This is a genomic window from Pirellulaceae bacterium, assembly GCA_019636385.1.
Classification (GTDB): domain Bacteria; phylum Planctomycetota; class Planctomycetia; order Pirellulales; family Pirellulaceae; genus Aureliella.
Genome location: JAHBXT010000005.1, coordinates 230,686 through 288,356, shown reverse-complemented (window position 1 = coordinate 288,356; position 57,671 = coordinate 230,686). Strand labels below are relative to the sequence as shown.

The 57,671-nt window shown below is 55.2% G+C and carries 51 protein-coding genes (2 of these 51 only partly in view); 30 read left to right on the top strand and 21 right to left on the bottom strand.

Annotated elements, in window-relative coordinates:
- Positions 1-1,844: the 5' portion of a cation acetate symporter gene (locus tag KF752_18810; protein MBX3423613.1), read on the bottom strand. It extends 127 nt beyond the left edge of the window; the window shows 1,844 of its 1,971 coding nt (coding positions 1-1,844); it begins with the start codon at positions 1,842-1,844; its stop codon lies off the left edge, out of view.
- Positions 1,841-2,116 (bottom strand): DUF485 domain-containing protein, encoded by a 276-nt coding sequence (locus KF752_18805; GenBank protein ID MBX3423612.1) that lies wholly within the window; start codon positions 2,114-2,116, stop codon positions 1,841-1,843. Before KF752_18805 ends, KF752_18810 begins: the two co-directional genes overlap by 4 nt.
- Positions 2,117-2,548: 432 nt before the next feature.
- Between KF752_18805 and fabF the strand changes: the two genes are divergently transcribed.
- A complete protein-coding gene (gene fabF / locus KF752_18800) occupies positions 2,549-3,814 on the top strand; it encodes a beta-ketoacyl-ACP synthase II (protein ID MBX3423611.1) in 1,266 nt (421 codons plus the stop codon).
- Between the two features lie 97 nt (positions 3,815-3,911).
- Here the strand turns inward: fabF and KF752_18795 are convergent, their stop codons facing one another.
- Together KF752_18795 and KF752_18790 are read right to left on the bottom strand one after the other, a co-directional pair.
- Positions 3,912-4,556: a cyclic nucleotide-binding domain-containing protein gene (locus tag KF752_18795; GenBank protein MBX3423610.1), complete on the bottom strand. Its 645-nt coding sequence runs from the start codon at positions 4,554-4,556 to the stop codon at positions 3,912-3,914.
- 18 nt (positions 4,557-4,574) lie between these two features.
- Entirely contained in the window at positions 4,575-5,348 is a 774-nt protein-coding gene (locus KF752_18790; protein ID MBX3423609.1) for an SDR family oxidoreductase, read from the bottom strand.
- Positions 5,349-5,533: 185 nt separating this feature from the next.
- Between KF752_18790 and KF752_18785 the strand changes: the two genes are divergently transcribed.
- The 4 genes from KF752_18785 (at position 5,534) to KF752_18770 (ending at position 8,655) form a co-directional block, all read left to right on the top strand.
- Positions 5,534-6,349, top strand: coding sequence for an aldolase (locus KF752_18785; protein ID MBX3423608.1), 816 nt, complete (start codon positions 5,534-5,536; stop codon positions 6,347-6,349).
- A gap of 32 nt (positions 6,350-6,381) precedes the next feature.
- Positions 6,382-7,305, top strand: a complete 924-nt coding sequence (locus KF752_18780) for a DUF1559 domain-containing protein (GenBank protein ID MBX3423607.1) — start codon at positions 6,382-6,384, stop codon at positions 7,303-7,305.
- A 63-nt stretch (positions 7,306-7,368) separates the two neighbouring features.
- A complete protein-coding gene (locus KF752_18775; GenBank protein MBX3423606.1) occupies positions 7,369-8,106 on the top strand; it encodes a hypothetical protein in 738 nt (245 codons plus the stop codon).
- Positions 8,107-8,181: 75 nt separating this feature from the next.
- Positions 8,182-8,655, top strand: coding sequence for a hypothetical protein (locus KF752_18770; GenBank protein MBX3423605.1), 474 nt, complete (start codon positions 8,182-8,184; stop codon positions 8,653-8,655).
- Positions 8,656-8,719: 64 nt separating this feature from the next.
- Here the strand turns inward: KF752_18770 and KF752_18765 are convergent, their stop codons facing one another.
- From KF752_18765 to KF752_18750, 4 genes are all read right to left on the bottom strand, one after another.
- Positions 8,720-9,745, bottom strand: a complete 1,026-nt coding sequence (locus tag KF752_18765) for a 3'-5' exoribonuclease (protein ID MBX3423604.1) — start codon at positions 9,743-9,745, stop codon at positions 8,720-8,722.
- 33 nt (positions 9,746-9,778) lie between these two features.
- Positions 9,779-10,036, bottom strand: a complete 258-nt coding sequence (locus tag KF752_18760) for a LapA family protein (protein ID MBX3423603.1) — start codon at positions 10,034-10,036, stop codon at positions 9,779-9,781.
- A 13-nt stretch (positions 10,037-10,049) separates the two neighbouring features.
- A complete protein-coding gene (locus tag KF752_18755) occupies positions 10,050-10,601 on the bottom strand; it encodes a DinB family protein (protein MBX3423602.1) in 552 nt (183 codons plus the stop codon).
- Between the two features lie 257 nt (positions 10,602-10,858).
- On the bottom strand, positions 10,859-11,443 hold the full coding sequence (locus KF752_18750; protein MBX3423601.1) for a hypothetical protein: 585 nt from the start codon (positions 11,441-11,443) through the stop codon (positions 10,859-10,861).
- 837 nt (positions 11,444-12,280) lie between these two features.
- On the opposite strand from KF752_18750, the gene KF752_18745 reads away from it, so the two are divergent.
- From KF752_18745 to KF752_18730, 4 genes are all read left to right on the top strand, one after another.
- Complete coding sequence (locus KF752_18745; protein ID MBX3423600.1) at positions 12,281-13,855, top strand: sigma-70 family RNA polymerase sigma factor; 1,575 nt, start codon at positions 12,281-12,283, stop codon at positions 13,853-13,855.
- A 133-nt stretch (positions 13,856-13,988) separates the two neighbouring features.
- The gene (locus tag KF752_18740) at positions 13,989-15,374 is read left to right on the top strand and encodes a glycosyltransferase family protein (protein MBX3423599.1); all 1,386 of its coding nucleotides are present in this window, start codon (positions 13,989-13,991) and stop codon (positions 15,372-15,374) included.
- A 114-nt stretch (positions 15,375-15,488) separates the two neighbouring features.
- Positions 15,489-16,040, top strand: a complete 552-nt coding sequence (locus tag KF752_18735) for a DUF456 domain-containing protein (GenBank protein MBX3423598.1) — start codon at positions 15,489-15,491, stop codon at positions 16,038-16,040.
- A gap of 304 nt (positions 16,041-16,344) precedes the next feature.
- The gene (locus KF752_18730) at positions 16,345-17,412 is read left to right on the top strand and encodes a hypothetical protein (GenBank protein ID MBX3423597.1); all 1,068 of its coding nucleotides are present in this window, start codon (positions 16,345-16,347) and stop codon (positions 17,410-17,412) included.
- Positions 17,413-17,477: 65 nt separating this feature from the next.
- On the opposite strand, the gene KF752_18725 is transcribed toward KF752_18730, so the two are convergent.
- Both KF752_18725 and priA read right to left on the bottom strand, forming a co-directional pair.
- Positions 17,478-19,082 (bottom strand): calcineurin-like phosphoesterase family protein, encoded by a 1,605-nt coding sequence (locus tag KF752_18725; protein MBX3423596.1) that lies wholly within the window; start codon positions 19,080-19,082, stop codon positions 17,478-17,480.
- A 191-nt stretch (positions 19,083-19,273) separates the two neighbouring features.
- The gene (gene priA / locus KF752_18720; GenBank protein ID MBX3423595.1) at positions 19,274-21,550 is read right to left on the bottom strand and encodes a primosomal protein N'; all 2,277 of its coding nucleotides are present in this window, start codon (positions 21,548-21,550) and stop codon (positions 19,274-19,276) included.
- Positions 21,551-21,651: 101 nt separating this feature from the next.
- Here priA and nadD point away from each other — a divergent pair, with 101 nt between their 5' ends.
- The 4 genes from nadD (at position 21,652) to KF752_18700 (ending at position 24,231) form a co-directional block, all read left to right on the top strand.
- On the top strand, positions 21,652-22,296 hold the full coding sequence (nadD, locus tag KF752_18715) for a nicotinate (nicotinamide) nucleotide adenylyltransferase (protein MBX3423594.1): 645 nt from the start codon (positions 21,652-21,654) through the stop codon (positions 22,294-22,296).
- A gap of 125 nt (positions 22,297-22,421) precedes the next feature.
- On the top strand, positions 22,422-23,276 hold the full coding sequence (locus KF752_18710; GenBank protein ID MBX3423593.1) for a hypothetical protein: 855 nt from the start codon (positions 22,422-22,424) through the stop codon (positions 23,274-23,276).
- Positions 23,273-23,905, top strand: a complete 633-nt coding sequence (locus KF752_18705) for an ATP-binding protein (protein MBX3423592.1) — start codon at positions 23,273-23,275, stop codon at positions 23,903-23,905. Before KF752_18710 ends, KF752_18705 begins: the two co-directional genes overlap by 4 nt.
- 161 nt (positions 23,906-24,066) lie before the next feature.
- Positions 24,067-24,231 (top strand): transposase family protein, encoded by a 165-nt coding sequence (locus KF752_18700; GenBank protein MBX3423591.1) that lies wholly within the window; start codon positions 24,067-24,069, stop codon positions 24,229-24,231.
- Positions 24,232-24,363: 132 nt separating this feature from the next.
- Here the strand turns inward: KF752_18700 and KF752_18695 are convergent, their stop codons facing one another.
- Complete coding sequence (locus KF752_18695; GenBank protein MBX3423590.1) at positions 24,364-25,140, bottom strand: hypothetical protein; 777 nt, start codon at positions 25,138-25,140, stop codon at positions 24,364-24,366.
- Positions 25,141-25,341: 201 nt separating this feature from the next.
- Between KF752_18695 and KF752_18690 the strand changes: the two genes are divergently transcribed.
- Both KF752_18690 and KF752_18685 read left to right on the top strand, forming a co-directional pair.
- The gene (locus KF752_18690) at positions 25,342-26,439 is read left to right on the top strand and encodes an ABC transporter ATP-binding protein (protein MBX3423589.1); all 1,098 of its coding nucleotides are present in this window, start codon (positions 25,342-25,344) and stop codon (positions 26,437-26,439) included.
- A gap of 186 nt (positions 26,440-26,625) precedes the next feature.
- Entirely contained in the window at positions 26,626-27,843 is a 1,218-nt protein-coding gene (locus tag KF752_18685) for an argininosuccinate synthase (GenBank protein ID MBX3423588.1), read from the top strand.
- A gap of 27 nt (positions 27,844-27,870) precedes the next feature.
- Here KF752_18685 and KF752_18680 read toward each other — a convergent pair whose 3' ends face one another.
- The 3 genes from KF752_18680 to KF752_18670 are packed head-to-tail and all read right to left on the bottom strand — an operon-like array spanning position 27,871 to position 30,684.
- Positions 27,871-28,761: an ABC-2 family transporter protein gene (locus KF752_18680; protein MBX3423587.1), complete on the bottom strand. Its 891-nt coding sequence runs from the start codon at positions 28,759-28,761 to the stop codon at positions 27,871-27,873.
- Positions 28,751-29,635 carry an ABC-2 family transporter protein gene (locus tag KF752_18675; GenBank protein MBX3423586.1) on the bottom strand — a complete coding sequence of 295 codons (885 nt, stop codon included), beginning with the start codon at positions 29,633-29,635 and terminating at the stop codon, positions 28,751-28,753. Before KF752_18675 ends, KF752_18680 begins: the two co-directional genes overlap by 11 nt.
- Complete coding sequence (locus tag KF752_18670; protein ID MBX3423585.1) at positions 29,632-30,684, bottom strand: ABC transporter ATP-binding protein; 1,053 nt, start codon at positions 30,682-30,684, stop codon at positions 29,632-29,634. Before KF752_18670 ends, KF752_18675 begins: the two co-directional genes overlap by 4 nt.
- Before the next feature lie 301 nt (positions 30,685-30,985).
- Here KF752_18670 and ispF point away from each other — a divergent pair, with 301 nt between their 5' ends.
- Entirely contained in the window at positions 30,986-31,507 is a 522-nt protein-coding gene (gene ispF / locus KF752_18665; protein MBX3423584.1) for a 2-C-methyl-D-erythritol 2,4-cyclodiphosphate synthase, read from the top strand.
- 109 nt (positions 31,508-31,616) lie between these two features.
- On the opposite strand, the gene KF752_18660 is transcribed toward ispF, so the two are convergent.
- From KF752_18660 to KF752_18645, 4 genes are all read right to left on the bottom strand, one after another.
- Positions 31,617-32,729 (bottom strand): ADP-ribosylglycohydrolase family protein, encoded by a 1,113-nt coding sequence (locus tag KF752_18660; GenBank protein MBX3423583.1) that lies wholly within the window; start codon positions 32,727-32,729, stop codon positions 31,617-31,619.
- Between the two features lie 49 nt (positions 32,730-32,778).
- On the bottom strand, positions 32,779-34,116 hold the full coding sequence (locus tag KF752_18655) for a DUF11 domain-containing protein (protein ID MBX3423582.1): 1,338 nt from the start codon (positions 34,114-34,116) through the stop codon (positions 32,779-32,781).
- Positions 34,117-34,144: 28 nt separating this feature from the next.
- Complete coding sequence (locus KF752_18650) at positions 34,145-35,017, bottom strand: hypothetical protein (GenBank protein MBX3423581.1); 873 nt, start codon at positions 35,015-35,017, stop codon at positions 34,145-34,147.
- A 168-nt stretch (positions 35,018-35,185) separates the two neighbouring features.
- Complete coding sequence (locus tag KF752_18645) at positions 35,186-36,415, bottom strand: hypothetical protein (protein MBX3423580.1); 1,230 nt, start codon at positions 36,413-36,415, stop codon at positions 35,186-35,188.
- Between the two features lie 569 nt (positions 36,416-36,984).
- On the opposite strand from KF752_18645, the gene KF752_18640 reads away from it, so the two are divergent.
- The 10 genes from KF752_18640 to KF752_18595 all read left to right on the top strand — a co-directional run bounded on the left by KF752_18640 (position 36,985) and on the right by KF752_18595 (position 49,008).
- A complete protein-coding gene (locus KF752_18640; protein MBX3423579.1) occupies positions 36,985-37,719 on the top strand; it encodes a hypothetical protein in 735 nt (244 codons plus the stop codon).
- 104 nt (positions 37,720-37,823) lie between these two features.
- Positions 37,824-39,272 carry a hypothetical protein gene (locus KF752_18635; protein MBX3423578.1) on the top strand — a complete coding sequence of 483 codons (1,449 nt, stop codon included), beginning with the start codon at positions 37,824-37,826 and terminating at the stop codon, positions 39,270-39,272.
- A 33-nt stretch (positions 39,273-39,305) separates the two neighbouring features.
- Positions 39,306-40,670, top strand: coding sequence for a hypothetical protein (locus KF752_18630; protein MBX3423577.1), 1,365 nt, complete (start codon positions 39,306-39,308; stop codon positions 40,668-40,670).
- 39 nt (positions 40,671-40,709) lie between these two features.
- Positions 40,710-41,387, top strand: coding sequence for a hypothetical protein (locus KF752_18625; GenBank protein MBX3423576.1), 678 nt, complete (start codon positions 40,710-40,712; stop codon positions 41,385-41,387).
- Positions 41,388-41,402: 15 nt separating this feature from the next.
- The gene (locus KF752_18620; protein MBX3423575.1) at positions 41,403-42,743 is read left to right on the top strand and encodes a FliI/YscN family ATPase; all 1,341 of its coding nucleotides are present in this window, start codon (positions 41,403-41,405) and stop codon (positions 42,741-42,743) included.
- A 15-nt stretch (positions 42,744-42,758) separates the two neighbouring features.
- The gene (gene fliJ / locus KF752_18615; protein ID MBX3423574.1) at positions 42,759-43,295 is read left to right on the top strand and encodes a flagellar export protein FliJ; all 537 of its coding nucleotides are present in this window, start codon (positions 42,759-42,761) and stop codon (positions 43,293-43,295) included.
- Positions 43,296-43,298: 3 nt separating this feature from the next.
- Entirely contained in the window at positions 43,299-43,964 is a 666-nt protein-coding gene (locus KF752_18610; GenBank protein ID MBX3423573.1) for a hypothetical protein, read from the top strand.
- Between the two features lie 58 nt (positions 43,965-44,022).
- Positions 44,023-45,867 (top strand): flagellar hook-length control protein FliK, encoded by a 1,845-nt coding sequence (locus tag KF752_18605; protein ID MBX3423572.1) that lies wholly within the window; start codon positions 44,023-44,025, stop codon positions 45,865-45,867.
- Between the two features lie 197 nt (positions 45,868-46,064).
- Positions 46,065-46,499 carry a flagellar biosynthesis protein FlgD gene (locus tag KF752_18600; protein MBX3423571.1) on the top strand — a complete coding sequence of 145 codons (435 nt, stop codon included), beginning with the start codon at positions 46,065-46,067 and terminating at the stop codon, positions 46,497-46,499.
- 61 nt (positions 46,500-46,560) lie between these two features.
- Positions 46,561-49,008, top strand: coding sequence for a flagellar hook-basal body complex protein (locus tag KF752_18595; GenBank protein ID MBX3423570.1), 2,448 nt, complete (start codon positions 46,561-46,563; stop codon positions 49,006-49,008).
- Between the two features lie 15 nt (positions 49,009-49,023).
- Here KF752_18595 and KF752_18590 read toward each other — a convergent pair whose 3' ends face one another.
- Both KF752_18590 and KF752_18585 read right to left on the bottom strand, forming a co-directional pair.
- The gene (locus KF752_18590) at positions 49,024-50,280 is read right to left on the bottom strand and encodes a hypothetical protein (protein MBX3423569.1); all 1,257 of its coding nucleotides are present in this window, start codon (positions 50,278-50,280) and stop codon (positions 49,024-49,026) included.
- A 179-nt stretch (positions 50,281-50,459) separates the two neighbouring features.
- Entirely contained in the window at positions 50,460-50,975 is a 516-nt protein-coding gene (locus KF752_18585) for a hypothetical protein (GenBank protein MBX3423568.1), read from the bottom strand.
- Positions 50,976-51,571: 596 nt separating this feature from the next.
- Between KF752_18585 and KF752_18580 the strand changes: the two genes are divergently transcribed.
- From KF752_18580 to KF752_18565, 4 genes are all read left to right on the top strand, one after another.
- A complete protein-coding gene (locus KF752_18580) occupies positions 51,572-52,735 on the top strand; it encodes a DUF1559 domain-containing protein (GenBank protein MBX3423567.1) in 1,164 nt (387 codons plus the stop codon).
- Between the two features lie 208 nt (positions 52,736-52,943).
- Positions 52,944-53,396 carry a carboxypeptidase regulatory-like domain-containing protein gene (locus KF752_18575; protein ID MBX3423566.1) on the top strand — a complete coding sequence of 151 codons (453 nt, stop codon included), beginning with the start codon at positions 52,944-52,946 and terminating at the stop codon, positions 53,394-53,396.
- A 375-nt stretch (positions 53,397-53,771) separates the two neighbouring features.
- Complete coding sequence (locus tag KF752_18570; GenBank protein ID MBX3423565.1) at positions 53,772-54,956, top strand: DUF1559 domain-containing protein; 1,185 nt, start codon at positions 53,772-53,774, stop codon at positions 54,954-54,956.
- Positions 54,957-55,162: 206 nt separating this feature from the next.
- Positions 55,163-55,639 (top strand): hypothetical protein, encoded by a 477-nt coding sequence (locus KF752_18565; GenBank protein MBX3423564.1) that lies wholly within the window; start codon positions 55,163-55,165, stop codon positions 55,637-55,639.
- A 301-nt stretch (positions 55,640-55,940) separates the two neighbouring features.
- Here the strand turns inward: KF752_18565 and KF752_18560 are convergent, their stop codons facing one another.
- On the bottom strand, positions 55,941-57,671 hold the 3' portion of the coding sequence (locus tag KF752_18560) for a hypothetical protein (GenBank protein ID MBX3423563.1). 192 nt of this gene lie beyond the right edge of the window; the window shows 1,731 of its 1,923 coding nt (coding positions 193-1,923); the start codon falls outside the window, past its right edge; its stop codon occupies positions 55,941-55,943.

Below are 57,671 nucleotides of genomic sequence, written 5' to 3'. Positions count from 1 at the left end.
CGCGCGGCGTGGTAGACTTTGTCAAACGTATCGGCACTCAACAGAATCCAGCCCAACGAGCTGGTCATGCCGACTAACACGGCGGCGATCACGCCCTGCTTGGAGGTGCGTCTCCAGAACAACAACATCACCAGTGCCGGCAGATTCGCCGACGCAGCGACACTGAATGCCCAGCCAACCAGATAGGTAACATTCATCGTGCCAAATAGAATCCCCAATGCAATTGCGACAATGCCAACCACCACCGATGCAATTTTAGCGATGCGGACTTGTTGGCGATCGTTCATGCTTACCCCCATGGCGGTCTTCAACAAGTCGTGACTGACCGCGCCGGCCGAAGCCAAAATCAAGCCACTAACCGTGCCGAGCACGGTGGTGAAGGCAATTGCAGAGATGACTGCAAACAGCCATTCGCTGATGCTACGAGCCAAGAGCGGTGCGGACATATTCTCGTTGGTCACATCCAGCGCGCCGCTGGTCATGGCACCCAACCCCATGAACAGTGTCAGGATGTAAAACGCACCGATTGTACCAATGCCCACAATGGTGCTCTTTCGGGCCGCAGCGCCATCTTTGACCGTATAGTAACGAATCAAAATATGCGGAAGCGAGGCCGTACCGCAGAACAACGCGGCCATTAGCGACAAGAAATTTAACTTAGGCCACAGCCCCGGTTGACGGATACCAGCAAACATCGGATGCTCGCCCGGTCGAGTGATCTGGGCACCAGAGGTTGGCTTGGGAAAGAAAACTTCGATACTCTTGCCATTCAAATCTTGCAGTGTCGTTTTGCTCCACAAAACCACTTCGCTACCACTGATCGTCTGCAGATATTCCCATGGTCCCAGAGAGCCAGTCTGCGTTTGTTCATGCGGCAGTCGGCTAACGTAACCGACTGGTCGGAGCGAGGTACCAGGTGTCGATCGACGGTCGGCCTCAGAGGGCGGTGTAGAGTCGAGAAAACTATGGATCGACGGTTGGGACTGACATTCCATGAGGCATGTACCGCGGGAACTTGAAGCCAGCCTACATAACATGCTCGATGTCGATTCGGGGGGTGTAACCAGCCAGAAGCCGTGCTGTCGCCATGCGCGTGCAAGCATGTCGTCATGGCAGCGATAACCTGACTGTTGAACTTTGTCTGCCACTTCGTGTTGGTTGTTAATGTCAACAGCGCCCAGTGAAATCGCCGTAAACTGATAGCCGTCCGTTCCGCCGCTACGAACCACTAAGCCTCGCTGCAAAATCATCACGGTCAGCACACACGAGAAGACGATTAGTAATGCGCCTTTGATAAACTGAACCCAGGTGGTAGATACCATTCCGGCGGTGACCACAATCAGAATTACCACAGCGCCTACCAGCACTACCCCCACCCAATGCGGAAAACCGAGCAATGGCTGTACTAGCACACCAGCCCCCACCATTTGTGGAATTAAATAAAACACGCTAACGGCTAACGTGCTAATTCCAGCGGCCAATTGAATGCCTTTGGATTGAAATCTTGCATTCAGTGCATCCGCGAACGTGAACTTGCCCAGGCGTTTGAGAGGCTCGGCGATTACTAACAGCGCCACAATCCAGCCTGCCAAATAGCCAATCGAGTACAAGAAACCGTCGTAGCCATAAAAGGCGATCATGCCACAGATGCCCAGAAATGAAGCGGCTGACAGATAATCGCCTGCAAAGGCCACTCCATTGACAAACCACGGAATCTGTCCGTGGGCCGCAAAGTACCCGCTAGAATCTTTCGCCTTGCGTCCCAGATAAAAACTGAGCCCCAACGTGAAGGCCAAGAAACACACAAAAATGGTGACCGCCAATCCAGAAGGGGAGGTATTCACTCGCGGTCCTCCTCAGCGGCTTGATGGTCAACTTCGCTGCGACACAACTGTTCATAGACCAGCGCCAGCGCAAAGGCCAAGCCGATCAGTCCCATGCCCCACCAAATAGCCAAGTTCACTCCACCGGCAGGCTGCCATTCAACCCAATGCGGAGCAAAGGCATTGACCAACGCAAAGGCCAAATAGATCACGCCGTAGAACAAGAACAATCGTAGGCCAAGTCGCGTATTGGCCGTGCGAACTGTTGTAGATTTGTCTGGACTATCTTCCATAGTGATACGGAACTATCTGCGGCGGACTACAAACCGACAGATGTCGGCAGACACGCGGTGAAGGGCGGAGGCTTGAGGTCACGTCATTGAGCCCGATGTTGGAAGGTCCACGGGTCCTTGGGTGCGTCAAGGCCACAAGTGTATTCCATACTTGCTAGCATTGGGAACTGGGGCTGACGCCACCGTCAAAAAAACTTACATTGAGCCTGCACCGAATGGCTGCAAGGCGAGCGGCAATTGACAATACACCGTAGCTATCGTCGCCAGACGCTGGTCTTGCTTGTGATCCACCGTCTGGCAACGGCAGTTACATTTCGGATGCTGCCCCAAAAACAATGACGGCAATTGGTGCTACTGGTAGTGGTCAGGACGACGGGTAGCCGCTGCCAAACGTAGGATTGGACATCTTAGAATACGACAACGGCGGAGTGATTGATGAGGCGTGTGGTTGTAACAGGTCTGGGCATGGTTTCGCCGGTCGCCTGTGGCTTCGAGCAGAGTTGGCAGGGCGTGCTGGCAGGCCGGAGTGCGGTAGCACCAATCACTGAATTCGACGTGGAAGATATGCCGGTCAAGATCGCCAGCCACGTACCGCGTGGCGATGGCACCAACGGCACCTTCAACGCCGACCACTGGATGGAGCCCAAAGAACAGCGCAAGGTAGATGACTTTATCATTTACGCCATCGCCGCTGCCCAGCAGGCAATGGATGATGCCGGCTGGCGGCCTGAAACGTACGAACAACAATGTCGATCCGGCACGCTGATTGGCTCTGGCATTGGTGGCCTCAAGGGAATCGCCGAAACGACGTTAACGCTGCACGAGCGTGGCCCGCGGCGCGTGAGCCCCTTTTTCATTCCCGGTCGCCTAATCAACTTGGCATCGGGCCATATTTCGATTCGCTTTGGACTCAAGGGACCAAACCACTCGGTGGTGACCGCGTGTTCGACGGGAGCCCATGCAATTGGCGATGCGGCTCGATTGATTATGCTGGGCGATGCAGATTTGATGGTGGCCGGGGGTACAGAAAGCCCCTTGTGCCGATTGACTGTGGCTGGCTTTGCCGCCTGCCGCAGTCTATCCACCGCCTACAACGAAAAGCCGCAACGCGCATCGCGACCGTTTGACACCGATCGCGATGGATTTGTTCTGGGGGAAGGTGCCGGCGTGGTCGTATTGGAATCACTGGAACACGCGCAAGCCCGCGGCGCGAAAATCTATGCCGAGTTCGTTGGTTACGGCATGTCGGGCGACGCCTATCATATTACTGCGCCCTCCGAAGACGGTGACGGAGCGTATCGCTGCATGAGCGCGGCCTTGCGCAGCGCTGGTCTGCAGCCAAGCGACATCGACTACATCAACGCGCACGGCACATCGACCATGGCCGATATGATCGAACTGACTGCGGTTGAGCGCGTGATGGGTACAGCCGCCTCGCGTATAGCCATGTCGTCTACCAAATCGGTCACGGGTCACTTGTTGGGAGCTGCCGGAGCGGTTGAAGCCATCTTTTGCATCCTGGCCTTGCGCGATCAAATCGTGCCGCCCACGATCAACCTCGACCGCCCGGAACGCGAGACCGCCATTAACCTCGTGCCGCACACCGCTCAGCCTCGCCCGCTGCGCACTGTGCTCTCTAATTCCTTTGGCTTCGGAGGCACCAACGCTTCACTCATCTTCCGCCAGTTCGACTCGTAGTGCATAGGCAGCAATGCAAGCAGCCATTGATTTCAAGCTCAACTACAGCGCTATACAGGAATTGTCATTCGCACCAGGCTGGTCGGATGTGCAAGCTTCATGATTCAAGGCGTTCATTGAGCAGCTTGCGAACGAGATCGTTGCCAATGGCGGATTGCAGAGCGGTACGAAAATCGGCGTCGCGTTTGGTAAGTTCTTGGAGCACCTGCTCGCTTAGTAGCGCGTAGCGTACTGGCGTCGTGGCGATGATTGTCGCAGTGGTTACATTGTTCGTAAGAAAACTCATTTCGCCGAAGAACTGGTAAGCATTCAAGGTCGCAATGGTCTTTCCGGCCACGCTCACATTGGCCTGGCCTTCCACCAACAGCCGCAGACCGTCGTTGTGCACGCCTTCGGGCAGAATCACTGCACCAGCCGAGTCCTGGCACCATAGCCAATGTGAATTCAGCCGACGCACTTGTAAAGCCGTTAATGGTTTGAGCGCGGTTTGATGCAGTCGCCGCTCTTGTTCGGTGAGTTCTATTGGTCGGCGTTCGTGAAGCAACAAACCAACGTGAAACAGATTGATGGCCAGAAAGGCTGACTGCCATAAGACCGGTGCCATTTGCTGCGTTGCCAGATAGTACCCTCCCAGCAACAGCATGGCCACGATCGTCAACAGCCGCAACCACAAGATGTCGCGTACCGAATACGACAGCAAATACAAGACGTTCGCAAAATGCAGCAGCGACAGACTCATCATGGTACGAAATTCCGCCGGTTATGGCTTGGGCGCAGTGGCTCGTAACAGCCAGCGCGTCAACCAGGGCAAGGTTAGAGATGACCAGTAAAACAGTCGCAACATAAACGGATAGACGACTTGGCGGCGGGGCCTCTCAGCCAAGTTGGCAATAATCTTGGCACATTCTGCGGACGACAACGTCCGGATTAGCACCGAAATCTTGGGCATCCGCTGGAGGACTCCCGGATTGTTATCGAAATACTGGCTGTCAATTCTGCCAAACACAACATGGCAACTGTGGACTCCGGTTCCTGCCAAGTCTTGACTGAGCGCTTCGTGTAGACCTCGTAATGCAAAACGCGCTGCCGAATATCCAACCGATGACGGCCAAGGCATATAGCAGGCCGGCGAATTAACGTGTATCAACAGGCCACTGCCCCGCTGTAGCATGTCGCGCATGAAAGCCTGAGAAACATTAAAGGCGGCCAAATATGGTGCTCCAATCATGGTGTGCGCCTCTGCGGGCGAGGTGTCTTCAATGCGTTTCCATTGCCCCAGTCCAGCGCAATTGACAATCACGTCGGGAAGGCCATGTCGCTGGCGCACAAAGTCGGCTAGCGACTGAACGCCCGCTGCGCTGGCCGCATCACAGGCGCAGCAATCGGCTGCCGAACCGATCTGGCTGACCAGTTCGGCCAGCCTGTCCCGGCAGCGCGCTGACAGTACCACCCGATAGCCACGCACGGCCAACTCACGGGCGGTCGCCTCCCCTACGCCACTGGATGCACCTACAATCAAGGCCAGTTTTGACATCAGGTTAACCTTCTAGCTGACAGCGCTGACCGCAGTAGCATGTTCGAAATTAAACCGGCAATTCTAGGGTGGCCCAACCCTTTTGCAATTGCAGGCCGATTTAAGGCGACTTCCCATGTTTTTGCATTGCCCGGTTGTTCGGCTTAAAATGAGACGCTGCAAATGGCCATCCAGGTGGGAATTCGATGAATCCGACTGAACTTCGCGACAAGATTCGCCTGGGCGAAACAGTCCTGGGCACACTGATTATTTCACCTTCACCGCGCTGGCCGCAGGCGGTCAGCGCATGCGGCTTGGACTTTGTGTTCATCGATACCGAACATATTGCCCTGGATCGACATCAATTGAGCTGGATGTGCCAGGCCTACAGTGCGTTGAGCTTGCCGCCATTGGTGCGCATTGCGTCGCCTGATCCCCATGCGGCCAGCATGGTATTAGACGGCGGCGCGGCAGGTGTCATCGCTCCGTATATTGAGCAGGTCGAGCAGGCTCGAACGTTGTCCAATGCGGTTAAATTGCGTCCGATCAAAGGCCATAAACTCGAACGCATGTCGGCGGGGTTGCCTGTCGATCCGATACTGCAAGACTATCTGGACGCTCAAGCTCGGCAGCGCCTACTGGTCTTGAATATCGAGAGCGTTCCCGCTCTGGAATCGCTGGACCAAATCTTACGCGTTGAAGGAATTGACGCTGTTTTGGTCGGGCCTCATGACCTGACGTGTAGCCTGGAGATACCCGAACAGTACGACCATCCACGGTTTCTGGATGCCTGCGAATTTATTTTCAAGAAGGCACGCGCAGCAGGCGTGGGGGCTGGCATCCACTTTTGGGGAAGCGTTCAGCAGCAAGCGCAGATGCTGGCACTGGGCGCGAACCTATTGATTTATAGCTCGGACTTAGGAATTTTTCAGCAGAATCTGCAGCGCGATATCGAACTGCTCTGTCAGACAGCACACTTAAAACGCACCGATACTTCGGGTAAGACCGTTGTCACGATTTAGCCTGTCGCCAACGCTAATCGAGTTTAATTTGTATGGACAGTCAAAAGTCGAATCAAAGCGGTTTCACGCTGGTTGAGCTGTTGGTGGTTATCGCAATTATTGGTGCGTTGATCGCACTGTTGCTCCCTGCGGTCCAAGCTGCCCGTGAGGCAGGGCGGCGCGTGCAATGTTCCAATCACTTGCGGCAAATGGGACTAGCGCTGCACAGCTATCATGACACGTTCGCTAGTTTTCCGTCGGGAATTACTTATCCCAGCCGGGCTTTTTGGAGTGCGCATTTGTTGCCGTATCTCGAACGAAAGCCCTTGTATGACACTCTTGACTTTTCGGCTGGATGGGAGGTTGCTGGAACCCCAAACGCCAATGCCTGCGCGACGTTTTTGTCGATCTACCAGTGCCCCAGCAGCGGATCCCCAGCATCAACGGAAATCCAGGGAATCGCCGGCCGAGTACCTTGCAACTACTTGGCTGTAGCCAGCGGTACCGATACCCTGGACGCAGGTGATCCCGCGCACCACCTTGGAGCCGCTAAACGCAATGGATTGATGTACGTCAGTAGTCGCACCAATTTACGCGATGTTCGGGATGGCTCGTCTCAGACGCTGGCGATTGGCGAAGCCTTGTTCTTACCGGACAAATTTGGCCCCGACGCCACCGGCGCCGAGCAAATTGTCGATCACTGGTACATTGGTAGCGACGGAATCGGCTACTCGACTACACCAGGCTCTGGCTTGATGGAGGCCTCGGAGGCTCTGGGGTCAACCGGCGTGCAAATCAACTGTTACGATTTGCCGGTAACCATCGATCATAAGGAAATTGGTTTTTCCAGTCGCCATTCCGGTGGGGCGCAATTTGTGTTTACCGATGGTCATGTAAAATTCATGAGCGCTAACATATCTGCCGCAACCTACTCCGCCCTGGGAACAATTGCCGCAGGCGAGTTGGTTGCTGAATAGTAACCCACTTGATTGGCGTTTGGCTGCAACCAAATACTACGACCCGCATTTGTATCTCAGGCCATGAATAGCAAACGAAATCTCACTCAGCTATCCACCAGATGGTTGGCCACGCTGGTTGTATCGCTGGTTGCCTACGGTTGGTTGCAGCCGCTGGCCAACCGCAGGTTCGGCTGCAATCTACCGTCACTCAATAGCCTGTTGAGTTTACAGCAGCAAGGCACGTCCAACGAAACATTCGAAGAAACTGTGGGCAAGCCATCTGGTTCTCCGGGCGGTTTGGAGACTGATGCTCAAGTATCCGTACCAACCACCTCTGACCCTAGGTTGCCGCCCGCCCTGCAACTCAACGACCACGGCAAGGCTCTTGGCACGCAGAAATCCGAGCCATCGGCTGGATCTGCACATCTGCTACACGGACTGCTGCAAGAGAAAAGCCGCGACGAATATGTCTCTCCGGCGGGACTGCGTTACACTCGGGGCAGCGAGGAAGGACATCGCCTAAAACACCTCGAAAAGCACCTGGCGGATCAACCGGATCGTCCGGGTCGGCACGGGGTTTTTTACGGAGACTTGCCGCAGGTGTTGCGCTGGCTGGATGAAGCTTACACACGAGCCTGTATGGGTGCCAAGGGAACAAGGTCTCATGAGGAAGCTGGACGTACCGTGTACGAAGTTACCTTTGCGAAGCCGTTGGGTTATATCGGCGGCCGCGATGGCAAGCGCCAGAACAATCCGGATTCCAGACGCTTGAGGTTGGTAGTGGATGGCGATTTTGTTATTACAGCCTTTCCATTTTGAGCGAAGTTGGATCTGAGGTAGTCGCCAAATCTTCTGTTTTTTTGTGGGTCTACAACTTGTGACGAGAGAACGTTGATGTCCGAATCGACTACAGCACCCTGGATTCATATCGGCGAATGCCCGATTTGCGGTGACGGATTGTGCCGAGTGCGTTGTTACCAGAAAGGCAACGAAGCTCGACATCTGTACGCTATGTGCGATGAATGCGAGGCGATTTGGTTACTGCCCAGTACTTCGACAGCGCACTTTTTTCCCGACTCGGAGCACCCACTTTGCCCGATCAGCGGCGAATTTTTGTTTGGCGACAACTCACGTTGGGCGAGCCTGGCGGATCTGCGAGGTTCGCAATGGGAGAACGAGGTCATCATCAATTTACCGGGCGACATCAGCATCGAGACAGTCGGTGGCGAATTTGTCACGGGTGAAGACCAAGCAGGCGCGCTGGATGTTCCGCCAGTTCCTGCGCGAACAGGCGTCGCCTCACCGAGCGCTGAACCGCACTCAAAGGATCTGGCATACGGCCAAGATGAACCCCGGCCAGGATGCTGAGCCCTTTGCTGAATCATCCACTCGCACGCACGATTGGCCGCAGGCATCGGGCGATGCTGTTTAGCTACCATCTATCTGCTGCTGCTCCGGGCACAAGAGCCCGAAACTGACGCTCGCTCAATACTCGAATTCGATCGGGAGGCAATATCGCCGCTGAATCGTGCTTTTGGCCGGAAGGTGTCGCCAGTCTGAGTAAGGCATTTGCCAGGTAGCGCTGAGCCTCCGAGATGGCGGCACCACAAGCCACAACATAATGTGTAGAGCCGTCAATTTGCTGCTGAACCTGGGCACCCAGGTCGGTAACTAACTGAACCGATTGTTGCATATTTAGTCCGCGCAGCGGCCCTAACATGACGATGAACTTGCCCGCTAACGGTTGCTCGTCGCAGGCGCGTCGAATTGAATCTACACACACCCCGCCCAGTGCACGTTGCTGAGGGAAACCCGCACGATCACAACTGGGTTGCAACGCCCGCAGTTGGCTTTGTTTTTTTCGGCTGCGATCCAAGCGGCGTGGCGAGACCAAGCGACCGTGCCGGTAGCATCCGCGGGAGACTCGCAAGCCTGCTTCCAGTTCTGCCAGACCACTCGGAACGCCGCAGGCGTCTTGGATCGCCAGAATAATGGACGCGCAGCAACGAGCATCCTCCAGTGCGTCGTGATGCTTGAACTCGATGCCTAACCATTGGCCGAGGGGCTTGAGGCCATAGCGTTCGCGACCTGGCCAGACTATCTGTGATAGCAGTCGAGTACAGGTGTATTCAAGCTGAGGGCAAGCAATATCGTAAGCAGCCAAGCTGGCGACTAGCACGCCGATGTCAAACCGAGCGTTGTGGGCGACCAAAGTCTGGTCAGCTACCAATGACCAAAACTCGGGCCACACCTGGTCCATAGTTGGGCTGTCGATCACGTCAGCAGGGCGAATACCGTGCACGGAAATGTTGAAAGACGAGAAATAGTTGCCAGCGGGACGAATCAGCCACGAATGCTCGGCAACGATTTGAGAGTCCCGTACGACGACCGCTGCCAACTGACATGCACTGTCCGCATGTCGATTGGCTGTCTCGAAGTCGATTGCTACAAAGTCCATTGCAAGCTCGGCAGGATACGGCTCGTCAGGATTTTAGGTTTGCGTGTCACTGTTGGCATGCTGTTTCTCCCGCGCGGCTTTGGCTCGCCAGGCTCTTACGCGCCACAATGCGCTGGTCAGCAACCCAATGACAAATCCTAAGGCCAGTGCCGAAGCCAGCACAACTGCCTGAGGCAACTCAGCTTGGGCCAGCAGGAATCGAACTTGGATTGGGGTCAAATTCTGAAAACTGACGATCACTGCTAAAAGAATTAACAGTCCCCAAATCAACCATTTGATCGTGCGCAGCATGAGCTTAGGCCTATTAACGCAAAGATTCTAAACCATGGCCTCGGCGGACCAAGCCAATTTGACCGGCGTGGATGCCTTCGTGGATTGGAGCCATCATCAGAGCACCGAGTTTTGTTGGATAAACACAATACGGAATGTCGCATGGCTGGCGCAACGTCGTTACAGTCAATTGCGATGCCTCAAGGATGGCTTGGCGATGGATCGCGCCCAGATGCTCCAGAAGTTGTTCGGGCGTAGGCATATCGGCACTGGAGACGGCCGGTTGCGACCCACGACCAAACTGCTTCCGCAGCCAGCCAGGCATTAACTGCACATCGCCTTCGGCACGACCTCGCTGTCGAAACAACATCAATCCATATTCTGCGACAGCCAAGTGTCCGACTTGCCACGCCATGTGAGTCGAGAGTCCGCTAGGAATCACATACCAAGATTCATGCGGCAGCCTGCTCACCAACTCCATGGTGTAGTCTCTGGCCCACCGAAGTTGCGCTATTGCCTGATCCCGTATGCACAGGATTTCAGGGTCGGTCAGGCTGTGAGGATCGAGAGTGTACAACGATTGCATTGCCAGGAATTGCATTGAGCCGTGGAAATTGATTCAACCCAACCAAACGCGGTGTGGTGTTGGGGGCTGATTATGCAGTCTGGAACGCTATCGGGGAACTATGGCACCAGGAAAATCCGCCCCCAGAACTACGTGCAAACGGTTCGGGAACAGCAACCAACGGCAACCGGCAAAGAAAACTTGCCAAGGCCAGAATTGCCGCATACTGACCAACTGAGCGGCCAATACGGAAAGCCAAGTCGCGCGACAGCGATGGATTAGTTGGTTGGAACGTGACGTTTTGCACTGAGCCACAATCCGGCGATGGCCAAAGACAGCATCGCCGTTACGAGCAAGGAAATTGCCACTTTTCTGAGTGTGGAGGCCGAATAGTCTGCCAATTGCTTGTAATAAGGCGGAATGGGGTGCCGTAGGTAGGTGTTGGAATAGTCGTCCCACAACTTGCTTAGTTCATCGGCCCCAGCATGGTCCAACAGTTCGTATTGAAACGCCAGGTTTGACTCGATCGAGTTGATAACAAAAGTCTTTTCACCCATCTGTACTCGAATGGAAGTATCAACTTGCCACCAGTTCTTCAGGTAATAGCCACCGATAGTCAGGGAGATCAACCAAACCAAAGCCAGGATCGCAAAGACTGGGCCACGCCATCCCCATGGAGATGCGTTTGTTTTTGGCGACAAACTTGCGGCAGAATCGATGCCGTCGACAATGATTTCAGGTAACTGAGCCAACCCCCGAAGCGTGGGGACATGGTTCTGGCGATTGCAACTCTCGCAGGTGACCTGTCGGCCTGCCTGGGCGGAAGTAACGACAATCTTTTTCCCACACTCACAAGTTAACACGCGCTGCATTCTCGAATCGCTTTCATTGATGGCAAGTTTACAAACAATGCACTGCGGACACTGGACCGGACCATTAGCGTAGTTAGAATTAGCTGAATGCGAAACAAGGGCTACTACCTGGTGACTTGCAGTCCCGGACGGTAACTTTTGTGCGCACCCTCCGTTTGGCATGAGGCCTGCGGCGCGGCAATGTGGTCAATTTGTTGATGTCAGTGGAGTAAGCTGACTGACAAATTTGGCGGAACACGGGGAATTGTAGCTCGCCTAGGTAATGTAGTCCGGTCGTCAAGCTGACGCGGGGGTGATATCTCACTGGTGGCGGGTAACTCTGTTTCGCTCGTCTGATTTGGTATCAGACGTTGTTCCACACGGCTCGGGGAATGGACTAGTTGGGTTGTCCGAATGCGTCTGTGCCCACAGTGCAAAGGTACAACTCAAGTGGCACGTGTGCGCCCTTGGCCGCATGCGTGGGCGCTCTCTAGCACCATTAAGGGAAGCATTAGATTTGCTGATGTGCGAGCTGCAGCGGTGATGGTTGAGTCAAGCCAGAAGGCGTACTCACCCCGCTTCCGTACGTTGGAGGAATCGAGGAGACCGGCCCGTTGTCTTTGCAGGTTTTGATCAGTAGATTTTCGTCGGCTGGTGATTAGTATCAAACCTTGCGGAAATGACGGACAAGATTACCTAAACGCAAACTTTTACAATTTGTTGCTTCGACGCGAACAACCGCTTGTCAGGTGGTAGAGTTGGTAGTGCTGGCACGCGGTAGGCAGATTTAAGCATGATTCACTGCGTTCGAAGCGGCTTGGTCATTTTTGACAACTCAGGAGCATCCCCTTGTTTGATGTAATGCTGGACGAATTCGATGAAGATACCCCGCGCGCTGGTGACGATGTCCTTGATACGTTTCAAAAGTTGCCCATCGACGATGACGATCCGGTAGTCGAAGGCTTGCCCGACGACGACGGCTTAGCTGCCGAAGGTGAAGTACAACTCGAAAGCGACGAAGAGCTGCTGGCGGCGGCCGAAGAAGAGGCCGAATCGTGGTCGGATGACCCCGTGCGGATGTATCTGACTCAAATGGGTGAAATTCCGCTGTTGACGCGCGACGAAGAAATTCGGCTCGCCAAGTCAATCGAAGTCGCTCGGCGACGATTCCGTACGAAGTTGCTTGAGTGCGACTACGTAATGCAATTTGCCTACAAGATATTGAAGCGCGTTCACACCGGTGAATTGCCTTTTGATCGCACCGTGCAGGTGTCGGTGACCGATCACCTGGAAAAAGATCAGATTCTGGGCAGGTTGCCTCATAATCTGAAGACTCTGGATGTGCTTATCAAGCGCAACGCTCGCGATTATCGCGTCGCGCTGAGCCGTTCTCAGCCGCGAGAGATTCGCGATCAGGCTTGGGCCGCTCTGGCGCGCCGGCGTCGCAAGGCCGTGCGGTTGGTCGAGGAGCTTGGCTTGCGAACACAGCGTCTGGAGGCCCGGCTTTTAGATCTGGAGAAATTCAGTCGCCGCATCGACGATCTGCGCAGAGAATTCACGCGACTTAGCGGCGATCGCGTCTCCGCTTCGCAACGCTCGGAATTGATCCGCGAATTCCGCGAACTGCTGATGGCGACTCAAGAAACCCCACTCAGCCTCCGTCGCCGCGTGGAAATGGTCAATACGGTATTTCAAGATTACCAACGAGCCAAAAAGCAACTTTCCGAAGGCAACTTACGTTTGGTTGTGTCCATCGCTAAGAAGTATCGCAATCGCGGATTAAGCTTTCTAGATTTGATCCAGGAAGGCAACGCGGGTCTGATGCGGGCGGTAGACAAGTTCGAATACCGACGCGGTTTCAAGTTCTGTACTTACGCTACCTGGTGGATTCGCCAGGCCATCACGCGAGCCGTGGCGGACCAAAGCCGAACCATTCGCATACCCGTGCACATGGTCGAAACAATGTCACGCGTTCGCAATGTATCGCGCCAACTGTTGCAGGAATTGGGACGAGAACCAACATTGGAAGAAACCGCCCGTCGAGCCGAGACGACCGTGGAAGAGGCGCGCCGCGTATTGGCGATGAGCCGCTACCCGATCAGCTTAGATCGACCGGTTGGCAATAGCGAAGATAGCCAGTTCGGTGATCTGCTGCCCGATGGTATGGCCGAAAGTCCAGCCATCGGTGCCGGTCAAGAAATGCTACGCGCCCGTATTCAACATGTACTCAAGTCGCTCAGCTATCGAGAACGCGAAATCATCAAGCTACGGTATGGCTTGGGAGATGGCTACAGCTACACGTTGGAAGAGGTTGGCCACATTTTTAAGGTGACCCGCGAACGCATTCGCCAAATTGAAGCCAAGGCCGTACGCAAGCTGCAACAGCCCAGTCGCAGCCAAGATCTAGTCGGCTTCTTGGATTAATCAGATCAGGCAACTGCCGGAATACTTGCAGTTGCAAATAGTAACGATTGAACTTGTGTGGCACGCTCAACATCATCGATGGGCGTGCCACTTGTCTTTTAGTGTGTCAGCCAGGACTTCTGGGCAACCGCTGATGTCGTCACTGCAATCTGAACTAAGCCGCGGCTGGAAAATTCACCAACAACAGCGGCCGGCTGAAGCCGAACAGATTTACCGACGCGTGATCGCGCTGCAGCCCAACGACGCTAACGCGTGGTGCTACCTGGGTATTGCACTGCACGATCAGCGGCACTATCAGCAGGCCGTTGAGTCCTATCAGCGCGCCCTGCAGCTTCAGTCAAAATTCCCCATTGCACTCAATAATCTGGGCAATAGCCTGCGGTATGTCGGCCAATTTGAAGAAGCCGACCAATGTTTTCAGAAGGCTATTACGCTTCAACCCAATTATTTCAACGCCTATAAAAATCGTGGCACGCTCCATGCTTGGAATGGGAACCTGGATCTGGCGCTCCAATACTATGGCCAAGCACTGGAGCTGAGTCCGCAGGACGCGGAGCTGCATCGCAATTTGGGGGTGATCTACCTGCTGCAAGGGCGGTTCGCTGAGGGATGGACCCAATACCGCTGGCGTTGGCGCGTCGGTGATCTGAACCGCCTACCATCCATCCCCGTTTGGGACGGTACGCACCCCAGCGGCAAAGCGATTCTCTTGACCGCCGAGCAGGGTTTGGGCGACACCTTGCAATTCGTTCGATTTGCAGAGATTCTACGGCAGCGGGGTGCCAAGACGCTGATTCACTGTCAAGCAGCATTGATGGCCCTGCTGCAAAACAATGCCAACCTGGGACCGGTTTATCCCAACAATTTAGCGGTTCCCCAGCCAATGGACGTACAATGCTCGCTGCTGGATGTCGCCGACTTGCTACAGCTCGATTTGCCCACGATACCCGGCATGGCTGGCTACATTCAGCCGACACAGAACCTACGTCAGTACTGGCAGGCTACTCTGCCAAAATCGCCAGGCCAGTTTCGTATCGGTATCGCCTGGCAAGGAAATCCCGATCATCAAGCCGACCTGTATCGCAGCTGTCCACTGAGCGAATTTGAAGCAATTGCACGGATTGATGGCGTCCAGCTCGTTAGCCTGCAGAAGGGATTTGGTAGCCAGCAGCTTGACCAGTGGCGCGGACCTCCAATCATGCGACTGGATGATTCCACAGACACCAGCAGCGGTGCCTTCATGGATACCGCCGCCATTATGCAATCCCTTGACTTGGTCATCACCAGCGACACGGCCATTGCGCATTTGGGTGGGGCGTTAGGTGTACCGACCTGGATTGTACTCAGCTTCGTGCCCGACTGGCGCTGGCTGCTGCAACGCAGCGATTCGCCATGGTATCCTAGTGTACGCCTCTTCCGACAACCATCCGCTGGTGACTGGACGAACGTCTTCGCGGCTGTGGAGCGAGCGCTGGTTGACGTGTTAAAATCCGCGCGCTCACTCAAAGGAAATCCATGAGCCCCAACGTTGTACCAGTTGTGTGTCGCGCTGTCGTGGATGCTTTCAATCAAACCAAGCCGCGTCCGCTAGTCGAAAATTGGCTCAAGCGATATCCAGATTGTTGACGACCCTATGCAGTGGACACTCGATTTGCTTCTGTTAGCTACATTGTCGCTAGCCGCCATCATAGGTTTGGCCATCACGGTCTTGGGAATGCCGGGTAACTGGCTGGTTGTCGCGCTGGGAGCAGGCTGCTTCCTCCTAAGTACTCCCGAGCGAGCCGAGCATGTTGGCCTGTGGCCGCTACTCGCTTTGGTGGCGGTGGCAGGATTGGGGGAATTGCTGGAATTGGCCGCTAGCGCGCTGGGGGCTAGTCGCCTCGGTGCCAGCAAACGAGCGACCATGCTAGCAATTGTCGGGTCGATTGGCGGCGCGATTGTGGGGTTATTTGCCGGTGCTATCATTCCGATTCCCGTCGTCGGCTCGGTTCTCGGATCGCTGTTGCTAGGCGGTGCCGGCGCGGCGGTGGGAGCGGTGAGCGGCGAGCGGTGGGCCGGAAAGAGTTGGGATGAGAGTCTGCATGTTGGTCACGCTGCCTTTTGGGGACGTTTGCTGGGCACCGTCGGCAAAGTCATATGCGGAACCGTGACCTGCGGGATATTCCTAGCCGCCATTTGGAGTTGATAGCCCAACAGGTCAGCTCGCCAACAATGGCGGTAACTCAACGCGTTAGAGGGTGAACGTTCCCGCCAACCTTCCCCGATAAAACTCAAGCTCCTCACTCCGGCCTTACAGTCTAACTTGCCGGACATTTAGTCGGCGGTAGGATTATCACGCTCATGCGATGCTGGAACACAGAAGCCGTGGAAATGCTTCTGATGAACGATTCAGGATGAAAACGGACTGGAGTTGGCAGAAGCTACACTCCTGGTCCGCAGCACGGAAGTGCACGAGCACCACTGGCTTTAATGCGATGCGGGGGTGCTTGATGAACGGTTCAATTTCTTTTCGATGCGCGCTATCAACTCTGTGCTTCGGGAGTCTTCTTGGCGGTAGCACTCTGGCAGCCGGGCAGCGCGAAGCGGTCGTCTTCGACGTCCCGGCCGTGGTAATTGCTCAGCCGGTCAATCCGCAAGTAGTGTCTGCACCAACCATGGGCGGCAGACTGCTGCGACTGAAGATTCCCGTGTCCACCTTCATCTCCCCAGAGTTCGCAGGCGCGGTTAGCGAGTACTGTATTGAACTCGATAGTACCGGGCAAACCATGCGCGTGGTTGACTTCTGGCCCAAGAATGAAACTTACTCTCAGTACGAGGGTACCGTCAAAGTCGAAGCCTCGCGCCACAAAGATGAACAATTCAACTTCAGCTTAGCCGCAGCTTATCCGACGGTCGGGCAGGCCAGCGCTCGGGGCGAATATCGTAATCAATTCGAGGTGCAAGAGAGCTACCAGCGACGACCGCCGATGCAAACGTTGACCAGCAGCGGTACGATTCGACAAGGCTTCGGCGTGATGTACAAATTTCGTCCCGGCCCGGTCGATGTGCTGGAAGGCGCGCGAGAAATCGCTGTGCTAGTTGAAGTTTCGCCCGATTGGCGCGCTGATTTGCTAAAAGTCCACATGACAGCGGCGGGCATCTCTGGAGGAGCTAGCGAGCGCCCGCAATTGCTGGGACGTTCTCAACTGTGGATCACCACCTACCAGGAGGGAGATGCGGAAGCCGCCGCGCAGGCATTGGCCTACGTTCGTCAAGAGCGCAGCCTGCGCGGCTTGGCCGCCTCTCGTCAGCGTGAAATCCAGCAGCGATCCCTACCAACGATCTGGCATAAGGTGGGCGCAGCTCTAGAAATGGTCGATTCACGAATTCCGGCGGACTATCTGGCCAGCGTACTGTTTGGGCCAGCGAGTCCGCAATTTGATAGAGGAACTCAACGACTACCGGTGGACATGCGAGTCGCCATCCTGGACTATTGGGAGGCGCGCAGTCAACTGATGCACCTGTCGCAAGCCAGTGCGCCCAGTGTTAAAAACGCGGTAGCCGCGCTGGACCGTTAGGAAAACACCAACCACAAATTCACTGGCCACAGCGCGCTTGTTCAAGTTCACTGCTGCGACCCGGATTATTCAACTCGCAAAGCGCGGCGAGATATTTGTGTGGAGCCATCGGGCCAAGTGACTTGCACTTCGATGGTGTGAGTACCAGTGGGCAGGCTATCGGCCAGAACTGCGCGCCACAGGTGCGGGGTTTCATGGGGTTTGGGCAAGTCACGCCATTGCCGCATGAGTAACTGGGCATCTCGCTTGAGTTCGGCTTCAAAAGCTGGGTCGGCACGTCGCACCTGTTGCATTTGGACCCAAGCAGCCTGCGGCCCAAGGCGTAACTGACACTTAGTCTTGTCGCACCCGGCAAACACGTTGGCCAATATTTCGGTTCCTGGCACCTTTTCGCCAGCCAGCGATTCAGGGGCATAGATGTTCATTTGGTACTCGGCTGGACGACCTGCAGCGCGAAACTGTAGTGAATAGTTCTGTCCGTCGAACTCCATGACTGAATAGCCATTGGGTCCACCATCACTCATCGTCGCATGTGGAATGCCGCGTTCATCCTTGCGACCACTCCACCAACTGCCACAAACCGTGACATTGACAATGTGATGATGCGGCTTGGTACCTTGCCATCCATCCTCTGGACCGATGTACCGGTGTTCCATGTAATGTGTATGCGCCGACAACGAAACCACAGCCGGTCGCCGCTCGATCAAGCGATACAGATGCTGACGATCCTGGACGTCTATCAGCGGGATGTGCATCATCAGCACTACCAGCTGCTCGGCTGGAATTCCCGCTAAGTCGTTCTTAATGAACGTCAACTGCTGTGGGCCAAGTCCGCCGACATAGTGTGCCGGTCGGCCACCGCTGGCGGCCAACCAGTCTACATCATCGACCACGATGAAGTGCGCCGGCCCGTAGTCAAACGAATAGTACGCTGGTCCGTATACACGCTCGAACGTTTCGTCACTGTGCTCATCGTCGGCGGCATCATAGTTGATGTCGTGATTACCCAACACGTTGTACCAGGGAATTCCCAATAGCGCCACGGCTTCATTATGAGGCTGCATGACATCCAGATCGTCAAACACGATGTCGCCCAAGGTAACTCCGAAGGCAGCTCCGTGATTCTCGTTGGCAATGATCTGTTCGATGATGTCGTGGGCCATATACTCCACTTCTGTCCGGTCACGAGGCTGTGTATCTCCGAACATCAGAACGCGAAATCTATCGGGCTCGCTCTGCCGTCGCAGCGCGAAGTTAATTGAGGCTGGCAATGACCCCGTAGGTGCAACGCCCGGATACTTAAAGTTGGCTGGCGACCCGGCTGGCTTGTGAATGTAATAAAACTGAGGAAGATTCTGCTGGTCGACCGGCGTCATAAAATTACGCGGCTTAATGACAAAAAGAATGTCATCGTCGTCCACGGTTAACTGATAATGCCCCTGGGGATCGGTCAACACAATGTCTCGACCGTTGCTGACGCGAACGCCGGGCAAACCGGGCTCTCCAGCGTCGCGAACACCATTGCCGTTGAGGTCTTCATAGACCCAACCCACAGCGGTCTGTACATCAGCGGCTGGGGACTGATCAGCTTGGCTCTCAGGCGTCACTGCACCGCAGGCGCACACGAACCAGACAAGAACCCAACAGTACAACCGTGCATGATAACGCATACTGGTATCTCCGAAACGAAGAAAAATTCTAGAAACTTACAACAGATCAGGGGCTAGGATACCAACCGCTGGCGTCAGCACAACCACTAAGGTGCGCGGCTGATAGTTAGCCTCCGACAGCGGGCGGTGGGCGACAGTAGCCGCTGACATATTCTCTACGGGCCACTTCCCCAACAGCTGGCTGGATCAGGCTACAGCGTATCTAACGGGTCGATGTCAATCACGTACTGAATATCCTTGACTGGCTTGAGGTTGTCTATCGCCTGGCGGACTAATCGGTGCAACGGTTCGGGCTGGCTGGACAGCAGTAAAACATGCATTCGATAATTGCCGCGCAGACGTGCCAACGGCGGCGGAGCAGGGCCCAAAATTCGGCAGTCGAGTTGCTGCTGCGCGCGCAGTGCCTGTAACCGCTGGACCATCGACTCAGCAAATGCTTCGACGGCAGCCAGTTCTGGACCGCGCATGATAATCCTCACCAGGCTCCCGTGTGGTGGATAGCCGAAGTGGGCTCGTTGCACCAACTCGTGGGTCGCAAAGCTCATGTAGTCGTGACGGCTGGCAGCTACGATGGCTGGATGCTCGGGCGAAAAGGTTTGCACGAGCACCCGCCCCACGCGATCGCCTCGGCCCGTACGTCCCGCGACCTGCGTTACCAACTGAAAGGTCTTCTCGGCGGCGCGAAAGTCGGGGAAGTGCAGGGCGGTGTCGGCGTTGATCACGCCTACTAGCAACACATTGGGGAAATCCAGCCCTTTGGCAATCATCTGCGTGCCCAGCAGAATCTGGGTTGCTCCTTTCCGGAACTGGTCTAAGACTCGCTGATGACTCCCCGGCTTGCGCATGGTATCGCTATCCATGCGCGCTACAGTAGCCTGAGGAAACCGATGCTGAACTTCAACTTCCAAGCGCTGTGTACCTTGACCGGCGTAACGAATACCGTCGAAGCTGCAGCGCAAGCAAGCTGGAGGCGACGCAATCGAGTAGTCGCAGTAATGACAACAGGCCTTCAGGCCATCGCGATGATGGGTCAGCGGCAGGTCGCAATCTGGACATTCGACCACATACCCACAGCGCGGGCACTGGATCGTCGTGGCGAATCCCCGGCGGTTCAACAGCAGCATAATTTGCCCGTCACCACTGAGCGTCTCTTGCATAGCCCGCTCCAATGGCCCTGAAATGGCACCTCGGTGCGTTGTCTGAGGCTGGGAACGCAAGTCGATGATTTCCACCTCTGGCAGCGGTCGATTGTGAATCCGGCGAGGCAGTTTGGCCAACTGGTATTTACCATTCTGCGCGCGATGCCAGCTCTCTAAACTCGGCGTGGCACTGCCAAGCACCAGCGGAATCTGCTCCAGATAAGTTCGATGCAGGGCCACATCGCGCGTGTGATAGCGGGGCAAGGTATCTTGCTTGAACGACGATTCGTGCTCTTCGTCCAGCACGATCAGCCCCAAACGCGGCAGCGGTGCGAACACGGCGCTACGGGGACCGATCACCACATCGGCCTGGCCGCTAGCGATTCGCCGCCACTGATAATGTCGTTGGATATCGCTTTGGTGACTATGCAGAATGGCAACCTTACCAAACCGTGCTTGAAAGCGATGATGGGTTTGTGGAGTCAAGCTGATTTCTGGAACGAGCACGATAGCCTGACGTCCATAAGCGATCACTTCATGAATGGCTTGCATGTAGACTTCGGTTTTACCGCTGCCTGTCACGCCGTGAAGCAAAATGGTTTGTTGGCGGTGGGCCTCCAGAGCCTGGGTGATCAAGCGCAGCGCCTGACGTTGGTCGACGCTCAGCGCCAACGGCGTCGACGCCGAATCAACGCTGGGTTCTGGATCAAATTGCGTATAGCTTTCTTGGCGAGCTTCAATCAAGCCACACCGACGCAGCGCGGCAATGGGAGCCGCCGAACAACCCGCCAGCGTCTGCAACTGCTCGCTGGATATACCACTGGCCACGCGAATCAATTGACGCAGTACCTCTTGTTGTTTGGCTGACGACAAGGCCTGGATGGCCTCCTGCGTCGCTCGCGCGGTGGCATATAACATGGTGCGTTGCCGTGTTCCGGCTGCGCTGCGGACCCCGGCCGGTATTGCCGCTTCGATCACTTGTCCCAAGGGAGCAAGATAGTAGCGGCTCATCCATTGCAGCAGCTCTAGAACCTGAGGTGTACAAATCGGCTCACTATCGACCAACTCTTCGATCGCTTTCAGGGAACCAGGTGCCTGCGCAATCGTCTCGACCGCGATACAATAGCCCAGCAGCTGTCGATTGGATTTTCCGAGCGGAACTTTCACGCGGCAGCCCGGCACAAGCTGGTCGAGCCAAGCATCGGGTACGCGATAGCTCAACGGTCCGTGCGGCGGCTCGCTGAACACGACGCTGGCTGCGCGGCATTCACCTTGGGAGTCCATTTCCCAGGGCGGTAGGTTAGTATCAAATAATTCGGGTTGGCTCATAGCAATTTCGTGAGGCGTTCAGCTGTCAACAGCGGACAAGGCCGGCATAGTTGACCGGTAAATGATAACCGTAGAGCACCCTAATGACGAAGCAGGTGAACATGAGCGAGTCGAAAAAAGGACGCTCGATTGGAATTTGGGGTGGCACATTTGACCCAGTTCACGTCGGACACTTGTTGATTGCAGAACTGGCGTGCGAACGGTTGGAGCTGGATCAGCTGCGCTGGATACCAGCGGCTACAGCTCCCCATGCAGAATTAAAAAATGCAACCAGCGCGAATCACCGACTGGAGATGCTGCGACTGGCCACCAGCGGCAATCCCCAATTCATAGTGGACGACTGCGAGCTACGGCGTGGCGGCCAGTCCTATACAGTGGAAACGCTGACCCACCTAGGTCAGCAATTTCCAGACACACACTTGATCCTGTTGATCGGCGCCGACTCTCTGGCAAATTTCAGTCAGTGGCGTCAGCCCGAGCGCATCTGTCGGCTGGCTCGGGTCGTTGTAGTTGCTCGCGGTGGTCAACCGCCACCTGACCTGCGCCTACTGTCCCCATATTTGCCGGACCACGTGCGTGAGGAAGACATGCCAGCCAGGCACCTCTTGCGGCTACCACAGTTTGAAATATCCTCCACCGACATACGGCAACGTATAACTCAAGGCAGGTCCATACGTTATATGGTGCCGGCCTCAGTTTGGGCCTACATCGACGCTAACAACTTGTACCAAGTGCCTGTTTCGTAGGCTGGGACAAACGAGGCCAAATCGAGCGTCGTTGCCGCCCCATGCTTGATTCTCGGTCTCACTGGAAGTTTTGATGCAAAGAAGTCGGCACTGCGACAGGGCCACCACAGCGACTAAAATTGGTCATGAATTCTACCACTACTCCAATTCGTGCACTGCCGCATTCCGTAATGCCATCCCCCATCAACCCCTTCGCAACGCGCTACGTGGCTCCAGGCAGATTACCGTGGGTGGAGAGCGACGGAGTAACATTACGTCATCTGCAACAGCAATTGGAAAGACTCAACGGGCGCGCACAAATCCTTGGCCCGCATGGAAGCGGCAAGTCCACGTTGCTGTCACATCTAGTACCGCTCTTGGGTAACGTGACGCAGCGAGACAGCGCTCAACTGGAGGCCGCTGGCGAGGCTTCGCAGGGCACCGCTGCCCCCGCCTATTTCAGCTCCCAACCCAAAGCGCCAGCGCGTAAAACAGCCAGTGGATGGGATCCGACTCTGGCGAACGCAACGGGTTGTGAAAGCCACCAACCTGCCGACCGTGCCGTCAGGAGAAACGTTGTTTGGTTTTCGATTCGGCGCGGGCATCCCGTCATGCAGCGGTTGGGTTACAAGCTAAAACATCTGGGTGCCGGCGATCTGCTGGTTGTAGATGGATTTGAACAGTTGAGCTGGGTTGGGCGGTTGCGCATTCGCTCAATCACTTGGAGACGCGGGGCAGGACTGCTAGTTACTAGCCATCGCTCAGTGGGCCTGCCTACGCTTTACCGCACCCACGTCACCATGGAACTGACGTCAAAGATTGTCCAACAGGCCTGGCAGGTCGCTGGTTCCAATCGGTCACTAACGCAATTCTTAAATGGCTTGAATCTCCAGCAATTGTTGGAAAAGCACGGCGGTAGCTTGAGGGAGTGCTTGATGGACCTGTTCGACCGCTACCACGCCTGGGAGCCGACTTCAGTTGACCGTACGGAGGACGCATGAACAGACCTGACACATCACTACAATGGCTGGCCTGCGAAATACACGACGGTCTGATGCCTTGGCTTCACGGAGCCCAGATGCAATTGGCAACTCTGCGTCAAGCGGCCGAAACAGATCAATATAAATTGGCTATGCAGTGCCTGCGGAATGCCATTGAAGAAGGGCGCGCCCTGATGGGTTTCTTGGAAGGAATGGGCCGGGGAACGCCTCATGGGCTGACAGATGGCATTCGCCAATTCCTGCAGAAGGCTGAGCCGTTGGCTCAACAGGCAGCTCAGCAGCTCCGGTTGCAGGTTGATGCCACCACCGACGTTGGTATATCAACCGAGGTCACCTGGTCGATCTTGCGAATCTTGCAGCAGGCGGTTATGAACGCGGTACAACATGCCGGACCAACGTCCATACAAGTTACTATGCAGCGGCACTCCCAATTCATACTTCTTGAGATCACCGACCAGGGACGGGGCTTTGATACGCATTCAACCCCAGCGGCCGGACAGTTGGGCCTAGCCAGCATGAAGCGCCGTGCGGCAGCCATCCACGGAAATTTGGAAGTTCAATCGCAGCCAGGCCAAGGCACGAAAGTATCCTTACGAGTACCCGTTGACCTTCAGTTAACTCCGGATTAACAGACTTTGACTTTCAACGCGAGTGACACCTCACTTACACAGAACTCAGGGCAAACGCTTTAGGGAATTGAATGAGGATTGTTGGAGGTGAGGCTGCCAAAGTAAAGGCTAGCAGTGATTGATTGTTTAGTCCAACACAATCACATTGGGAGCCTTGGCGAATGATAACAAAATCAACGCTGGTCGAGTGCATGTCGATCGTTGAAGATCCGCGAATCGAGCGCTGTCGTCACCACGACATTGTAGATATCTTGGTGCTGGCGGTGATGTGTGGTGCCGATAGGTGGGAGGACATAGAGCTGTTTGCTAGAACTGGTCTTGGCTGACTGAGAAAGTTCGTTCCTCTTGACAATGGAGTGCCCTCGCCTGACAGCAGGCTTCAATGGCATAGCGAATCCTCCGCGACTATCCGGTCTGGCACAAATGTCATCGCGTGGCTCGCCTTCAAAGCTTGTGGCTCACAGCGGCATAGCCCAGAAGAAAGCGGCAGCGGAGGCAGATTCAACGATTGCGGCTCGTCGGTCATACGGAAGACTGTCGCGCAAACACGGCGCTGCACTGCCAGATCGATAGTGTCCCAGTGAGTAGACGCATTGATGTTTGGGCTGCAATGTGTGCAGGTAGGGCAGAAGCGGGATGGTTCCAAAGAACTTCACACCCGAAACGATGGACTGACGGCATTCCGAACCGTGATGGCACCGGCTGTGACCATGTCGCTCGAGCATGGCGTCTTCAAAATACAGCGGGAAGTGCTGAATGTTGCTAGCACGCCAATACACCTGAGTACCATACATGCCGCGAGCGTATCCGTCTGGCAGTAGCACGATTGCCGTGGACCGCCGTTGCTTGGGTTGCGGCACCAGCCCCGTGCCAATTTCTTGGTTGGCAGTCGATGGAGCTTGCACTTGTAGACTCAGTTGACGGCTGAGCAGGGGAGCCAGCGACTGCTGCGCTGGCTTTTTTTCTGCCTCGCTGTCACTGGAGTTCGCGACGATTTCAGCATTCTTCGATGTAGAATCGCTGGGGCTGCCATCCTGAGGAGCATCGCCCGCGACAACACCTGCCAACTCGGCTTCGTCCTGAACCACCAGTCTAAGCACCGGTGCAGGTTGCAGCGCAGCCACACTGTAGCTAGCGTTGCGAATCAGCGTCTGGGCCGTCAGCCCATCCGACAAACTCAGGAAAAAGCAGATGCCCAGCAGCTTGACGAAGCCGTGGCGCATGGTCACCATCATTCTCATCCTTCCGGTCCCTCGGAATCTGAGCTCTGGGCTGTGTCAGGCTCAATCCATTGAGCCCACTCAGGGTGTACTTTCGGCTGATGACTGCGGCGCTCTGCACGGTGGCAACAAACCAACTGGAATTCAATAGTCCTTGACCTGACTGAATTGACGACTGTACTGGTCTTACCGATAACAACAGGAATAACCCCGGAAATGGCAGTTGTCGAATTGACTGAAGTCGACGCGACCCTATCTGGCTCAACTGTTCTCAGGGGAATCAACCTGAAACTTGAGCGTGGCCAGCGGCTAGCTGTGTTGGGAGTCAGTGGGGCGGGCAAGTCGACTCTGCTGCGAGTCATGACCGGGTTGCTCGTACCTGCGTGCGGGCAAGTTCATCTCCGCGGCCAGCCAATGCAGTCGATTCCGACGGCCAAGCGCAATATCGCCTGGGTCAGCCAAGACTACGCGCTCTATCCACAATTAGATGTTCGACACAACCTGCGAATTGCCCTGCAGCACGCCAATGTTCCGCGACATGAGATTGACGCTCGCATCGATCAGGCCGCCGAGCAATTTGATATCGGCTCGCTAATGCGGCGACTTCCCAGTCAAATTTCGGGCGGACAGGCACAGCGAGTCGCCCTGGCCAAAGCGCTAATCAGGCGTCCGGATGTACTACTGCTAGACGAGCCACTGAGTCAACTGGATGGTGGGCTGCGTGAGCAATTGATTGACCGTCTATTAGCGCTCAGCGAAGAATACCAAATGTCTTGGTGCTGGGTAACGCATAACGCTCAAGAAGCGATGCGTGTGGCAACCCACTTGGCGGTACTGGATCAAGGTCGTGTACTACAACTGGATCGTTCTCAACAGGTGTACGACCACCCGCGTTCGCTGCGAGTCGCTGAGTTGCTCAGCCCATGGGGTATCAACCAACTTCCCGCAGATGTACCGGAATTTGCCGCCATAACAAGATTAGCATCGCGAACTGGCCTGGCGGCCGCCATACGCCCCGAGCACTGTCTGATTGGCTGCTGCGCACTGAACTTCCAAGCTCCCCCAAGTGCTACCGCAAGGGCACTGGCAAAGCAGCTGAATCCATCGCATCAAGCGAGTTCGCCAGATGTGCTGTTACCGATAACACTTGTGGTACAGGTCCAACAGGTCCAATCCGTGGGATTTGCGCAATTAATTTTTGGCAGAATCGGCAGCCAGCGCCTGATGGCACTTGCTGCCAGCGGCACAATCGCGACGGGACAGACGGTAACAATATCCGTTTGGCCGCAGCGCATTCTATGGTTTGATGTATGAGACTCTGGCAATCATTGACAAAGCCGCAGTTGCAGTGAGAATCTTGAGCTGGATTGCAAGGCAAAAAACGCTGCTACGTGTTACTAAATACGAATCTGCGTGCGGTGGTTAACGAACGACCATGCATGGGCGGATCACAACCAAGTGACTTTCATTGATCATTAACCACAGAGAGGCTGCAAAGCGATGACGGTTTGTGTGTTGGCTTATTCCGGAGGACTGGATACTTCGTGCATGTTGAGCTGGTTGATCGAGCGCGGCTACGAAGTGCATGCCGTGTACGTAGACTTGGGTCAACCCGGTGAAGACCGACAGCAAATGAAGGACAAAGCACAGAGCATCGGTGCCAAAAGCGTGCGGATGATCGACGCGCGAGAAGAGCTGTGCCGCGATTTTGCCTTTCCATGCCTGATGTGGCAAGCCAAATACGAAGGGCCGTATTTGTTGGGCACCAGCATTGCTCGTCCGTTGATCTCCAAGAAGATGCTCGAAGTAGCCGACGAAGTAGGTGCTCAAGTTTACGCTCACGGTGCCACGGGCAAGGGAAACGATCAATGCCGCTTTCAATTGGCGGCTGAAGCCCTACGTCCAGATATCACCGTTTATGCACCCTGGAGAACTCGCGAGTGGCGTGACTCATTTCCAGGCAGGACAGAAATGATCGCTTACTGCCAACAGCGCAACATCCCCGTCAAGGCAACCGCCAAAAAGCCTTACTCCTCGGACGAAAATGTGTTGCATATCAGTTACGAAGCCGGCGAACTTGAAAGGCTGGATGTTTGCGGAGTTGATCTAGTGGATTTTACGATGACCGTCAGTCCTCAACAGGCACCAGACAAAGGTGAGGAAGTCTCCATTGGCTTTGAATCTGGCATGCCAGTCTCAGTCAACGGCCAGCGCTGTTCGGCGCTGGAAACGGTATCGCAGTTGAACCTCATTGGCGGACGGAACGGCGTGGGGCGCATCGACGTTATCGAAAACCGCTTTGTCGGCATGAAAAGTCGCGGTGTGTATGAAGCTCCAGGGATGACGCTGTTGTATGAAGCAGCCAAGCATGTCGAACAACTGACGCTCGATCGCGACTTGGTTCACCTCCGCGATAGCCTGTCACCGATGATTGCCGAAATGGTTTACTATGGCTATTGGTATTCGGCCAAGATGGATGCGCTCATGGCCTTCATTCGTCAGTCGCACCAAGTGGTCACTGGTCAGGTTAGGTTGCGACTGTACAAAGGCAACGTCATCGTGCTGGAGCGTAGCAGTCCCAATAGCTTGTACGACGAAGGCATCGCCACCATGGAATCCGGTGGTAGCTACAATCAGGACGACGCCGAGGGCTTCCTGCGCATCCAAGGCTTGCCCTACCGCGTTCAAGGTAAATCGCGCAAGTTCGGCCAACGCTAGCTACAAATCCGGACCAGCGACCAGTTATCAACTACTGGCGCTACGATAGGCACGCAAGGAGCGGTTGAATACCCAGCGGCTAATAGCAAGTGAAGCTGCCGTGGCCAACAGTGTGAATCCGGCCAATGGCCATTCCCAATCGGCGCGCGGCGTCAGCGGCTGTGCCAGCAGCCGCGCCGGCACATTGACAACCACCAGCACCGGAATCGCGAACGTAAAAATGTAGTACAGTGGCATCCCCCAGCCACGTTGATAGATTTCCATGGGATACCGCGAAAAATTGGTAATATAAAACCAAAAATCGTACAGTGTCTGATTGCGTCCCAACCACACGCTGGTCGAGGCCAGACAGATCATTAGGCTGTACATCACCGCCACGCCGCATCCGATATACAGCGGGTACAACACCAGAATGGATGGCTGGAAATGCCACGGATTCGGACTGCGGGCGGACAGTTGATACAAACTGATTGCGATCAACACTGCCCCCACCAGCACATTGACTAGACTAGGCCAGTTCAGTTTGCGCAATGAAATTAGGAACTGAGTGTCGATAGGCTTCAGCAAGGCAAAGTCCAGGCCGCCGGTACGGATCAGCTCGCTGAACTCTTCGGAATTGGGCATAAACAGCGCCTGCATCAGCGCGTTGATGATCCAAGTTGTTCCCATGAACACGAAGAATTCGCTGCGCCCCCAACCCGTGCCTTGACCTATCGACTGAGTGTGCTCGAAGATCAGCCAATAGAAGCCGATATTCATCACCGACCAAGCCGCGCTGGAAACTACTTCGATCAAGAAGTTGGCGCGGAACATCATGTCACGCACCAGCGAATTGCGGACGAACATCTGGTAGACACGCCAGTAATCCGGATGCCGAAAACCTCGATCCGCTGGTATCCGGGAACGACTATCCTCCATAGCCGCTGTACCTCCTGAGTCCACGAGCGTACATGCAGCGCGCCAATACAATGAGCGCGATCAACCAGCCAGCCTCCAGAGCCATTTCGCGCCACAACGCTTCGGGCGGAATCTTCCCCAGGAACACGGCAGCCGGAAAATAGGCCAAGTACTTGAACGGCAGGACATCCACCCAGCTCTTCCAGGGGTCAGGTAACAGGTCCAGTGGAAACATGTGACCTGATAAAAAGAAGTTCAGCAGCATGTACACGAACAGCAACGAACTGACTTCCAAGAACCAGAAGCCAACCAAACCGATGCACAAGTCCAGCAAGAATCCCAACAGGAACCCCATAACCAGTGAAATCGCGAATGCCAGAAGCACATCTGGAGCCGGCCAGCCACCCACAAAATATTGGCGGCACAGAAAAAAGACCAGGGCAAAGGGTAGGGCGGCAACCGTGTAATAGGCCACCTTGTGTGCGGTGCGACCCAGCAACAAGAACCCAAGCATATCGATGGGCTGTGTCAAATACTTCTTGATTTCACCATCGCGAATCTGTTTGGCCACGTAGGATGCCAAGCCCGGCATACTTGAAAAAGCACGTGCTAACATGCTCAGCAAGTAATAGGCGATCATATCATGAAAGCTGTAGCCCACCATGCGCCCTGAAGCCGCGCCTCCGCTGACCGATTCAAAAATAGCCCACCACAGGAACACCTGTGTAACGATGGGCAGAAAACGCATTAAGGTGCCTAAAGCAAAATCGCCGCGGTAGGCCAGTCGCTCTTCCAATGCAATGCGAAAAATCGTCCACCAGCACAGAAAGCGCCCCAATTGCCCCTGCGGACCGAACTCGGCGCCTACTGTCGCGTTTGAAGCTTTCGAACTCATTGGCGCGATTCCTGTCCAGCGCCGGCCAGATCATGCTCGCACGAGTTGGAGAGCCTTGAATTGGAACCCACACTCTGGTCCTGTTGAAACAGGCGCGAGATCACCTCTTCCAGCGGCGGGTCCTCGACGGCAACATCTTCGATCTGGTAATTGGCCAACAGTTGCGCTAACACTTGGGCCACAGCGGTGCGCGGGCAGCGAAGGGTGACTTTCGGCAACTCAATGGACTCGACATTGGCAAATCGCTCGATACCTTCGACCAATTGGCCTTCGGCCACGCGAATCCGCACTAAGCGGGTCGAACTGAAATTGTCGATGACTTGGCTGAGCGAACCATCGAACTTAATGGCACCATCCGTGATGACCACCAGGCGGCGGCACAGTGCGGCGATGTCCTTCATGTAGTGACTAGTCAGCAGGATCGTGATCTGGCGCTGCTCCTGATAGAACCGCAGGAACTGCTGAATATTGTGTTGGGCTACGACGTCCAAACCGATCGTCGGTTCGTCCAGGAACAACACATCAGGCGAATGCAACAGGGCCGCGATCAATTCCATCTTCATCCGCTCGCCCAATGACAGCTCACGCACCGGCCGCCCCAGCAACGCCCGGACGCTTAACAGTTCCGTCAACTCATCCAGCGTCCGGCGAAATTGGTCGGGATGAATGCGGTAAATTTGTTGATGCAGCCGAAACGATTCTTGGCTGGGCAAGTCCCACCACAACTGATTCTTTTGTCCCATGACCAGCGCGAAACGACTGCGGTAGGCGTTCGAGCGGTCCCAGGGAACATAGCCCATGACTTTGGCCGTCCCGCTCGTGGGATAGATTACCCCCGACAGCAACTTGAGCGTGGTTGTCTTACCAGCCCCGTTGGGACCAAGAAAAGCGACGAATTCACCTTGCTGAACTTGCAGATTGATGCCACGCACCGCCTCGACGGTGCGATACTGCCGGCGAAAAAGCCCGCGCACGGCTGCGGCCAATCCCTCACGCTTCTGGTAGACACGATACGATTTAGTCAGGTCTTGGATTTCGATGATAGCCATACGGACTCGACATGCGATGGTGGTTGAGGACGCCATATCATAGTGCCACCTCCCAGAATGCAAACTCCCCACCGCTGTCAGCCAGCGGCCTATATCAACACACTTGTAGTTCCTGTCACCAGACGGCGGCTGATCAGCTCATCCGGCGTCAGGCGACGGAAGCCACAATGATTTCAGCTGGACCGTACATAAGCAGTGGTCGCTGGAAGCTGGTATAATGGGCCGCGGCCATTCAGCGTTACGCCCACACAGGGCGACGGCTGATCCTGAGTGACTGGTTGACTTTAGGAGACCGATTGCGATGTCAACTGAGTATCGAGTGGGCGTGGGACACGACACCCATCGTTTGATTAGCGGCGGACCTTTGCGAATTGGAGGAGTTGACATCGACTTCGACAAGCGGCTGGATGGTCACAGCGATGCCGACGTCTTGTTACACGCCATAACCGATGCGCTTTTGGGCGCAGTGGCTTTGGGGGATATCGGCGAAATGTTCCCCGATACTGATCCACAACATCGAGGACAAGACTCTGCCGACATGTTATCGGCAGCCGCTCATCGAGTACTCAGCTTGGGGTGGCGGATCGCCAATTTGGACTGTGTCATTCACGCGGAACAGCCCAAGATGCTGCCACACCGCGACCGCATGCAAGCACGCCTCGCCGAAATACTTGTACTGGGAGCCAATCAAATAAGCGTCAAGAGCAAGACCGGAGAGGCCACCGGTCCGGTTGGCCAGGGACTGATTATTCAGGCGCAGTGCGTTTGTCTGGTTCAAAGGCCAGTAAAGGACAAAGGCGAATACGGTGGCATCGGCTTTTGAGTGCAGCAGCCAATGTGCCAGTGGCAGTAGGCATGGTCGTCATTCGCTGGAACCCCAGCTCATCCACTGCCTAGCGACGAACGTCACTTATGGACCGCACACTAAGCCTTCAGCGGCGCAAGCGCCGCGGCTGAGTTCTCGTAATTAATTGGCAGGGCAGGCGGCGAAGTCGATTGGCCAGAATCAATGGTACGCGCAGCAGGTTCAAAGTAGTCTGCTCAAAGGGCGCTACCGCTTCAGCCGGTGGAGCATACAGATCATCGACGCCATGCGGCCAATGCGACAATCTACGCGCCATGCGTGTCATCCAGGTCGGACCGTAAGCGAAATCGGAGATCTTGTCGACCCACACTGCGGGAATCTCGCCTATACCCAGCAAGGCTCCAGACAAGCCGCCAACGATAGCACCCATCGAACTGGTGTCGCCGCCGAGGCGAATTGCCGATTGCACTGCGGTGCGGAAGTTTCGGCTGTGGCGCAGGAAGCAATACGAGGCCATCACAGCAGTCGGAACAATATGGTCACTGATGTGCGTATGCCAGCCAAATTGATTGGCTACGCGCATGCAACTGTAATTCTGTTCCAGGAGGGCTGGCAGCTGAGCCAGGCGCTCCTTGAGTTCCGGCTGGGAGGAAAACGACGCCAATTTGCAACAGGCATCGTGAGCGTCGAATGCATCATGCTGGTCGATGATTTGCTCGGCCAAACTGGCCAACACCACACAACCATCGACTGCCAGAGGATGCGAATGTGTGATACGAGTACTCAGTTCAACCCACTTCTTAAATCGCGGACCAGCGCGATCCAAAGCCAGTGCCACAAAGATCGCCCGCGTCGCAGGATCGTTACCCGTAGAATTCACTCCACTGGGAAGCTTAAATAGCCGTAACCATGATTTTAAGGCAGCCACCAGAGTTGCCGGACCGATGCCAATTGGAAAGCTGAGCGGATACCAAGACAGGCGCTGTTGATAGCTGCCGACAAAATTATCGCTTGTCACACCTGAACAAACGATGGCCTGGGCTGCCATCAGCATGAGGCCGGTATTTGGACCCGGTAGACCAGCCCCACTAAGGGTTGTATACCGCAGTGGCTTGCGTCCGTAGATCTTCAGCCCCAACCTTCGTGACATTTCTTGTCGCGAACCGCCCAGCGCGTCTCCGATGGCTACACCCATCATCAACCCATGAATATGATCGCGACGCAGGTCGGTTGAATGCATGGCTGGGCGTTAATTCATTTACGAAGAGTTAGGCGCGCAACCCGGCCGGCTAGCGCACCCGACAGTCAAAACTGATGACTCCTCCTTCGTGCGGCTGGACGGTTGACTCAATTTCCCAACGCAGCAGACTCGATCCGGCCTCGTTGACTTCGACTTTGAAGCCTGCCCGGACGCTGCTATGTTGGCTTGCTTCAATATACTCCAGCCGAGGCATCAGGCTATCCAACACGACAAGTTTATTAAGCTTACCGGGGCTGATATTTTCGTAACGAATGGTAAATCTAATAATATCGCCAGGACCCGCCATGGTATGTGATGCTGACTTGGTCAAGCGGATACCACACTTGTCGGGATTTTCGTACACATGAACGTCGGCGGGCGACTTGTTTCCGAGCAATACGGGCACGGGCTGGTCGTCCACCAGCACAACTAGCGATTCGGGTTGATATGTGGTTTCTACTGGTACGCGAACCTGCCGAACATCGGCTCGCTCGCGCTGGGCAGCTCGATCTACGACATTAACATCCACATTCATCAAAGCCGCTACGGCATCGCTAACTGGCAGTGCCGGCAAGGCCGACTCCAAGGGTAAGCTGGCACGTTGCTCTTCAAATCGATCCAGTTGTTGTACCTGCTTGCGACCGATGGTGCCCAGAGACGCAGACACTTGAATAGCAGGATTGCGGTCGTCGACACCGCTGGCAACTACGGGTGCGTAGACTCTTCCCGTCGATTGCGCGTTCTCTGCCAGCACGGCTCCGGTTACTTGTCTGACCGCTCCGAATCGGGGTGCATACACGGCGACACGATTGGAGGGCTGCAGGCACACTTTACCCCCTTCAGTTTGGTAATAAGCGACAGTATCCGTCGCTTCTACTCCCGCCGCTCGCCAGTCCTCAAGCGCAACAGCCGGTTCTTGTCCATCTCCGCCATCAAAGACATACTCTTGTTCGTCAACAATCGGCGTGTAGCCGTAATAACCTTCGTCGGGTGCTGGACCGCACACGTAGCTACCTTCGCCAGACGGTGGACCGGGAATCTGACCGCGGTGGTGATTGCCAATGCACCCTCTGGCATGCGTAGCTCGATCTACGGACGTTGGACAACCCTGACCCTCAGCAAATGGACTATCGGCGGGACATTGACAACTGGCCTGGACGATTTTGCAATCCCACGCTGCTTTACTCTTTGCGACCGCCGTACAGCCTTCGGCAGACTGTATCGACTCTGGTTGTGTAAGCTGCGAAGTTGTTTCAAAGACGTTAGCTCTTTTCGAACTGCTGAGCGCGCCACACCCCGCCATCGCGCAGCACAGACTCACAGCGCCCGCGATCAAGCCGCCATTGCTGAGTCGCTGTCTATTGTTAGCTAATGAACGATACAACATGCCGCATAGGCCTCGTAAGTAGCGCAGGTCAATCGTGTAGTCGAACGCGCGGAATATTTTCGCCGGTACCTTCGGAGTAAATGGCTTCGGGCCGCTGCACGGGTTGCATTTCTGGCCAACGCCCCTGCTTGATCATGGCGTCGCGATTCGGAGCCACCTGCAATGGCAACCAGGGTGGGCACCCGCAGGTGAAGTCAGATAGATCATTCGCCAAATCGTTGGGGACTCGCGAGCCGATGCGTAGGATGGCCACAGGTCGGCCCAAGAGATCGGCTGTGTGCAATGCGTTGTCGCGTGGACTAACGTCTGTAGTCATCTGCTGGCCAGGCAAAGTTGTCCACGGTGCGGCCGAGTGTGAATCTTCCACGTAGATCACTCGCGTCACCAAGGCACCATCCAACGCGAGTTCCAAATCTTCTTCGGTTAACACTACGGGAATGGGGAAGCGGTGCTCCCGGCCAGCTGGGCTGTAAACTCGGTCGATGACCTCTAAAGTGGGAAACAGCTCTAGCCCTTCGCGATACGGAATGTTCGTCACGCGAAAGCGGTATGTTGCTCCAACCAACATCGCCGTCGTAACTGGAGCGGTGATCGGCGCTAAAAATTGACCGTCGCGGGCCAAGCCAACCTTCAAACCTGGCGGGCCTTCAATCGAAACCGCAGTCAACGTCCCTACGGACGGCTTTCCCCCGGCCCACTGAGCTGCCGCGACAACTCCAGGCGGCGCAGATGCACTGAGCAACGCGTGTCCTGTACCCCGCAGGTTAGACTGCTGAGCTGATAGCGGACCGGCCAGCGCCACGCAACAAACGATGACGCCGCTGGCGGCCACTGTTCGCAAACCCCGAATCGCGAAATGGATCAGCCAGCCGGCGCCCGTCGCTGGTTTACCTTGGCTCATCCGCATGTCCCTAGTTCTTTCGCAGCTCGCTTGCCAGCCTGGACGAAGTTGATTGACCTGCCTGCTGTTCGTTGTGGACAGCTTGGCTACAGTGCCACCGACAACCGCGAGTAACTCGTCAATCGCAGGTGGCAACTTGTGATCACCACGTTTGTTGGGCCTGGACTGTCAGTACGCTCCAGCTCCGCCACCCATGCCCGACTGAGCCCCCATATCAGGCCCAACGTTCTGGCTATGCCTCATGTAAAGCGGCATACCGGTGGGAACTCCGGGATGAATGTTCTGCTCACGAATCTTGACGTGGCTGGGTGGGTTCGGATAACTGACTCCCGGCGTCTGACGCACGTTGACTTGAACGTGACTGACCGGGTCAGGAATGTGTGTGTGAGTCGTATTGCGAATGGTGTGCTTTTGCAGACCAGCCGGAGTACCCAACGGGATATGTGGAGGACCAGGTAGGCCAATCGGCGTTCCCGAGTAGGTCATACCATACTGCGGTCCAGTGACTCCCGCCACGTATCCGGGCAGCGAAGTTGGCACGCCGCCCATCATCAGGCAACCATTGGGCCCACCAGCCCCAGCGATCATAGCGGCTGTCATCATCGGCAAACCACCGTTCTGATTGGACATTTCAATGTCCTTGTTGCCGATACGCACAATCGCCAGGATCGCACCGCGACGATCAGCTTCGACAATTGGATCAAGTCCGGGCTCCAAACGGTTGCTGGACATGACTCCCACACCGGCCAGTGCGTCGCCTTGATATTCTGGATCTGGCAGGTAGATCACCTTGGTGACGAAATTGCCGCCGATGACGAACTGGAAATCGTCCTGTGTGAACTGAACGGGTATGGCGTTGTGCGCCAGATAGGCTGCAGTGCGAATGTTGCCGGCCGCAACCTCCAGCGTGGGGTACAGTTCAACGCCCTCAAGACCAACGATGTTGGTTAGTTTCAAACGGAAGATTCCGCCTTGGGGAAATTCCAAACGACCTGGAACGTACAGCGGTTGGCTGCCAAAGCTGCCATCGCCAATACTGTCGAAGTGAATTTGCATTCCGTCGGGATTGCTGAACAGCACTTGGATGTTGGCCGATCCAGGCATCATGCCAGCCATCATACCGCCAGAAGCTACGCCGTCGCCTGAGCCACAGCAGCCTGAGGAGCAGGCGTGCGAGGCGGGAATAACATCCCCGCCCATACCACCGTATGCAGCCAGCTGACCACCTGCCATCGCAGCGATTTCAGCTCCCATCACACCAGGACCGGGACCACCTACTCCTGGGCCGGGTTCGAGCAATTGCTGGGCGGACGGTAGATTATGTCGCGCCGTTGACGCACAGCCGACCAGGCTGCCCAAGACGATTGCGGCTAGAGTCAGGTTCAGACGCACTCTCATGCTTTGCTCCTTGCTGTGGCACGATGTGACTTTTGAGCCACGATCGGCCTACGAACATTTTGATCCCGAGTAGGCTTTTGTTGTATTTTCGAGGTCTCCAGCCGTGCCCCACAGGCAATTCGACTGGACATTCTTAGCGTCGGTACCGTACTATCCGGTCCGACTTGTGCTCCGCAGTTCCCCACAACCGATTGACTGCGGCACACCGCGCATTGCGAGGCACTGCACAGCAACACAGCCGATGTGGCTTATGTTCGGTACATTCCCACCGATTTCTTTGATAAATTCGCTATAACCCATCCATGTGGAACAGATTGCCAAGTCGAAATGCGTGCAATCATGGCCTGCCACGACGATTGGTGCGGCGGGCTTGGCTTGTAATATCCGTCTGTTGTTTGAGCGGAAACGGCTGCTTTGCCGACGAGGAAGGCCTTCTTCCACCCTCTTCCGCTGAATCCCCGTCGTACTCCCCGGCATCTCGGGAAATTGCCACTCAAGTTCTACATCGCTGTCTATTGGACGCAGTCTGGGGCAAACCGGCGATTTGCGATTTGCGTCAGACGACACGCATGTACAGCAAGTCGCGAGTAGGCTTCGGCAAGTTCGTCCGAGTAGGGCAGGGTAGCGGCAAGCTGCGGCTGAGCCTACAAGTTCCGGCTGGTGATCAAATGAGTTCTCTCATTCAAATCAGCGACGGAGAATTGCTATCAACCATCGTCTCCATCGGAAAACATTCGATGCGCTCGCAGGTCGACCTAGGTAAAGTCCGTGAACGGCTGTCGATCACTTCCCAGTCGCTGCATAATCCGACAGTTGCCATGTACTTGGCCATTGGCGGTCAAGCCGAATTGCTGCGGCGATTGATCCAGCAATATCAGTGGCTCGACATCTCTGAAGGCCAACTCGGTCAACAAAAAGTGTGGTGGCTGAAGGGACAACGTACTGAAGAGCCACTGGACGACGGCTCACAAGCCCAAGTCGATTTGCGACTTCACGACGCCAGCGCCGAAATGCTGCCAACTCAGGCATCGGTAGCTATCGGCCACACCGAAAGCGCCATGCCGTTTTGGCTGTACCAGGTCGAGCAGTGGAGCCTTCCCAAACCGCAAGATAAAGTCAAACTGCGCGTAGTTACCGAATGGGATGCTCCCACTGTGCTGACCAGCCAACAGTTGGACCCCGAATGGTTCCGCCTGGCCGCTGGAGACAACCTGCAACTACAGGAAACGCGTGAAGAAACCAAACTCTACCTGCCACCCTTGGGAAGCGCTGCTACTTCCGAGGGAAATTCAGTTCGCTACTGAGCTGATGAGATTGCCCATTTTAGCTTGTTACTCTGGCGCACTTATCCTACGATCCGTCGGCGTTTGCCAGCAGTCATTCATATTGAGTCAAGGAAGCCGCGCAGATGATTACCATCCCTTGCCGCCTCGCCGGGCACTGGACCTCCGTTGCACGAACCGTGATCCAGTACGTACCAACTGGCATTTGGCTGATTGGGGCAATTGTCGTTGTTGGAGGCTGTCGGTCGTCACTCACGCCGCTGTCTGGACTTCGCCAGCAGCCAGACTTCGATCGTTTGCTCGAGCTGGAGAGAGCGGGAGACGACCCTACACCGACCTCTGAGTCCACTACGAGCGCACCGGCGAAATCGTCCAGCAAGACTCAAGTCGCTCAGCGACGCCCCGGTCAGGCAGCTCAACGCAGAATCTCCGATCAGGACCAGATCTCCGACCACGACCAGCAGGACTCAGAGCTAATCGATGACGAAGAGGATTCTCCAATCGCTCACCAGCAATTGCTACAGCGTACACAATTCGCCCTGCAACGCAGCAGCGAGCAACCTCCGGCACCTGTGCAGTCTGCTCATGCTTCAGAGTCCAAGCCCGATACAAGGTCGACCGCTGACAATCGCCAACCATCCGAAGTTTCACGACCAGCCAGACAACAAGCGTCGTCAACCACTCCGGTGGTTCAAACCGCATCTTTCAATCAGCCACCAGCAGCGGTAGTTGAAGCTGCCGTGATTGAAGCTGCCACAGTCAATGCGGCTGAGACAACCGCCGAAGCTGTACCTGCGTCAGCCATCAAAGAAAGTCGCTACACGTCTGACGACAGTCCAGTGTCTCCATCAGCATCAGCAGAATTGGATTGGGAACAGCATCTGCGATTAGCGATCGAACAGTTGAACCGATCTGGCGACGATAGCCTAAGCGCTCGGCCCCAAGAGCGGAATCGCAGGGCAATCATTTCCCGACTCTTGGCACTGGCACTGGGCGACCGCGAGCAGATGTTGAGAAAGATTGACAGCTTGCAACCCGGCGAGCAGGACTACTTTAACTACCAATTGTCGGCACTATTTGATGCAGCAGATCCCGAAGGCAATCCAGTCAGCAGTCGCCGCTGGTCGTTGGTGATGTTGAATCAACGCAAGGCACACGACTATCTGACAGCGCTTAGCAACCTAGAAGTAAACAACGTCACGTTCTGCACCGAAGTCGAGAGTTTTGGAGTCACCACTCGATTCCCGAATTACCACTTCACTGCCGACCAAGAAGTGTTGTTGTACTGCGAGCTGGACAATTTCGCGTGTGAAAAGAACGCTTCTGGGCAAGGCTTTGAAACACAACTTCAGGGCAGTTATGAGATCGTCGATGCCTCAGGCAAGCGAGTGGCGGATCAGTTGTTGCCACTGGACACACATGTCTGCCGCAATCGACGGCGTGATTACTTCATCGCATATCGCATCTACATGCCACCTAACATAGACGCCGGTGACTATACCCTCAAATTGACAGTGGAAGACCTGAAGGGCCGCAAGTTCGGACAGGCTGATATCAAATTCAAGATTCAATAGTTCAATGACTCGCTCGATGCATGTTTGGCAGGAATGACCACGTCCACGTCTGAAAGCCGCTTACGTCAGATTGCCGTGCTGGTAGCCAGCATCGACCAGGCTGCCGCGCGTCAATTGCTACTCAGCTTGCCCTCGGAGACGGCGCGCGCGATTCGCACGTTGGCGGCTAACCTTGGACCGATACCACCGGAAGAACGCCGCGCTCTGTTGGCCGAGTTCCAGAAGTCGCAAGCTGTGAACACGGTAGCCAGTTCCAAACCAGCCCCTGTCAGCAATTCCCTGTTGGACATCACCAACACGCCTGAGCAACAGAGTTTTCAGTCAGATACCGTCTCGGCTGCCGTCTCTCCAATGACAGCCGACAATCTGCCGCTGAATTCTGAAAGCCAAGCAGCCCGCAGTGCACCGGCGTGGACTGCCATGAGCATTCAAGCTCTGCTGGGATTTGTTAAACACGAACGCCCGCGAGTTATCGCGGTAATCGTTCATCAATTGCCGGCTGCCAAGGGGGTCAGTTTGTTGCAGCATCTTCCGCGCAGCGTGACTCGTGAAGTATTGAGCTGCTTGGGAAGCATTGAAGAAATTGACCCGGCCGCCATGCAAGCGATTGACGAACATCTGGCGCAGAGCCTGAGCGAGTATCAGCACAAAATCGACAGCCAGCAACAGAGCAACCGTAAGATCAACGACCTATTGGCTGCCGCACCTAGCCAACTGCGTGAGCAGTGGTCCGATTGGCTTCATCCCCACGGAAACGAAAGCGGTATTCCAGCCAATTCGACCAAAGCGACTACCGCGACGCTCGACCAGCTGTATAGCAGTGCCAGCATCACCACCAGCGATGCGCAATGGTCAACCGCTGCAAAACCAAGTCACGTAGCAGCATCCGCCAACCTGTCCGCATTTCCAACTTCCGGCCAAACTTCGGGACATCCCGAGTCAAACAACATTGATGGATCGCCAGCTTCAGCCAACCAGTCACGGGCTGCCAATGCTGCTATCGATTCCGCGCATGCATCAGGCGACCTACCGCGAATCTTACCCTTCGAGCCTCGCAGAACCACCAGTCAGAATAGCAGTCCTCAGCACATGTCTCGTGATGCGACGACGGTGCCGGCTGAATTCGAGAGAATCCTCAATCTGCCACCCGAGCAATTAGCGGTATTGCTCAGCAGCCTTGATTCACGAACCGTTCTGCTTGCACTGGCGGGTGCGTCGCCTGAGTTTATGAAACGGTTTTACAACCTGCTGGAACCGGCTGATGCGCGCATGTTGGATGGGCGCCTGCGTAAAATTGGACCGGTTCACCTGCGTGAGATCGATCAGGCTCAACAACGAGTGCTCGCCGCTTACCAGTTGCTGCGACAGAATACGTCTCTAGCCACTCGAGCTGCATAGTAACAACCTCAGCCACCAGCATTCACGGCATACTCCACGATGGCCTCTGTACTCAAACCCGACACGCTTCAACGCGGCAAGACAACCGCCATTCCGATTGCATTTAACGTCCAAGATGTGCAGTCACGGGCTCAAGACTATCTAGCCGAAATTCAACAACGGGCGGACGAGATTCTGGCGGAAGCTCACACTCAGGCCCAGCAAATCAAGGAACAAGCTCGCAAGGATGGCTTGACAGCCGCACAAGCTGAAGTCGAACGACAAATTGAGGAGCGAGCTGGCAAACTGAGCGACCAGCGCTGTCGCACCGCCATTGCCGCGTGTCAAAAGAGTGTCGATAAGCTGACCTCGGAAACTAGTCAGTGGCTGGCCCGGTGGCGTGATCAAACGGTCGAACTGTCTGCCAAGATTGCCGAGAAACTGATACGCCGCGAAATGGCCGTTGACCAGGAGCTGTTGCGTGTCTGGATGGAAGAAGCCATCGTGGCACTCCGCGACCAGCGCGAGATACGCGTGTTGGTTCATCCAGACGACTTTGCCGTGGCCGGTAGGTTTTTGCAGAACCTGATTCAGACCATGCCCCACGCGGGGGCCATTGAAGTTACACCAGACCCCCAAGTCGAACCCGGCGGCTGCATCGCCAAATCGCAGCATGGACAGATCGACCAACAACTCCAGACTCAGTTACTGCGTCTGACAGCTCAACTATCGGGCTAACTCCAGGAGACCGCGATGGCATCAGCATTACCGGCACTCATGGACAGGCAGCGACTGCATCGCGCTTTGGACAAGTCCGTCAGCAGCGGCATCGAGGGCACCATCTGGTCAGTCGGTCGCAATGCGATCGAAGCCGTGGCCTTGCCGGTGCCCATGGGAGCGCTGTGCCAGATATCTCGTCGAGGTCGTGGCAGCTTGGACGCAGAAGTTATCGGATTCGCCGGTGCAATCACACTGCTGGCCCCGTTGGATGGGGCTGAAGGCATCTCGCCAGGCGATCGTGTGCGATTGGTCGAATCGTCCATCACTATCCCCGTCGGTCCTGAAATGTTGGGTCGAGTGTTCGACGCAGCCGGACGGGCAATCGATGGTCAGCCTCAACCACAGGCAACTGGTCGAGCACCCCTGGATGCCGATCCTGTACCCGCCATGCAGCGACCGCCCATTGACCGCGTATTGACCACGGGCGTACGCGCCATCGATGCGCTGCTAACGCTCGGACGTGGACAGCGCATCGGAATCTTCGCTGGCTCAGGTGTCGGCAAAAGTACGCTGCTGGGCATGATGGCGCGCGGCACCGATGCCGATGTGATTGTGATTGGACTGGTGGGCGAACGAGGCCGCGAAGTTCAAGAATATCTACAGCGCGAATTGGATCCGCAATCGCGCAAACGCTGCGTGACCATTGTGGCCACCAGCGATCAACCGGCCCTGCGCCGCGTACAAGCCGCAATGGCTGCCACAGCAGTGGCCGAATACTTTCGCGACAGCGGTAAGCATGTACTGTTGTTGATGGACTCAGTTACACGATTTGCCACGGCGCAGCGCGAAATCGGCTTGTCTGCTGGGGAAGCACCCACCACGCGGGGTTATCCGCCCAGCGTTTTTAGCATGCTGCCTCGATTGGTCGAACGATCCGGCATGGGTCCTCAAGGATCGATCACTGGCATATACACCGTGTTAGTCGAGGGCGATGACACCAACGAACCGATCAGCGATACATTGCGAGGCCTACTGGACGGCCACTTCGTGCTCTCGCGCAAGATCGCTCATCAAGCGCGCTATCCAGCGTTGGACATCTTGGCCAGCCTCAGCCGACTACAAACTCACTTGGTCAACCAAGAACACCTGGGCTACTGCCAACAGATTCGCAATTTGATGAGTGTCTACGCTGCCAATGAAGACATGATCACCATCGGTGCCTATCAACGCGGCTCCAACCTGATCGTGGATCACGCTATCACGCTGAGGCCGGCCATCGAACAATTCCTCAGCCAACCGGCTCGCGACTGCGCCGCGTGGCAAGCCACTACCGAACAATTAAGGCTATTAGCCGAACAATCACCAGCTACATAAGGTCGTGATACCCCGATGTCCAACTTTCGATTCACACTGTCCAGCGTTCAAAAACTGCGTCAGCGTCTGCGCGACGACGCTGCCAAGTCGCTGCAGCAATCGCAGCGGGCAATCGACCAGTTGAACGAACATGTGCAACAATTGTTGGCAGACGTTAATGAACAAGTTGTCCTGCAGAGCCAAGCCAATCAAGGCTTGGTGCATACCCAAAAGCTGCTTGAATCACAACGCTATCAACTGCATCTGCTCAACCAGATCGAAGTTGCGCGTGAAAAAATTTCGCTAATTCAACAGGAACGCCAGCGCCGCCACCAGATTTTAATTCAGAAGGAACAGGATGTTCGCGCGCTAGAAAAACTGCAGCATTCACAATGGCAACACTGGCAACAAGCTGAAGCGGCTCGACAGCAATATCGCCTGGACGAATGGGCCAGCTATCGACACTGGGAATCGGCAAGCCAGTTGCCGGGAGGCTCCACCGGAATCTCATCTTCCGCCAATGCTGTCAATGCGCAGCCCAACAGCTCCAATCCATCGCTTCTCGGAGAATAACCCATGGGCCTGATTGTGCGATTATTGACCGCATTGTGCGTGGCCACGGTCATTGCCCAGCTTATGATCCTGGGCATCATGGCCGGCAAAGGGAACCTTCATAAATCAACGGTCACCCAGGCGCTGGCCCTGGTCAATGGGATCGACTTGACCGGCGAGCAGTTGGCCGAGGTGTTCGAGAAGGAGCGGCAAGTTCCAACACCGACACATGAAGAAATTCTAGATCAACGCGCTCGGATGAGTGTCGATTTGCAGAACCAACAAGATGCGATCGCCCGAGAACGCGAGACGCTTACCAAAATGCTGGCCGAGCTCGATACAAAGGCTGCAGATTTCGATCGCCGCCGTCAAGAATACCTGAACTCAGTTGACCAACTGCAAAAAAAGGCCGCTAGCGAAAAGCTGATGCAAGTCCAACGAACCATCGAAGAATTAGCACCAGATCAAGCTAAAGATCAACTGATTCGCATGTTGGCCGCCGAGCGAATGGAGGAAGTTGTAGCAATCGTTAAAGTAATGGACCCCGCCAAACGAAAGAAGATATTGGGGGAGTTTGCTGATCGTGAGGATTCAGGCAAGCTGCATGATATCCTGATGACAATGCTAGCTGGTGAACCCGTAGCCAATCTGATTGGCGACCAGCACCAAAGTTCGCAGAATACTCCATAAAGCTCCCCAACAGCCGCCGGTCGGCAGTGCCGGATTCTGGCGGTACAGGGGGAATTTTATGATGGAATCCAAAGTCGGTCCATTGACCGGCACCAGCCCATGGAACCTGCCCGGTCAAACCTATTGGCCAACGCGCAACATTGCCACGCGGGTTGATTTCGAATCACTATTAGCGCTGCCTGCGCAGGCTCTTACCAAGCCCGCCACATCGCCATCACAAGATTCTGGCTCAGATACAAGCCAAGCGCGACTGAGTCATGAGCCGCCGACCGACCAAGCCTGCGATGCTCAGGATTGCTCGCCGACCGCATCTTCAGATCAGGCAGCCCGGCCGGACCGAGAGCAGCAACAATCCGAAAGCCAAGCAACATCGAATATTCAATCCGAAGCCATGGATGCTGTGCATTATGTAGCGCCAATTCAGAACACTCAAACTCAGACCGATGCACGCCCAGCTGAAGTACAAACCGTAAGCCTGGCATCTGCTGGGGGGGAGCTACAGGTAGCCGGAAGGACAGATGGCGACCAATCCCAATCCGAAAAGAGCGACACATTAGCAATGGTGTCCGAAGTTGTATCTGCTGACCCTGAAGCTGGCCACGAAGATGTTTTCGACGTAGATGCCTCCAAGCTGAATCACGAAACGCATCGTACTGACCAGCCACGCGCCAAAAAATCAAAAACCGCAGAGTCATCCGACAGACAAAATGAAGCCAACCGTCAAACGGAGACCGCCGAGCAGTTATTACAACCTGCCGCGCAAGGCACGAAATTAATAGTCCAGGCTGCGCCGGGCCAAACCTTGACCGACTTGACAAGCGAAATGCCACTAGGACCAGCCCCTACAGCCAAGGCAATCGAACTGGGCGCCGAAAATACTCAACCTCGCCGTGGATCAGGACGTCGCAATCGAGCGAGTCGAGCTGATCGAGCTGGCAGCCTAGCAAACACAAGCCGTGAAATGACGGTGACTGGTCGCAATACAGTTCTGAATGGGAACGACAAGCAAGGTCTGCAGGACACCGCCGACGCACGGGCAGTTCGAGCTGCCGCGATTCCGTCATCCAAACAAGACTTGAATCCCGCAAGTCTCAATGTCGGGCAACCATCGACGGAAAAAAGTTCTGCCGTAGGTACGCCCATTGCTGTCAACAATAGTCTGATCGGCGCAGACCCGAGTACCAACCACGAACCCAGTTCGGTTCTGCCGACGACAATGATGGGCCATCATATGGCCACTGCAAGTAGTGGGGAGTCCGCCACAGCAGCGCAACCACTTGCGGCTGCCGGTAGTACGAGCAACGCTGATGCTGCCTCTGCACGCGGCAACTCGCCTACTACGCCACACAGCGCAACAACGCAGACCGGCTCTGCTGTCGGAGGCAATGGAGCTACTGAGTCCAAGCCAACAGTCTCGGGCGACGGCCAGTCAGCAAACATGAGTCAAATTGATCGGGCGCGACTTGTACAGCGCGTGGCTCGCAGTTTTTCGCGGCTTGGTCCCGACGGTGGCAATCTTCAATTGCGACTGCATCCGCCGGAACTTGGTTCACTGGCGGTTCAAGTTCGGCTGGACGGTCGCAATCTGTCGGCTCATATGACGACTCAGTCCGAGATGGCCCGCGAAGTCATCATGGAATCGCTACCTCAATTGCGCAGTCAATTGGCCGATCAAGGCTTTACAGTAGTTGATTTTTCGGTCGAGGTTGGAGGACAGGGCGCGGAGTTTGGTGGACAGAATGATGGACAGCAACAACACTCACCTTCGAACCTGTCGTCACCACCGACCGATTGGCGCCGCTCACTCCACCTGCGACGGCAACTGGATCTCGGCCAGGGTTCTGACACACCACTGCGCAAGGCAACTGCCGTGACCGCCCAGGGCATTGACTTGCAAGCCTAAGGCTAGCATGACTGGTCGGTCTCAATTGAAGTGGACGCCAAGCCGCATGGACCTATAGACTCAGCCGTAGCTACCGTCGCCAGACGGTGGACGGGCAACACCGGCGTCGCACACTGTACCCGCCACGCTCTAGGCGAGCGAAGCTGCAAGACAGTGAACCAACGCGACGAATTGGCCTAACAAACAAGGACCAGCACATGACACGCATTCCCGGAGTAGGCAGTAGCTCCAACAATTCCAACAGCGGTATTCGCGGCAATGATATGCGGGAAGTGGACATGGACCAGTTTATGTCTCTGATGATCACCGAGTTGCAAAACCAAGATCCACTTAATCCGATGGACAATGCTCAAATGCTGGCACAGATCGCCACCATTCGCGAAATCGGAGCCACCAATCAGCTGACGGAAACGTTGACCAACTTTGCGGTTGGCCAAGAGTTATCAATGGCCAGCACGTTGATCGGCAAGAACGTCAACGGGTTGGACACGAACGCAAAAGATGTCAGCGGCGTCGTGGATCGAGTGTCCGTGCAAACCGACCCCACGAATCCATCGTTTCGCAGAGTATCCGTACACATTGGCGATTCAGTTGTCGATATGAAGAACATTCGCCAAATTGTCGCCAATTAATGCTAGCGGTGTAGACAGGCTCGGAGCCATCCGCATCGTCGGCACACGGAGTGGATGACCTATGGGACTCGCATCTGCGCTCAGTACCTCGCTTACCGGGCTAACCGCCGCCGAAACACAGATTGATGTCATCGGCAACAATCTGGCCAATTCGCAAACCGTGGGCTTCAAAGCGTCTCAAGTTCAGTTTGCAACACAATTCTTGCAGACCCTGTCTCTGGGTGCCTCTCCGAGCGTCGACACTGGGGGCACCAACCCCAGGCAAACCGGCTTGGGAGTGCAAGTCGCCGGTATCTCTCCAAATTTTACCCAAGGCACGGTTCAAATCAGCTCTAACGCTTCTGACATGGCTATTCAAGGGGATGGCCTGTTTATCGTTCAAGGTACCAATCAGGAGAAGTTGTATACGCGCTCGGGTATTTTTAGTCTGAATAGCGCTAACGAGCTGGTTACTCCCAACGGTCAGCGCCTACTGGGATACGGTGTCGATGCTCAGTTTCGCGTGCAGTCAACTGAGTTGGTGCCGCTGAACATTCCCCTGGGCAGTGAAGCGGTCGCTCAAGCTACTCAGACGGTAACCATGGAAGGTACACTGACCCCCTTGGGCGACTTGGCTAATACTGCCGAAGTCATCGAAAGCGCGATCTTGGGCAACGCAGCCATACCGCGCCCCGATGGCAGCGGGATAACTCTGGCCAGTGCAACTCGGCCCAGCACTTCCTCAGTCACAGTCGCACACAACCAGGGTGGCGGCTCGCTGGTTGAAGGTTCCAACTATCAATATCGTCTGGTCTATGTCGACTCATCAGGACACGAAGGCCCAGCCAGTAGCACCATCAGCGTGACCGTACCTGTGGGCAATGGTCTACCCGATAATACGATCACACTGGACAATCTGCCCAGCGTACCAGAATATTCGCAACTGCGTATTTACCGTACAGCCGCCAATGGGACTCAGTTTTTTGAGCTGGATACGGTGCCGGTCGGTGGCAGCTACGTCGACAATGGCTCGTTGCCATTGGGGCCAGAACTGAATGCGGCCGACCTGAACGGCAATTACAGCTACATGGTCACCTTCTATCGGGCTGGTGACCCCGAAACGCGGCCCTCTCTGATCAGCGGACCTCAGAATATTGTCAATGGCCGCATACTGCTGGACGGCTTTCCTACGCCGCCAGTTCCGCCTCCCAGCGGCGGCTTCCCGCCTTATGATTCGATCCGCATCTATCGCAATACCGCATCAGATCAGAATTCATTTTATCTGGTCGACACCATCGCTCCGGGGCAGAGCTACACGGACAGTCGCACGGATGCCGAGATCAGCGATTTGAATATTGCAGGCAACAAACGTGTGGACCTGGACGGCCCGCGCATTGATAGTAACACCTTACTGACGGATGTTACGCGTCTCAATGGATTCGTATACGAAAACCCATTCCAGCTCGGTACTCTCAGTTTTGAGGGACGCAAAGGCGGTCGCTCTCTACAGGACAAAACGTATGAGATTACGTCCACCAGCACAGTTCAAGATTTGGTGGACTTCATGCAGCAAGCCATGGGTATCCAGACGAATTCCAACGATTCGGTAAACCCCATGCCCATGTCGGTCAACAACATCGCAGGTGAAACTGGCGAACTGGCCGCTGGTTCCTATATTCGCGATGGTCGCATTCGATTTGTCGGCAACAACGGAGTCGATAACGCGCTGAGCATCGACCTGACTAGTTTTCGCGTCAACCGAACCGGCGGGGGACTGGATATTCCCAATCTGGCCTTCGGATCGGTGCAATCCGCCAAAGGGCAAAGTGCCGTAGCAGAATTTATTACGTATGATTCCTTGGGGATGCCCATCCGCACGCGAGTCACAGCAGTCATGGAAAGCCGCTCTGATTCGGCCACCACCTATCGCTGGTACGCGGACTCAGCCGACAACATGCCCCTTTCTGGTTCGCAAATTGCCGTTGGGACGGGGTTGTTGACTTTTGACGGAGCTGGAAATTTCGTATCGGCCACCAATTCGACCGTGGCCATTGACCGTCGCAATATCCCGAGCGTCTCTCCGCTCCAGTTTTCGCTGGACTTCAGTGGCATGAAAGGATTGGCTGAGCAGCGCGCAACATTAAACGCATCACGGCAAGACGGCTCGCCGCCCGGCAAATTGACCAGCTATATCATTGGTGAAGATGGAACGATTCGCGGCGTGTTCAGCAATGGTATTTCGCGGACCATCGGCGAAATCCGCTTGGCGCGATTCACCAATCCTGAAGGCCTTGAACAACGCGGCCAAAACCTGTTCGCGCAAGGCATTAACACCGGTCTACCCATTGAAGGCAAACCCGGCGAAAACGGGATCGGTACCGTCAGCGCCGGTGCGCTCGAACTATCCAACACCGATATCGGCGGTGACTTAGTGAAGCTGGTGCTGGCATCGACTCAGTATCGAAGCAACGCGCGAGTCATCACCTCCACGCAACAACTGTTCGACGAACTGCTCAACCTGCGACGATAATCGTTGAACGCTGCGCTAGCCCTCGATCGACCTGGGCCGTACGGAGCTGTACAGATCCAAATCGGCTCGACCACCAATCATGCCGAAGACTCGACGTATCTGCTCGTGTATACGACTGATGGGACAGGGCCGATAAACGCTGCTACCGTTGACACCGCCGACGGGTTGCTGCCCACGATCACCAAGCAAATAGAAGTGCGGTTCTCGCGTCACGGCCGCATCGCATGCGCCGCCGTCGCTCCAGGGTTCTAACTGCAAGCTATGATGATAGCCCGCTGCTGGCAGTCGATCGCCGCAGTGAACTAGCCGATCGACTTCGAGCTCCAAAGTCTCATCTGGCCCGGTCTGCAATGTCACCTTCCAGCCTCGTTGACTGGGCGCGATCGCTTCCACGCCCCAAGCCGTCAGCGGCACAATGCGTCGGGAATCGGCCTGGCGGTAAAGCTGTTCCGCACGTTCCACTTCATCGCCATCTACGAAACCGCTGTCGGCTGGCAACTCCAGGACACGTTCCGGTTGCACCAGACGTTTAGGAACCACCCAGAACAAGGTGGTCTCGGGGCTACTCTCGGACTGGGCCAACTGGGCGATCTCCAGGGCGTTCGCCATCGCTGTGTCGTCACTGCCAAACAGCATAATGCGTTGGCCGCTGAACAACGAGCGTTCTTTGCCCAAGATCGGCCGTTTGCCAAGCAGCACCTGCCCAACCACCGCTTGCCAGCCCGCCGGTTGCCCTCCACCGCTTGCCAACTGTTTCCGAACAAACTGACTACCGGAACAGTCCAAAACGATATCTACGATCTGCGAAAAATCGCCGCGCTCGCCGCTATGCAGCAATATGCGAAACTCTTGATCCGCACGTTGGCATATAGCCAGTTCAGCGCTGTTGCTGCAACCCAGCCGACTGATGGACAGGACCGGCGTCCGATTGTTGATCGAGCTATAGAGTAGATCTGTGCGCGCCAATGGCAACAAATATTGCTGAACATACTCGTGGCACGTCGGTACCGCCTGCAAGTCTGGCAATGGATGCTCATGGGCCTCCAGCGCGGCCAGACCTAATGATGTTACCCAGTTGCGCCAGCAGCCAGGCAACCGTCGATTTCCCCAATACGCGAGGCTGTTACCGATTTTGTCGGCATCGTAGACATCCACCGAGTAGCCCAAGAACCGCGCGTATAGTGCGGCTTCGATGCCACAGGGTCCACCGCCGATCACAGCGATGGTTGCCGGAGTATCGATCTCGGTCTCCCAGGGAAGCTGGCCCTGCATCACCCACTCGTTCAACTGTAGCCCTATCCGCACTCAATGACTAGACCGCATCTAAACCACTACGGCTGGCAATCATAGCCGGGATGTCGGCGACTGACGAGTCACCTGAGAAACACAACTACGCTCACTAGAGCGCGGAGCTTGCGTCGGGTGACCCACCACCTTCCTGACGACGGTAGCTACCGGTTATCCTCGCCGGCTTTAATCAATTCAAGCTCAGTTGCCTGTGCCAATTCGCCCTCGACTTCGGAGATGCTATGCAGCAGTAACCGCTCGTCTGCCGTTAGCTTGACGTAACCCAGCTTTTGAATTACTTCAAGAATCTCGCTGCACGTAGGGAACATCCGACCGCTGGCGCGCTTATAGGCATCGATGGCGTGCATGAATTCGATCTCGCAACCGTTATACTCGCGTTCGCAGGTCGTCGGGTCGATCTGTCGGCGACGCTGTTGTTTACGTCGAACTGGCGCTTCTTTGACAGAGTCAGAGGTCTCGGCTTGATTGCACGCTGGCGCATCTACCGATGCGCTGTCATCCGATGCGACAACTGCGGAACGGCGGTCTTGGGCATTGGCGGAACTGCTGGCGGACTTGGGTTTGCTAGATACCTTTGCAGCAGGCTCGGCCCGGCTGTCTCGGTTTCGGCGGCGATCCATCTGAACTTCTTGATCTCCAACGTGGCTCGTCTTCGGCATGATGGCTCCGGGGGCAAAAAAAGGGCGGTGCGGGTGTGATGGATAACCGACGATTACAATCGCAGACGCGACTGAGTAGGCGAATGTGAAACTGTAACCGCTGATAGCCACTATGCCGGTAAAGACGTAGCCGAACAGTTAGAGAAAGCTAGCCTTACAGAAAATCATTACCGTTTGTTCCGATTTCACCGGTAGCCACGTTTACCAGGGCGATGGCAATACACGCAGCAGGCTACCCCCCCCAACAGTGAAGCTCCTTCAGCGTCAACGTCGCCTCCAATGCCCACCGTTAACACCCCAGGGCTCAATTAGCGGAAGATTCTGCACCGTTTTGAGACGCCAAGCAACTATTAACCCTAGACAGGGCCACAAGTAATCGTATCATAGGAAAAGATTTCAGGAATTCTGGCAAGAAAGTATGCAGCACAGCGAATCTTGCTTTACCGAAACAATGGACCGGCATTGTGTCGGACTCGTCCGTTGAGTCGGATGGTCCGGTAGAGAGACTAAGCTGATGGCTGCGGAGTTTGGACTTATCCCCCAACCTATTTTGGGGCTCTGGTTTCCGTTGTTTTTATCTATTGGAGGTTTCACACATGAAGAGCACTCGTAACGAAAGAACCGGCTTTACGCTGGTCGAACTGTTGGTGGTCATCGCCATCATCGGAATTCTGGTCGGTCTGCTGCTACCCGCCGTCCAGGCCGCCCGCGAAGCCGCCCGGCGCATGAGCTGCGGCAATAATTTGAAGCAGTTGGGACTTGCGCTGCATAACCATGCTTCTACCTTCCAAGACCAGTATCCGGCGTGGGTATCTCAAGTTGACAACAATGACCCATCGGTGAAGCTTAATCCGAATGGTAGCCCCAGTATCGTCTTTAATCTCTCACCTCCAGATACTCACCGAGCACCTGGGCCACTTGTTCAGCTACTCCCCTATATGGAGGGCAATGCTCTATTCAGTTACTTTGACCTGAAGAAGCCACAGCTCAGCTTGTGGAATCTGCCTGGCCAACCCGGTGGTGTCAATGGTGGTTTGCTTCCGTCCACTGTGATGAACACTAAGTTGTTTCCCACAACAATATGCCCCTCGTCGCCGGATGCACCGTGTGACTACTACCACCCGGTAACTGCAATTTTGGGTGTCCCAGTAAACACGCCACTGCCTTTACCAAGAACTGATTATGCCGCGATCAGGGGCCTACACGACACGTTTATCCCGTGTATTCCTGGCGCAACCGTCCCAAGCGGCTACTCGCACGAGAACTCACCCATGGCTAACAACGGGATGCTTGGATCTCACATGCTGCCGGGGACTTCTGCTTCTCCCACTAGAAATCACAAGAACTTGTTGAAGTTTAGTGAAGTGACCGACGGCCTCTCGCAAACACTTTGTTTTATTGAAGTTGCTGGTAAGCAGCTTGAGTACTTCCGTGGTAGAGCCACTGGGCGCCCTGCTATCGTTGGGTCAAGCACGAATACTTGGTGGAATGCGTCGGCTGCTGACTGGAGTATTTCAAAGCACGTCCGAGGCCTGAGTGGTGCTGGCAATCCTAGCGACACCAACTTTAATCCTCAAGCTCAAGGGTGCTCATTTATCAACGTCTGGAACGGCACAAACCCCTACTCGTTCCACAGTGGCGGTGTTCAGTCAGTTCGCGGTGACGGCGCGGTGTTTTTCATCTCTGCCTCCATTTCACCGGCTGCCTTTGGTGCGTTAGTAACGCGCAACGGTGGCGAAATTGAAGGCTCAGCTAACTGAGCATGTCCTGGATTAAAGCAGTTAACTCAAACAGGCGAGTCCCCCAACTGTGGAACTCGCCTGTTTGATTACAATGGCGAGCGTTTCTCCGCTTCAGGGGTTAACCCGACCGCCTGAATAATTTCAAATGTAACTTCTACCGATATCAACAGAGATCGGGCAGTTTTTTCCATCCACACAATTCCCTAGCTTCCTCAGAGAGTTGATTATGCGATACGGATTCCGCTTGTTAACCGAACAGAAATTATATTCCCTGAGGATTCTTTCGCTGATTTGGGTACTGAGTCTGACAGGCTGCGGTAGCTCATTGGTGGAAGTCAGTGGTACCGTCTCGGTTGACGGCAAGCCAACGCCGGGAGTAAATTTGAGATTCTACCCTCAAGGAACTCAAGCCGACGCGGCTCCATCTTCTACAACCTCGGACGAGGGAGGCAGTTTTTCTTTGACGACAAATATGGAGCCGGGACTACCCAAGGGCAGCTACAAGGTAACTGCTGATTGGCCAGATCCGAAGCACAAGGCCAAACAGGTCGGGATTTACAGCGAACCAGACTCTCCGCGTGACCTTCTGAAAGGCAAATACGCCAGCTCCTCGGATATTGTGTTCGAGATTACCGGTCCGACAAAGGAGCTCAAGGTCGATCTGACGACCAGCAAATAGGCATTCCGTTCAGCCAGTGGATAATTCCGGGGCCCCAAGTTGATTGATTCACCTTGTGGGCCCTTTTCTTTTGGCCTGAGTCGATCGTGGTGTAGTAACTAGGATTTACATCCTGGCAACTGTTCCGTTCTCAGATCGGGCCAGCAACCTCCAATTGTGACCGCCAGCTGCCGCCTATTAGCACTGGCGACCACCACTACGACCAGCAGTCCCCCCCTAAGTCGCCATAAGGGGGTATCAAACCACCAAATTTTGTCTTCGCCGCGACGTTCTGTCCTGGACAGCCGTTTGGAAATGCTTACGATAAAAGATGAGCCCGATCTCCAATTTGGACTAGAGGGTAATTATTTTCTTTTAATGCTCTGGGAGGTTCTTATGAAACGTTCATCGGTCAAGGCTGGCTTTACGCTGGTCGAGCTGTTGGTGGTGATTGCCATCATCGGCATCTTGGTAGGGCTACTCCTACCTGCAGTTCAGGCAGCTCGCGAGGCTGCTCGCAGAATGAGTTGCGGTAACAATCTCAAGCAGATTGGGATCGCGCTGCACAATTACGGCTCCACCTACACCGAGAAATTCCCGTGCTGGGCCTATCAGGTCGGAGTTAATGAATCTGGTGCTGACTTGTCTAAGAATCCGATGGCAGATCTTGCAGCGCCAGACACTCGACGCGGTATGCCCGCTATTGGCCAGTTGGCTCCCTTCATGGAGCAGGACAATTTGTTCAAGATGTTCGACCATACTATGCCGTTGTTTTCCAGACGCAACTTGCCGGCGTCTGTACCAGGTTGGTCGGAAGGCATCGTTCCGATAACTGTGCATAAGGTGAACTTGATACCCACCTTTGTATGTCCATCGGCACCAGAATCGGGATCTAATTATGCGACATGGGCCAAAGCGCTCACACCCTCGGTAGCGGATCCATGGATTCTTCCCAGAACCGACTATGCTCCAATACGAGGAGTGACCCCTGAATTCTTAGTTGTGGTAAACAATGCACTGCCGGTCGGATCGAAAATCCTTCCGACAGGTAGTCCACCTGCGAACTGCACTCGCGATAATCCACTTTGTAACAGCGGCATGCTAGGTGCACCAGAAGGACCAGCCGTTACGGTTTCAGGACGCCAAGAATGGTCCATGATCGTAAACAAGAAGACCATTAAGTACGGTGAAATCACTGACGGCCTATCCAATACGATTGCATTTGTTGAATTGGGTGGGAAGCAAGATCGTTGGTATCGCGGCAGGTTGGTTGAACCCAATAGCACGTTGAATTCATCCATGGTCGATTGGAACGTGGCCCGTCATATTCGTATATTGGCCCCTATCAACCCCACAGCGACGCCAAATCCCACTCACGCTGACCGTAACAACCAGACTGGCGGATCTCAATTTCTTAATGTTTACAATGAAGACAACCCGTATTCATTCCACGCCGGTGGAATGAATACACTCCGCGGCGACGGTTCTGTATCGTTCGTCGGTCAGAACTTTGACCTGGTAACTTTCTACGCTCTAATCACCCGCAATGACAGTTTGTCTGTTGCCTTGAGTGGAAACTAGTTGTTTTGGGCGCTGAGTTTTGGTTTTAGTGTCACTGTAACAGTTCTCATGAAAGCGAGTGCGCCACAGAGGTGTGCTCGCTTTTTTTGCACCTGAGCGAGAACTGACCACTTGCTCTAAGACGCAGATTACGTTTTTAATTGCGATTCACTTCTTCCGGCCAGTTGTGTTTATTCGATTTCTATTTGCGAGATAGGAGAGAGTTCATGATGGACATTAAATGTCATCACCGTTTAGGATCTAACCCAACCAGACATTTCCATTCAACTATTGCGATGGCAATACTGATTGCATGCGCGGGTTGCGGAGGAGGTCCCAAACTTCACAAAGTCACCGGCACCGTCAATGTAGATGGCAAGCCGGCAGGTGGTGTCGGGCTGACGATGTACAAATTTGGCACCAATGAGTTCGTGTCGAGTGCTGTCTCGAGTTCCGACGGCTCATTCCAACCCTTTTCAATTTGGGAAAATGAAAGTCTACCAGGTATCCCCGCTGGCAAATACTCGATTGCGGCAACATATCCTGATCCAAAATTCAAAGCTCCGAAGACCACCATGGGCGCAACCCCGCCGGACCCACCCGACCTTTTCAATGGCAAATATGCGTTAGCATCATCAAACGTGACTATTGAAATTGAATCAGACGCTTCGGCACCGGTCGTCGAGTTGTCTACGAAGAAATAGCGCCGGGATTCTCCAATTTTGCACTGTCAGATTTTTGTAGCTCTCCGGGCGATGCGTCAGTACGGAGAGCTGGGCGGTGCAAGATTTGCGGAAAATCGTAGAGCAAGCTGACCGCGACGGGTATTCTTAGAATGCAAGATGTCTCGCCGCGCGCAGGCGCATCTGCTCACTGATCGAGCAGGGGGTGTTTCGCGGGCGATACTTTTGGGGGCCAATTCGATTGGCCCAGAGAATTGCCCCTCGAGCCTGCGCCCACCGTGGCGTTCGCCCACTGAACAGTCCCAACGAAGCCGGAGCGCAATCAAGGCGACAGAATGGGTCGTAGACCTTGAATCCGTCCACGCGGAGTTGCACCTTTGATGTCGATGGGCAATTCAAGTCGATGCATGCCAACATTACCTGCTTTGTCGATGGCTTGGACCATCAGGTAGATTCGTGAAGTAAGCTCCGCAGGGATTTTCCACAGGTAAAGACCGCTGTTCTTTTGGTTGTTGGCCAGCGCTGTCCAAGGGCCTTCAGGCGAAGTGCTGTAGGACAGGTTGATCGGTAAGTCGGCTAGATCGGCGTCCGTGCATTGGTAGTCGATCACCAACATCCCGGCCTCAGAACCTTCGCCATAGATCGCGCGACTGATCTTGCAGTAGGGCACCTGCGTATCTACATGAACCCACACATCGGCATCTTCACCGGACTTTGGCTGGCCCAGAACAAATCCGTTTTGTCCGACTAGAACCATGCGGAAGCCGAATTTGCCATCGTTGGCAACTCGGACATCAAACGGGCTAGTACGATCCGGATCGACTCCCCATTTTTGCCAATTTTGTCCCAAATCTTCCGTACCCCACAATTCAACTTCTGCAAGCGCGGTGCCCCCCATAGCTTCGACCGAATAGTCCAAGCTAAAGGTCCGCGCTTTGCAGAAGAATGGATGCTGTGCATCGACCGGCTGATAGCCTTGATCGCTCGTGTTGTGTTCCCCTTGGCGCTGAACTACCTGCTCTGTTGTCATCTTGTCGCTTGTCTCAGCTGCCGACGGTGGGTCAATCTGAGGTGACTGACTGCCTGAATCGCCCAGCGTCAACTCCTGGGTCTGTTGCTTAACTTCCAATTGCTTTCCAGGATGGGGCGCTGGCGATGATGCTTGGGCTTGCATTGGCTCCGGCAGAGGAAGTTCCTCAAACGACGAGGGTTTAGATTGGTTGGGTATCAGATCTAAATCCGCTTGGCTGGCTGCCAGTCGTCCCGGTCTGGCCCCCAAGCGATCGAGTGGAGATGACTCCGCTTTTGGTGGATTGGACGGTGGCAGAGTGGTCAATGACTTAGTGGGAAATCGTGTCGCACCCGACTGTGCCCAAGTGTTGCCCTGTGGTCCTGCACTCCCAGCAGCATCCATTTCCCAGCGCACCGCGCCGGGTATATCTGGGATGACTGCCTGACGACCATCGGCCACCGCAGCATTACCGCGAGTGCTGGCCAACTGCATATCGCTGATCCCAGCCGTGCGTGGCATCGCAAACCGGTAGCTGGCCTGTCCGCTGTTGAGTGCGTGATCGAGAACGCTAAAGACGATCGCTACTTCCCGGCAGAGCGGTAGCCTTAGCTCGACTTGCCCGTGGTAGCTGTCTCCGACCGGTGCGAGAGTTTGTACTGGTACTTCCCGCCATTCGGTTTCACGATCCGTGCGAACTCGCAAGGTCGCCGAGTCCAGGTTGAGGTTCTGGTCGGAGGCCGTCAAGTCAACAATCAGATTGCCGTTGGCATCCAGTTCCGCCTGGACTTCCACGCGAGGTTCGGTCGTGTCCACGGCGACTCGCATTGGCGGATTAGGGCTAACAAAGGCAACTCCCGCTGCGTCGACTGTTTGGACTGCAAATAGGTATTCGCCCTCAGCAGCCGCACGGAATTCAAAAAAACTGGCTTCTGGTCCCGCGCTGCCGTGATGCTGCCAACTCCTTCCGCTGTCTGTCGAAACATACAAACGAACTTCTGACGGAATCACGCCAGTTCGATCGATGCTAAAGGGGATATGAAA

Excerpts from the sequence above, each read along its gene's own strand:
- KF752_18650 (MBX3423581.1), bottom strand. The coding sequence starts at position 35,017 with ATGAGCCAAGGTAAACCAGCGACGGGCGCCGGCTGGCTGATCCATTTC.
- ispF (MBX3423584.1), top strand. The coding sequence starts at position 30,986 with ATGTCAACTGAGTATCGAGTGGGCGTGGGACACGACACCCATCGTTTG.
- priA (MBX3423595.1), bottom strand. The coding sequence starts at position 21,550 with ATGAGCCAACCCGAATTATTTGATACTAACCTACCGCCCTGGGAAATG.
- KF752_18565 (MBX3423564.1), top strand. The coding sequence starts at position 55,163 with ATGATGGACATTAAATGTCATCACCGTTTAGGATCTAACCCAACCAGA.
- KF752_18695 (MBX3423590.1), bottom strand. The coding sequence starts at position 25,140 with ATGATGGTGACCATGCGCCACGGCTTCGTCAAGCTGCTGGGCATCTGC.
- KF752_18575 (MBX3423566.1), top strand. The coding sequence starts at position 52,944 with ATGCGATACGGATTCCGCTTGTTAACCGAACAGAAATTATATTCCCTG.
- KF752_18595 (MBX3423570.1), top strand. The coding sequence starts at position 46,561 with ATGGGACTCGCATCTGCGCTCAGTACCTCGCTTACCGGGCTAACCGCC.
- KF752_18680 (MBX3423587.1), bottom strand. The coding sequence starts at position 28,761 with ATGGAGGATAGTCGTTCCCGGATACCAGCGGATCGAGGTTTTCGGCAT.
- KF752_18725 (MBX3423596.1), bottom strand. The coding sequence starts at position 19,082 with ATGCGTTATCATGCACGGTTGTACTGTTGGGTTCTTGTCTGGTTCGTG.
- KF752_18790 (MBX3423609.1), bottom strand. The coding sequence starts at position 5,348 with ATGTCAAAACTGGCCTTGATTGTAGGTGCATCCAGTGGCGTAGGGGAG.
- KF752_18635 (MBX3423578.1), top strand. The coding sequence starts at position 37,824 with ATGATTACCATCCCTTGCCGCCTCGCCGGGCACTGGACCTCCGTTGCA.
- KF752_18660 (MBX3423583.1), bottom strand. The coding sequence starts at position 32,729 with ATGCATTCAACCGACCTGCGTCGCGATCATATTCATGGGTTGATGATG.
- KF752_18795 (MBX3423610.1), bottom strand. The coding sequence starts at position 4,556 with ATGATGAGTCTGTCGCTGCTGCATTTTGCGAACGTCTTGTATTTGCTG.
- KF752_18655 (MBX3423582.1), bottom strand. The coding sequence starts at position 34,116 with ATGTTGTATCGTTCATTAGCTAACAATAGACAGCGACTCAGCAATGGC.
- KF752_18765 (MBX3423604.1), bottom strand. The coding sequence starts at position 9,745 with ATGGACTTTGTAGCAATCGACTTCGAGACAGCCAATCGACATGCGGAC.
- KF752_18710 (MBX3423593.1), top strand. The coding sequence starts at position 22,422 with ATGAATTCTACCACTACTCCAATTCGTGCACTGCCGCATTCCGTAATG.
- KF752_18755 (MBX3423602.1), bottom strand. The coding sequence starts at position 10,601 with ATGCAATCGTTGTACACTCTCGATCCTCACAGCCTGACCGACCCTGAA.
- nadD (MBX3423594.1), top strand. The coding sequence starts at position 21,652 with ATGAGCGAGTCGAAAAAAGGACGCTCGATTGGAATTTGGGGTGGCACA.
- KF752_18735 (MBX3423598.1), top strand. The coding sequence starts at position 15,489 with ATGCAGTGGACACTCGATTTGCTTCTGTTAGCTACATTGTCGCTAGCC.
- KF752_18740 (MBX3423599.1), top strand. The coding sequence starts at position 13,989 with ATGTCGTCACTGCAATCTGAACTAAGCCGCGGCTGGAAAATTCACCAA.
- KF752_18630 (MBX3423577.1), top strand. The coding sequence starts at position 39,306 with ATGACCACGTCCACGTCTGAAAGCCGCTTACGTCAGATTGCCGTGCTG.
- KF752_18590 (MBX3423569.1), bottom strand. The coding sequence starts at position 50,280 with ATGCAGGGCCAGCTTCCCTGGGAGACCGAGATCGATACTCCGGCAACC.
- KF752_18675 (MBX3423586.1), bottom strand. The coding sequence starts at position 29,635 with ATGAGTTCGAAAGCTTCAAACGCGACAGTAGGCGCCGAGTTCGGTCCG.
- KF752_18585 (MBX3423568.1), bottom strand. The coding sequence starts at position 50,975 with ATGCCGAAGACGAGCCACGTTGGAGATCAAGAAGTTCAGATGGATCGC.
- KF752_18580 (MBX3423567.1), top strand. The coding sequence starts at position 51,572 with ATGAAGAGCACTCGTAACGAAAGAACCGGCTTTACGCTGGTCGAACTG.
- KF752_18605 (MBX3423572.1), top strand. The coding sequence starts at position 44,023 with ATGATGGAATCCAAAGTCGGTCCATTGACCGGCACCAGCCCATGGAAC.
- KF752_18730 (MBX3423597.1), top strand. The coding sequence starts at position 16,345 with ATGAACGGTTCAATTTCTTTTCGATGCGCGCTATCAACTCTGTGCTTC.
- KF752_18600 (MBX3423571.1), top strand. The coding sequence starts at position 46,065 with ATGACACGCATTCCCGGAGTAGGCAGTAGCTCCAACAATTCCAACAGC.
- KF752_18785 (MBX3423608.1), top strand. The coding sequence starts at position 5,534 with ATGAATCCGACTGAACTTCGCGACAAGATTCGCCTGGGCGAAACAGTC.
- KF752_18570 (MBX3423565.1), top strand. The coding sequence starts at position 53,772 with ATGAAACGTTCATCGGTCAAGGCTGGCTTTACGCTGGTCGAGCTGTTG.
- fliJ (MBX3423574.1), top strand. The coding sequence starts at position 42,759 with ATGTCCAACTTTCGATTCACACTGTCCAGCGTTCAAAAACTGCGTCAG.
- KF752_18705 (MBX3423592.1), top strand. The coding sequence starts at position 23,273 with ATGAACAGACCTGACACATCACTACAATGGCTGGCCTGCGAAATACAC.
- KF752_18760 (MBX3423603.1), bottom strand. The coding sequence starts at position 10,036 with ATGCTGCGCACGATCAAATGGTTGATTTGGGGACTGTTAATTCTTTTA.
- KF752_18685 (MBX3423588.1), top strand. The coding sequence starts at position 26,626 with ATGACGGTTTGTGTGTTGGCTTATTCCGGAGGACTGGATACTTCGTGC.
- KF752_18805 (MBX3423612.1), bottom strand. The coding sequence starts at position 2,116 with ATGGAAGATAGTCCAGACAAATCTACAACAGTTCGCACGGCCAATACG.
- KF752_18645 (MBX3423580.1), bottom strand. The coding sequence starts at position 36,415 with ATGAGAGTGCGTCTGAACCTGACTCTAGCCGCAATCGTCTTGGGCAGC.
- KF752_18780 (MBX3423607.1), top strand. The coding sequence starts at position 6,382 with ATGGACAGTCAAAAGTCGAATCAAAGCGGTTTCACGCTGGTTGAGCTG.
- KF752_18610 (MBX3423573.1), top strand. The coding sequence starts at position 43,299 with ATGGGCCTGATTGTGCGATTATTGACCGCATTGTGCGTGGCCACGGTC.
- KF752_18670 (MBX3423585.1), bottom strand. The coding sequence starts at position 30,684 with ATGGCTATCATCGAAATCCAAGACCTGACTAAATCGTATCGTGTCTAC.
- KF752_18690 (MBX3423589.1), top strand. The coding sequence starts at position 25,342 with ATGGCAGTTGTCGAATTGACTGAAGTCGACGCGACCCTATCTGGCTCA.
- KF752_18770 (MBX3423605.1), top strand. The coding sequence starts at position 8,182 with ATGTCCGAATCGACTACAGCACCCTGGATTCATATCGGCGAATGCCCG.
- KF752_18700 (MBX3423591.1), top strand. The coding sequence starts at position 24,067 with ATGATAACAAAATCAACGCTGGTCGAGTGCATGTCGATCGTTGAAGAT.
- KF752_18640 (MBX3423579.1), top strand. The coding sequence starts at position 36,985 with ATGTACAGCAAGTCGCGAGTAGGCTTCGGCAAGTTCGTCCGAGTAGGG.
- KF752_18625 (MBX3423576.1), top strand. The coding sequence starts at position 40,710 with ATGGCCTCTGTACTCAAACCCGACACGCTTCAACGCGGCAAGACAACC.
- KF752_18620 (MBX3423575.1), top strand. The coding sequence starts at position 41,403 with ATGGCATCAGCATTACCGGCACTCATGGACAGGCAGCGACTGCATCGC.
- KF752_18775 (MBX3423606.1), top strand. The coding sequence starts at position 7,369 with ATGAATAGCAAACGAAATCTCACTCAGCTATCCACCAGATGGTTGGCC.